Here is a 56,459-nt window from a genome sequence, read left to right on the forward strand (position 1 = left end):
TCCCAGAACACTCGCCGCAACGACCGCGGCAGACTCTGCTGAGGCATACAACAGCTCGATTCTCATCGGTGTTGCATCCACCCCTTGAACCCAAGCGAGAGCCGAACAGCACTGGTTCCCCCTCGATTCAGCCAATTGACCAGGCGCGCGGCATAGCGGCGGATCACGCGGCGCCGATGGCACGCGCGCTGCGGCAACATCACGCAGCGCAGGTCGCGCCTGGTGGTGGGGCGGGCGCGGTGTCGACGCCGGCCAGCACATCGGTGACGTATTCGCGAGCGACCCCAGCCAACGGCTCAAGATCCGTGAGCACGCGCTCCACCACGCAGGCCCCTTGGAACCAGACCGGACCGATCCAGTGTGTACCGGGCAACACAGCCCCGTCCGGACCACGCCCGGTCACCACCGTGTACATCGAGTACGACTGCCCCGCCGCCGCGAGCGCCGCCTTCAGGTCGAGCGAATGCTGGTACGGGACAATCGGATCCGCGGTGCCGTGCACCAGGAACACGCGTTGCGCGGTCATCTTCGACGCGAGCGCCGCCGTGGACCGGTCGGCATACGCCTGCGGACAGACCGCGGGTGCGCAGTCTCCGGCGTCCCGCTCGATCTGCGATACCTGCGGCAGCCCCAGCGTGTTGCCGAGATTCCAGTAGTCGACGGTGTTCGACGGTCCCGCGGTATCGACCCAATAGTCGAACAGCCCGGCAGGTCCGTACGCCAATGCCAGCCCGCTCGTCATGCCGCCTTGGCTCCACCCCCACAGCACCGTCTTGCCGACCGACGGATGCTCGTTCTTGTACCACTGCGCCGTGGCCACCACGTCGTGCCAACCGGCCCAGGGATTCCACTCCCCCGTTTTCCACACACTGTCCCCGCCGCGCTGATCGAGTGTCAGCAGCGCCGCGCCGGTTCGCCGCGCGATCGAGGACATGACGTCCGGGTAGTCGCTGGACTTCTCGTTGAAGCCGTGCACCGCGATGATCAACCGCTGCGGCGCGAGATCACCGGGCGCGCACTGAAACGGCTCATAAGCCCACCCGTTCGACTGCTCCCCGTCGACGGCGACGGCGATCGGCCGCATCGCCACGTCCCCCGCGCAGTCGGGCTCGGCCGCCGCCGACGGCGCACCGAGCCACGACATCGCGAGCATTGTCACGATCGTCAGCAGCGAGGCGAGCAGGCGATACCCGCCGACGCGATTGCACTGTGTATCAACGGGAAAGCGGCCGAGACGAGACAACACATCTTTTGATCGCCACCCGAGATCGTTCCGCTACATATCCAAGCCCAGATCCAGCACCCGCACCGAATGAGTGAGCGCGCCGACGGAGAGATAGTCGACGCCGGTCCCCGCGTATTCGGCGGCCACCTCGAGGCCGAGCCCACCCGAGGATTCCAGCTTCGTATCGGGCGCCACCGCGTTGCGGCGTTGCACGGCGGCCTGGGTCTGCCACAGCGGAAAGTTGTCGAGCAGCACGAGTTCCACGTTTTCGGCGAGGACCGCATCGAGCTGTTCGAGGCTGTCGACCTCCACCTCGCAGGCGATGTCGGGAGCCAGCGCGCGCACGGCACGCAGGGCCTCGACCACAGAGCCCGCCGCGACGACGTGGTTGTCCTTGATCAGTGCGGCATCGCCGAGACCCATCCGGTGATTCACCCCGCCGCCGACCCGGACCGCGTACTTCTGCAGCGAGCGCAGACCGGGCAGGGTCTTGCGGCTGTCCCGGATCTTGCAGTTCGTTCCCGCGACCGCATCGACCCAGGCGGCGGTGGCGGTGGCGATACCGGAGAGGTGGCAGACCAGGTTGAGCATGGTGCGTTCGGCGGTGAGCAGGCCGCGGGTCGGCGCGACCACGGTGAGCACGGATTGCCCGGGGGTGACCCGGGTTCCGTCGGCGACGCGGCCGGTGACCTCGTAGTTCCCCGCGCCGATCACCTCGTCGAGCACCAGCAGTCCGACATCGAGCCCGGCCACCGTCCCCGGCTGCCGCGGCACCACGGACGCCTTGACCACCGCGTCGGCGGGCACCGTCGCCGCGGTCGTGATGTCCGGGCCGTAACGCAAGTCCTCGTCGAGCGCGGTCCGGATGAGGGCGACTACCCCATCCTTGTCCAATCCGCTATCCAGAGCCATCAACCACTCCTCTATCTACTCGTACGTACCGGGATCGAGTGGCACACCTTGGCCTGTTTGCCACTCGCCGACACCGGTCGGGTTATTGGTCGAGCCGAGGGCGACCGTCCGCGTCCAGCACTACCGGCATGCTGTGGCGGAAGCGGTCGTCGGGCTCGGGGTGATCGGATCGGGTGTGGCAGCCGCGACTTTCGGTGCGGGCGGAGGCGGCGAGCAGCAAGGCGCGCGCCGTCAGGGTGAGCGCGGCGTCCTCGATGCCCGCGATGCGCGTGGCGATCTCGTCCGATGCCGGACGCCCGGCCCGCGTTCCGCCCGACACGTCGCCGATGGAGGGTTCGACCAGTTCGTCCGAAGCCGCTTCGCGCACTGTCTCGCGTTGCGTCACCGCGTCTTTCATGCGCTTGATCGCCTCGTCCAACCCGGCGCGGTCCCGTACGACCGAGGCATGGTCGGTCATCAGCTGCTGCAACACAGCGCGATCCGCGCGTTCGGTGACCCGCGTAGGTACGTCGGTCACTCGAACTCGCTCGCCGAGACGTTCGGCGGCCGCCACACCGACTCGCTCGCCGACGACGAGACCTTCGAGCAAGCTGTTGGACGCCAACCGATTAGCGCCGTGCAGGCCGGTTCGCGCAACCTCGCCCGCGGCGTAGAGACCGGGCACCGCTGTGCGCCCGTGCGGGTCGGTCACCACGCCACCGCACTGATAATGCGCCGCCGGAGCGACCGGGATCAGGTCGGTACCCGGATCTATGCCCGCGGCACGACAGGAGGCGGTGATCGTCGGGAACCGTTGCCGGAAGCCGTCGATGGCCCGCGCGTCGAGGTAGACGTGGTCCGTACCGAGCGCACGCATCCGAGCCGCTATGGCCCGTGACACCACATCACGGGGCGCCAGATCGCCACGCGGGTGGACCCCGGCGGTCACCGAATCTCCTTCGGAATCCACCAGAATGCCGCCCTCGCCGCGTACCGCCTCGCTGATCAGCGGGCGCCGTCCGAGCCCACCCGGTGTGTACAACACGGTCGGATGGAACTGCAGGAACTCCAGATCGGCCACCGCGGCGCCGGCCCACAGCGCGAGCGCGACGCCGTCGGCGGTCGCACCGGGCGGGTTGGTGCTGAGCGCGTACAGCTGGCCGAGACCGCCGGTCGCCAACAACACCGCCGGTGCGTGGATTACGCCGAATCCTTTGTCCGACACCGCGAGAACACCCTGCACACCGGTAGCGCCGGTGAGTATCTCGCAGGCCGCCGCGCCGAACAGCACCGGCAACCCGGCCGCGTTCAACGCCCGCTGCACCTCCGCACCGGTGGCGTCACCGCCCGCGTGGATGATGCGCCGGGTGCTGTGCCCGCCTTCGCGGGTCCGCGAAATCTGCCCGTCCCGGCCGAGATCGAACACCGCGCCGAGGTCGGTCAGCGCCGCGACCGCGGCCTGCCCGCCCTCGACGATGGATCGCACGGTGTCGATATCGCATAGCCCGGCACCGGCCTCGACGGTGTCGTGCACGTGTGATTCCACCGAATCACCTTCCGGCGCAACAACAGCGATCCCGCCCTGGGCGTACTGCGTCGACGTATCGGTGGCGCCGCCTTTACTCAGCGTGAGCACTCGCAGCCCGCGCAGCGACGCGGTCCGCGCGGCGGTCAGCCCGGCGACGCCGCCGCCGATGACGACTAGATCGGCGTCGGTTTCCCAGCCGATCGACACCGAGGTCATGCCTCGATGCCGTTCCGCGCGTGGCGCGGCCGCCGGGCCGCGTAGGCCCGACTGCTTGCTCCGGCGCTGCCGCCGGTAACCGGATCGGCCGCGGCCTTCCGGTCGATCGACACTGGGGTCATGGCCCGTGCCTCTCTATCCGTGCCGAGGCGAGAACGGTTGCCCGGCGGGCGCCCCCGGCTTGCACCGGGCCGACCGCCGAGTCCGTCGCGCCGACTAGCTGTCCAACCACCACCGACGAAGGCGGAGGTCGGCGTCATTCACCACCGCCCGGCGTGCCGATCTCGATCATCCGCTGCACCGAATTACGTCCGCGCGCAGCGGTTTCCAGATCGACATGGACCTCGTCGCGGCCCTCGACCAGGCAGCGAAGCAGTGCCGCCGGGGTGATCATCTTCATGTATTTGCACGAGGCCCGGTCGTTCACGGCCTGGAAGTCGATGCCGGGGGCGGCCTTTCGCAGCTGATGCAGCATGCCGATCTCGGTGGCGACCAGCACCTGGGTCGCCTGGCCGCGCTGCTCGCGCACCTGCTTGGCCGCGTCGATCATGCCGCCGGTGGACAGAATGTGCACCCGCTCGGCCGGGAACGCGCCCTCGCCCGCCAGGTACAACGCCGAAGTGGCGCAACCGCATTCAGGATGCACGAACAGATCCGCGTCCGGGTGGGTGCGCGCCTGCTCGGTCAGCTCGTCGCCGTTGATGCCGGCGTGCACGTGGCACTCACCGGCCCAGATGTGCATGTTCTCCCGGCCGGTGACCCGCTTGACGTGCGCGCCGAGGAACTGGTCCGGCAGGAAGAGCACCTCGCGGTCCGGGTCGATCGAGGCGACCACGTCGACCGCGTTGGACGAGGTGCAGCAGATGTCGGTGAGCGCCTTCACTTCCGCGGTGGTGTTCACGTACGACACCACTACCGCGTTCGGGAATTCGGCCTTCCAGGAACGCAAGTCGTCCGCGGTGATGGAATCCGCGAGCGAGCAGCCTGCCCGCTGATCGGGAATGAGGACGGTCTTGGCGGGGCTGAGGATCTTCGCGGTCTCGGCCATGAAGTGCACGCCACAGAACACGATCGTGTCCTCGGGCGCCTCGGCCGCGATCCGGGACAGTGCCAGCGAGTCGCCGACGTGGTCGGCCACGTCCTGAATCTCCGGCAACTGATAGTTGTGCGCGAGAATCGTCGCGTTTCGTTCGCGGGCCAGTCGCTTGATCTCCTGTGCCCACTCGGGGGTCGCTTCGACACCACTGAACCCCGACGGCCCGTCGAACACCTGCCCCATCAGCGGAGGCGCCAGTTTCGCACCCATCGTCGCCATGATGGCTCCCTTCGTCGTGCGAGTGGCTACTCCGCCGATTCGCACCAAACCAGGTTTTCGACTTATAATCGAAAACGTGGCCCATAGTAGCACTCTTCACGAATCGCTCACTGCGGTGTTCCAGGTTCGCCGCTTCCCCGCGAACATCGCCGCAGGTCCCAGCCCTGCCGACGCTGGAAACGAGGTAATCGGTCGGTGCCGACCTGGGCAGCGGACCGAATTGGCGGTGCTGCTCTGGGAACGCGCCCTCGACCCGCAAAAGGGCACCTGGTCCCTTCCCGGCGGCCGTTTGCGCGACGACGAGGACCTCGACACCTCGGCCCGCCGCCAACTCGCCGAGAAGGTCGATGTGCGCGAACTGGCCCATCTCGAGCAGTTGTCGGTCTTCAGCGCCCCCGACCGCGTCCCGGCCCCGCGCCGCATCGCCTCGGCCTACCTCGGCCTGGTCCCGCTGACAGCAGACCCGCGGCTACCCGACGACACCGCCTGGCACCCGCTCTCCGCGCTACCACCCATGTCCTTCGACCACGGCACCGTCGTCGACCACGCCCGCACCCGCCTGGCCGCCAAGCTCTCCTACACGAATATCGCGTTCGCGCTCGCCCCCGCCGATTTCACCATGTCCACGCTGCGCGAAATCTACTGTGCCGCACTTGGTTACGATGTGGACACGACGAACCTGCAACGAGTCCTCAGCCGCCGCAAGGTAATCACGCCCACCGGCAAGACCCGGGCCCCTGGCCGTGCGGGCGGCCGTCCCGCGGCCGTCTACCGCTACACCGACTCCGGCATCCGCGTCACCGACGAATTCGCCGCCCTGCGCCCACCGACCTGAGAAATCTTACGATTCGGCGATCGTCTTGCGATGCTTACTCCCCCGCCGATAGCGCCGCTTGTTCGCCACCGGTTGCGCGGCACTACTGCGCCGCAACGCATCTCGCCGTCGCCAGGCAATCAGATCGGCCCGCTCCCGCACCTGCGCATCGGGCAGATCCGCCGCCGACTTGTGCTCGTTCATCGCCGGACCTCCTTCCACAGGTCTACTGAGCCAACCGATGGACGGTACCCCCACACCCAGCCCCCGCTCCACCCAATTATTCCGGCTGACAGCCAGTTCAGGCGGTTTTCATCTGTGGCTGCGGTGGCGGGGTCGCGGTGTGCGTGAACAGCCGGTTGATTCCCCAGAAGACCAGCTCCACCAACCAGAACAGCACCAGGAAGACCTGCACGACGATCGCTGGAATCGCCAGGAACGCAATGGATGGCACGGCGATCAGCACCCAGGTGGCCACGTCGCCGGGGGTTGCGCCACTCAGGCCGCTGGCCAATCGCACTGCCGCCCACATCATCCAGCGGCGCGGCACCGCGACCCCCAGTTCACGCAGGCAGCGCCGGAAGATCCCGTCGGCGTCCGCGATGCTCACCGCGTGCGAGCTGCGCAGGAAGTCGTGCAGGATGGCGGCGCGGGTGTAGGCGCCGTAGCGGGGAACGAGCCACACCAGGGCCCGGGGCACCGAGGCGAAGTCCGTGCGGAACCCCGCGGGGATCACGAATTCCTCGGAACTCCCTTGATAGACGAGCGGTTCGACCACTCGCCAGAATTTGGCGTCGAGTTCCTCGACGATTGGCCCGCTACCGACGAACGCCACGACCCGTTCCTCTCTGAACGCACAGCGTGTCCCGCAATTCTAGGCTCTTTTGGTACGCATGTGCCGTCCCGCGGGCAACGGTTCGGACAACGCCTCAGCGGTGGGGACGAGTCTCCGGCAGCGAACCGGAACCGGCCTCGCCGGCCGGTTCGTAACTACCGTAAGGGAGCGGGCCCGTGCCTGCCGGGTACGACGCGACGCCGTAAGGTCCGAACGTGCCTGCCGCATCGAACGATCCGGTCTCGACGGCGGTACCCGCGCCCAGATCTTCCGACGAATTCAATGCCGCGAAGAACAGCACCAGCAGCGAGGCCAGCAGCGGCTGCACGACCAGCGCCAGCCAGGTACCGACCTCGGTCGGCAGCTCGACGATCTGCCCGATCGGCGGATCGTGCGGCCGCGGGTGATACCACTCGGCGACCTGCTCGCCGAGGCGCGCCATCACCACGGCGCCGATCAGCGAGCCGACCAGCAGCCCGATCAGCAACAGCGGCCCGCGCACCCCGCGCCACCGCCACGCGGCGACCGCGCTCAGCACCCCGGCCACCGCGCCGAAGCACACGAACATGGCCACCGCGTCGAACTGGTGCCCGCTCTCCCCGGTCAGCACCGCGCCCCGGCCCGGCTCGACCACGAACAGCTGCTCGGTCGGCGCGAGCAGACCCCAGCCCGCACCGGCCAGCGCGCTCACCACGATCACGGCGACCGCGATCACCACGGCGGCGCGCACCTCGCGCCGCATCCCGCTCCGCGACGCCTGCACTAGCGCAGTTCCAGACTGGCCGCGTCGATCAGGCCGTGCCGGGAACACTTGGCCCACCAGCCGTCGGGGCTCACCTGCACGATCATCCGGCGACCGCAGTGCTCGCAGAAGCGCGGCGGCTCCAGGCCGAGCGCGGCGGCCGCGGGCACGGCGTCATCGAGGCCGGGCACGATCCGTTTGCCGGTGAACGGGTTGTAGCGCTCGTCCATGCCCATGACATTACTCATGGGTCTCCCTAAAGGGTTTCGTTGAGCGCCTTGATCGGCATCTTCAATTCGCCGAGCAGATCGAGATCCGCCTCCGCGGGCCTGCCGAGGGTGGTCAGGTAGTTGCCGACGATCACGGCGTTGATCCCGCCGAGGATGCCCTGCTTGGCGCCGAGGTCGCCGAGGGTGATCTCACGACCGCCCGCGAAGCGAAGTATGGTGCGCGGCAAGGCAAGCCGGAACGCGGCGACCGCGCGCAACGCGTCGGCGGCGGGCAGCACCTCTAGGTCGCCGAACGGGGTGCCAGGGCGCGGGTTGAGGAAGTTCAGCGGCACCTCGTCGGGCTCGAGCTCGGCCAGGTTCGCCGCGAATTCCGCACGCTGCTCCAGGCTTTCGCCCATGCCGAGGATGCCGCCGCAGCAGACCTCCATGCCCGCCTCGCGCACCATCCGCAGCGTGTCCCAGCGCTCTTCCCAGGAGTGCGTGGTGACCACGTTCGGGAAGTGCGAGCGCGAGGTCTCCAGGTTGTGGTTGTAGCGGTGCACGCCCATGGCGGCGAGCTGGTCGACCTGGTCCTGGGTGAGCATGCCGAGCGAGCACGCGACCTGGATGTCGACCTCGTTGCGGATCGCCTCGACGCCCGCCGCGACCTGCGCCATCAGCCGCTCGTCCGGGCCGCGCACGGCGGCGACGATGCAGAACTCGGTGGCACCGGTCTTCGCGGTCTGCTTGGCGGCCTCGACCAGGCTCGGGATGTCGAGCCAGGCCGCGCGCACCGGCGACTGGAACAGGCCGGACTGCGAGCAGAAGTGGCAGTCCTCCGGGCAGCCGCCGGTCTTGAGGCTGATGATGCCCTCGACCTCGACCTCGGGGCCGCACCACTTCATCCGCACCTCGTGCGCCAGGGCCAGCAGTTCTTCGAGGTGGTCGTCGCCGAGGCGGAGCACCTCGAGGGTCTGCTCCTGGGTCAGGCCTTCGCCGCGGTCGAGGACTTGGTCGCGGGCTACGGCAAGGATCCCGGGGGTGGCGGACGGTGGGGTGGCTGAGTAGGTGTCGACGGAAGCCTGGGTCACTGCGCGAATCCCTTCGGTCGGCCGAGGTGGCCGGGCAACTTGAACGGTGTTCAGGCTAGGATAGACCCGACAGTGAGTCAAAACACTGCGGGCCGGGTACGCCACCCGCAACGGGGGCCGCACGGGGCGCCGACGGTAACCTGCGTAACCACGACGGCGGCCGCGAGCGCCACCATCGGACAGGGAAGGAATTCGGGTGCAACTGCACAGAGCGGACGTGGTCGACGGTGCCGTCGCGATCCTCGACCAGTACGGTCTCGCCGACCTGACCATGCGCAGACTGGCCGGCTCGCTCCAGGTGCAACCCGGCGCGCTGTACTGGCACTTCCCCAACAAACAGGCCCTGCTCGGCGCGGTCGCGGACAAGATCCTGCTGCCGATGGAAGACCCGATCGTCGCCACCGAATGGTCCGGCCAGGTCAGCGAATTGGCGCACCGGCTGCGCGACTGCCTGCTCGCCTACCGCGACGGCGCCGAATTGGTCTCGGCCACCTACGCGTCAAGGCTCACCACAAGCAAGGGCCGGGAACGCCTGGCCAGCGCGGCCATTCGCGCGGGCATGCCGCGCCCCGAAGCCGAACTCGCCTCGTTCACGCTGCTGTACTACGTCCTCGGCCAGACCGTCGACGAACAGTCCAGGATGCAGATGGATTCCGCAGGCGCGCTCCCCGACGACGAAACCCCGATCGACGAAACCCCGGACCCCACTGCCCGTTTCGACTTCGGCCTGCAACTGTTCATCGCAGGCGTCCGCCACCTCCTCGGCACCCGGGTCCGCTGACCTCGCCGCGCGTGTTCTAACTCGCCGCAGACGAGGCGCGCTCAGGCCGATGTGCGCCGCCCACTGCGGACGCATCGACGCGGAATAGCCTATGCCCCTGCGGGACAGTCGGTTTCGGTGCGCCTTACGGTGCCAGGGCCGGGTGGCGAGCGGACCGGCCCGCCGGACGCGGCAGGCCGAAGTGGTCACGCAGTGTGGTGCCGGTGTACTCGGTGCGGAACAGGCCGCGCTCCTGCAGGATCGGCACGACGGTCTCGGCGAACACTTCCAGTCCGCCCGGGTAGTACGGCGGCATCACGTTGAAACCGTCCGCCGCCCCGCTACGGAACCACTCCTCGATGGTGTCGGCTACTTGTTCGGGAGTGCCCGCGAACACCCGATGCCCGCGCGCACCGGCCAGCTTGTGCAGCAACCCGCGCACCGTCGGCCGCTCGCGCTGCACGATGCCCGCGACGACCTGCAGGCGACTGCGGGCATTGTCGGTGACGTCACCGGCGTCGTCGAACAGATCCACCGGAACCGTCTCGTCGAGCCGAAGGTGACGCAGGCTCTTGCCGACGATGTTCTCCAGTTGCGTCAGACCGTATTCCGGCACGGTGAGCTCGTTGAACTCGCGCTCCAGCCGCTTGGCCGCCGCCTCGGTATCGCCGATGAACGGGCTGATACCTGGCAGGATCTTCACGTGCTCCGGGTTGCGGCCGAAACCCTGTGCCTGCGCTTTGATGTCGGCGTAGAACGCCTGCGCGTCCTCGAGTCGCTGATGGGCGGTGAAGATCGCCTCGGCGTATCTGCCCGCGAACGAACGACCTTCGTTGGACGCACCCGCCTGCACGAGCACCGGATAGCCCTGCGGCGTGCGCGGCGCGTTGAACGGCCCACGCACCCTTAAGTGTTCACCGACGAAGTCGATCGGATGGATCTTGTTCGGGTCGGCGTACACCCCGCTCGCCTGGTCCAGCAGGATGGCGTCGTCCTCCCAGCTGTCCCACAGGGCGACCACGGCATCCACGAATTCCCGGGCCCGCGCGTATCTTTCGGCGTGATCGGGGTGCTTGTCGAGACCGAAGTTGGCGGCGGCCAGGTCGGTTCCGGTGGTGACGATGTTCCAGCCGGCCCGGCCGCGGGAGAGGTGATCCAGCGTGGAGAACAGCCGCGCCAGGTTGTAGGGCTCGTAGTAGGTGGTCGACGCGGTGGCGATCAGCCCGAGATGCGTTGTCGCCGTGGCGATGGCGGTGAGCAGGGTGATCGGTTCCAGGCCGGAGCCCGCGTTGTGCTTGACGTTGGTGCGCAGCGCGGGCCCGTCGGCGAAGAACACCGCGTCGAGTTTCGCGGCCTCGGCGGTGCGGCCGATCTCCTGGTAGTAGTCGACGTCGTAGATCCGGTCGGGCTGGCTGTCGGGGTGCCGCCAGGCAGCCTCGTGGTGACCGCCGGGGTAGATGAACGCGTTGAGGCTGAGCTGACGCGGAGTACTCATGAGGCTTGCTTCTCTTCTACGTGGTGGCTCGGCAAGTGATCGGTGCCGACGCCGAGGCTGGCGAGCAAAAGTGACCGATGCCGGACGAAGGCCGGATCACTATGTGTGCGTGGATGTTCCAGGTCGATGCGCTGGTCGATGGCGATGCGGCCCTCGTCCAGCACGAGCACGCGATCCGCGAGCAGCACCGCCTCGTCGACGTCGTGGGTGACCAGCAGGACGGCGGGTCGATGCTTGGCGCACAGGTCTTGCAGCAGCGCGTGCATCTTGATCCGGGTGAGCGCGTCGAGCGCGCCGAACGGTTCGTCGGCCAGCAGCAACTCCGGCTCCCGCACCAGCGAACGAGCCAGCGCCACGCGTTGCTGTTCACCACCGGAAAGCTGCCTGGGCCAGGCCTTTTCCCGACCCGCAAGGCCGACCTCGGCGAGCGCGGCGCGACCGCGTTCGGCGGCACCGGGCCCGCTCAGGCCGAGGGTCACGTTGTTGAGCACGCGAATCCAGGGCAGCAGCCGCGAATCCTGGAACACCACCGCACGTTCGGTGGGAACGGTCAGTTCGCCCGAGCCAGGGACGTCGTAGTCCAGTTCCGCGAGCGCCCGCAGCAGCGTGCTCTTGCCCGAGCCGCTACGCCCGAGCAGGGCAACGAATTCCCCGCGCGCGATATCGAGGTCTATGTCGCGCAACACGACCCGTTCGCCGAATCCGCGCCGCAATTCCCGCGTGCGGACGACGCTCAGTCCGCCAATGTCTGTCGCCATGACAGCGCCTTCCTTTCCACCGCGCGGACGGCGAGATCGCCGAAAAGCCCGAGCAGGCCGTAGATCACGAGCCCGACCACGATCACGTCGATCTGCCCGTAGGTGCGGGCCTGGGTCATCAGATAACCGATGCCACTGGTGGCGTTCACCTGCTCGACCACCACCAGCGCCAGCCAGGCGATGGTGACCGCGAGCCGCAGTCCGGTGAAGAAGCCGGGCAGCGCTCCTGGCAGCGCGATCCGGCGAATGAAACCCCAGCGCGAAAGACCAACCGTCTGTGCGAGTTCCACATACCTGGAATCGACACTGCGCAGGTAGGCGTGCGTGTTCAGATAGATCGGAATCGCCACGCTGGTCGTGATCACGACCAGCTTCATCTCCTCGCCGATGCCGAACCACACGATGAACAGCGGGATCAACGCGAGCGTCGGAATCGCGCGCTTGATCTGAATCGGCCCGTCCACCAACGCTTCACCGATCCGGCTCAGGCCCGCAACCAGCGCGAGCACCAGCCCGATCAGGACACCGATGGTCAGTCCGATACCGGCGCGCTGCACCGAGGTGAGCAGATTGGATTGCAGCCTGCCGTCCGAGATCAGGTCACCGGCGGTCGCGGCGACCGTCCACGGCGCGGGCAGCGTCTCCGAATCCAGTGTGCCGGAGGCGGATCCGAGCGCCCAGGCGAGGATCAGCAGCGTCGGCCCGATGGCGGCACCGAACGGAATCGGTCGCCCCGGTCCGAGCCGTGGCCGGGCGGGCTTGCGCTTGGCCAGCACCCGCGCCGGTGCGTGATCGCGGCCGAGCCGGCGCCATACTCCGGCGTCCAGCGTGGCCATCAGCGTTCCTTCGGTGCGAACGCGGCGCCGCTCGCGGTGACCGCCTCGGTGACCGCGGCGTCGAAACGCAGGTCGAAGCCGTTGGCCGCCTGTACCTTCTTCGGCAGCTCACCCGCCTTGGCGATGGCGTCGATGGTGGCCTGCTGCCGATCGATGAGCTGCTGATCCAGGTGCGGGAAAATGAAGGTGCCAAGCGAATCCACGATGCGCTTGGCGTCCTCGGGACTGACCTTTTGGTTCTCCACGTAATACTTGCGCGCCCACTCCTCCTGATGGGTGTTGGACCATTGGAAGGCGCGCACGAAGGCACCGACGAGGGCACGCGTCGCGGCGGCCTTGGCGGGATCCTGCACCACCGCTCGGCGCGCGTACAGGTAGCCGAGGCCACCGTAGATTCCGGCGGCCTGGGCATCCGGAATCAGCGAGGCGCCCGGAGTCCGCAGCAACCGAGTGACATTCGGCTCGACCAGCGGCGCGACGTCGACCTGCCCGGTGCGCACGGCGTCGAGGAACTCCGCGAGCTGCAACCGGATCAGTTGGACATCACCGGGTTTCAGCCCGGCACCGGCCAACGCACGTAGCACCGCCGCCTGCTGTGCGGTGCCCTCGGCGTAGGCGATCTTCTTGCCCTTCAGATCGGCGAGCGTGGCCACCGACTTCCCCGGCGCCACCGCGAGTTTCAGTGCGGTGGGGCTGGTCTGGTAAGCGGCCACGATCGGCACATCCTGCCCGGCGATCAGCGCGTGGATCGGCGGCACGTCGCCCACCGGCGCGACGTCGGCGGCTTCCGCGCGGAAGGCTTCGAGAATGGCCGGGCCGCCGGTGAAGTTGGCGAACTCGACCTTGAACGGCAGCTTGTCCAGCTCGCCGGACACCCGGAGCACCTGCTGCAGCCGCTCGGACTGGTCGGCGACAACCAACTTGGTTCCAGCTGGAACTTCAACGGGCAGTGGCGTGTCCGCGGCGACGGGACCGACCGGCTTGTCGTTGTTCGTGCAGCCGGTGAGTCCGAGGGTCGCAACGGTTGCCACGGCGAGCAATGCGGCGGTGGTGCGGCCATGGCGGCCGAACAAAAACGTGCGTGGTCGGTACATACACGGATTCAAACAAGACAAAAACGGCCCGAACACCGTTTGTTTCAGGCTGGTTCGAACTGGTCTACCGGGTGCTTACCTCGGCGCCGCCGCGAGCGGCGCACCCCGGACCTGCGCCTGGAAGCGCTGGATGAACGGCACTATCTGCTGTTCGATGAACGTGTTGTATTCGCGCGGGCGCTGCATCGGGTTGGCGTGCCCGGTGTTTCGCGCGAGCACCACCGACAGCGTGCCATCCACGCCACCGGACTGCTCGATCAGCACCCGATGCGAGTACTCGACGTCGACCACCCGGTCCGCGTCCGGATCGCGCGGGCGGATGAAAACGATGGCGGGACGCGGCTTTCCGTTGGCGGGCGCGGCCAGTGCCCGCAGATCGTTCGTCGCACCACCGGCCACGATCGCGGTGAACTGCGTCTCGATCAGCCCGTTGCTCGCCGCGTTGCGCGAGAATATCTTCTCCCGCAGCACTTCCTGGAGCACCTCACCGAGCTCAGCGAAGCGGATGCCGGGCGGCACGCCACCGCCGCCGTGCCAGACGAAACGGTCGCGGCGCGCATAGGTTTCCACCGCAAGCCGCAACAGCCTGCTCTCGCGCGCACCGGGCAGCCAGCGCATCCAGCGCACCATGTCCTCACCCGCGCCGCGGCTCTCCGGGCGGACCGCGTTCAGGTCCACCGGGGTGCAGTCCAGGATCACCCCGACCAGGCGGCGATCGCTGTCGAGGTGCACGTGTTTGGCGACCTCCAGCGCGATCACGCCGCCCATGGAGTGCCCGACCAGCACGATGTTCTTCAGTCCGGACAGCTCGGCGGCGCGCACGATCAGGTCGGCGATCACCTTGGTGTCGATACCTTCGTTGTCGTAGCGGATGGCCCACACCACGCCCATGCCGCGCAGCGAGGGCAAGGCGGCGGCGGTCGCGCTGGCGTCCAGGCCGCCGAGGCCGACCATATCCACCACCACGGTGTCCCAGTTCTTGGGATCGGTGGGCGGGGCGACGGGCAGGATCGCGGGGTCGGTGCGGGCCAGGCGCGCTTGTTCGGGTTTTACGTCGAAGGTCAGGTACTGGGCGAAGACGACCAGTACGGCGGCGAGCAATACAACCACCCGCAGGACTGCCGATCTGGTCCGGCGCAACGTCTTCCACTCGTGCCACAGGTTGGTGTCCCGCAGCCGGGCTTTGCGTCGCGCGTCGTCCCAGTCCGAGACAGTGGACGGGTGCCGGTCATCGAACGGCGACATCTATCCCACCGTACGTAAGGGTATCGACGGCTGCCATTCCACTCGCGACCCGGCGGCGGGTGTTAACCCGACCGACCGGTAGAGTTCTGCCGTCATCCCTGGCGGGTGCGAGAATCCGGTGCAATCCCGGAACGGTCGCGCCACTGTGATCGCCCTCACGGCGAGAGTCAGACCTCCCCTGCCGGACAACTCTGGAGAGGCCGCGACTTGCCTGTGGAGCTCAACCGATGAGCCGTGTCCGCGCGGCGCTCATCTTCCCTGTCCTCGGGGCGCTGCTGATCTGCGCGATGATTCTCGCGACCGGTTTCGGCGCGGAAACCCTGCCGGTCTCTTCGGTGTTGGCGGTGCTGCGGCACCGGGTCACCGGGCAGACTCCGACCGACTTCGGCCTCGACACGATCGTGTGGCAGCTGCGGGTGCCGCGCACGGTGCTCGCCGCGATCGTCGGCGCGGGGCTTGCGCTGGCCGGGGCCGCCATGCAGACCCTGGTGCGCAATCCGCTCGCCGATCCTTACCTGCTCGGTGTCTCCTCGGGCGCCGGTGTCGGTGCGGCGGCGGTCATCACCTCCGGGCTGTTCGCCGGTGCCGGGGTGTGGGCGTTGTCCGGCGGGGCGCTGGCCGGCGCGTTCGTCGCGGCGGGGCTGGTGTTCCTGATCGCGGTCGCGCAGGGCGGGCTGACGCCGCTGCGGCTGGTGCTCACCGGCACCGTGCTCGGCTCCGCGTTCGCCGCGTTGAGCAGCTATCTCATCTTTCGCCGTCCCGACCCGGCGGCCGCCCAGTCGGTGTTGTTCTGGCTGCTCGGCAGTCTCGCGGGAGCTGACTGGACGCGAATCGCGTTGCCGCTGAGCGTGGTCGCGCTCGCGGGCAGCGCCCTGTTCCTCGCGAGCGGCTGGCTCGACGCGCTGACCGTCGGTGCCGATACCGCCGCGTCACTCGGCGTCCCCATCAAGGAACTGCGCATCGGCCTGTTCCTGCTGCTCGCGGTGTTGGTCGGGGTGCTCGTCGCGGTGTCGGGCGGCATCGGCTTCGTCGGCCTGGTGGTGCCGCATGCCGCTCGCCTGCTGGTCGGCCCGCGCCACCGCAGCCTGCTGCCCGCCTGCGCCCTCTGCGGCGCACTGTTCCTCGTGGTCGCCGACGCGGCCACCCGAATCCTGGTCCGTCCCACCGAAATCCCGGTCGGCGTGCTGACCGGGCTGATCGGTGCCCCCGCGTTCCTGATTCTGATGGGACGACGACGCTATCGGTTCGGTGAATCATGAACGGCCGCAACCACCGTCAGCCGAACGCCCACCAACTCGAGCACGGCCGCGCCGCCGGAACTCTCGAGAACTCCGTGGGCGGGCCGCAGGTGGGCGGGAAGACCGAAATCCGCAGTAATGCGGGGACGTTGGAGGTGCGCGAGCTCGCGTGTGCCGCCGGGCGACGGACCGTGATCGCCGACGTGACCTTCGCGATCCAGGCCGGGGAGACGATCGGCATCGTCGGGCCGAACGGCACGGGTAAGACAACGCTGCTGCACACCCTCGCCGGCGTTCGTCGACCGGTGCGCGGGCAGGTGATCGTGAACGGCCAAGTGCTGCACGAACTGTCGTCGCGGCGCCGGGCACGAACCGTGGCGATGGTGGCCCAGGACGAGCGCCCGCCCGCCGACCTGCGGGTGGGCGAGGTGGTGGCGCTGGGACGCACGCCGTACCTGCCGCCGTGGGGTGCCGGTTCGCCGCAAGAACAGCGGGTTGTCCAGGAGGCACTGGCCACGGTCGACCTGGCCGGATTCGCCGACCGCCCGGTCCACCGGCTCTCCGGTGGCGAACGCCAGCGCGTACTGCTTGCCCGCGCACTCGTGCAGAACACCCCGGTCCTGCTCCTCGACGAGCCGACCAACCACCTGGACATCACCCACCGCCTCGAACTCCTCGCCCTGGCCCGCACCTTGAACCGCACCGTCGTCATGGCACTGCACGACCTCGCCCTCGCCGACCGCTACTGCGACCGAATCCTGCTGCTGCACAACGACACCGCCCATCCGCTCACCCCGCCCGCCACCGCGTTGGCCCCCGAGGTGGTCGACCGAGTCTTCGGCGTCCGCGCCCTCCGTGTCCCGCACCCCGAAACCGGCGACCCCCACCTCCTGATCACTCCCCGCGAGCCGGCCCCATGACCCCGGACGCCAGACATGGCAGACAACTGACCAGGACATCCGCGAACGGGACTGCACGGCGGACTTATCCGCGATTCGCCGCCACCATCTCCCGCTCGCACGCGTCCGGCGCGGGGTGCGTTCCGTTGGCGGATGACTAGTCGAACTGTTGGTTACCTCGAGAGGTGAATTTATGAAGCACACTGTCCGAGTGTTGGTCGCGGTCGCGCTGGCGGCTGCGGTGGCCGGGTGTAGCGCGCAGGAAACGACCGCGGGGGATCTCACGATCCGCAATTGTGATGTGGACGTGCGGTTTCCGGCGCCCGCGAAGCGGTTGTTCGTCAACGATGGGAACCTGATCTCGATGGCGCTTGCGCTCGGGGCGCAGGACCAGGTGACGGCCGTGTCGAGCGTGCAGCGGGATGCGGACACGTTGCGCAGACACTATGGGCCGGTGGTGGATCAGTTGAAGTCCGTTGCGCCGGAATACCCTTCGCGGGAAACCGTGTTGGCCCAGGGACCTGATGTGATGGTCGCGGGGTGGAACTACGGGTACGACGAGGCCAAGAATCTCACCCCGGAGTCGTTGAGCAAGGCCGGAATCGCGGCCTACACGCTCACCGAAAGCTGCCGTCAGCACAATGGCGAGCGCCAACGCGGCATCGTCGAGCCGTGGACCGCGCTGCGCGACGACCTCACCAATCTCGGCGCCATCACCGGACGCACCGACCGCGCCGCCGCGGTCACCGCCGACCTGGACCAGCGGCTCGCGGCGTTGCGCAGCGCACCGCAGGCCGAGCGCAAGCCGACCATCTTCCTGTTCGACAGCGCCACCGACTCGCTGATGTCCAGCGGCAGTTTCGGTGCGCCGCAAGCGATCCTGGACGCCGCGGGCGGCCGCAACGCGCTCAGTGACGTGCCCGACACCTGGGCAAGGGTGTCTTGGGAGCGCCTGGCCGCCGCCGACCCCGACGCCATCATGTTCGTCGACTACCCGCCGCAAACCTTCGCCCAGAAGGTCGAGGCGCTGCGCGCCAAGCCCGGCATCAACCAGCTCCCCGCCGTCACCGAGGGCCGCTTCCTCAACCTCCCCTACGCCATGTGGACCAGCGGGCCGCTCAACATCGACGCCGCCGAACAGATCCGCAAGCAGCTCGAACGCTGGAACCTCGTCCCCGTGTCCCCCATCCAGCCCCGCGCCGACGACACCATCCGCTGACGCGCCACACCATTGCGCCCGCCGCGCAGGGGCTCGCTGATGCGCACGTCTTCGCCATTAATTCGTGCGCGCGCCGAGAGACTGTGCGCGGCGAGCTACCGCTAGCCGACGGTGCCCGTTTCGGCGAGGGTGGCGAGCTTGGTGAGGGACATGCGGTAGCCGAGTTCGTTGTCTTCCGGAGCGACGCCGGCGGGCAGACCGTCGTGCACCGCGTCGATCACGGTGCCGTCCTCGATGTCGGTGAGGGTGTAAGTGATGGTCTGCTCGCCCCGCATGGCCGGATCGCCGGTCTCGAACTCGACGATCTGGACCACCTGCTCGTCCGGCACCAGTCGCGCGAAATGGCCGTGGAAGGTATCGGTCTGCGCGGTGGTCTTGCCGGTGCCGGTCGGCTCGTCGTAGGTGAGTGAGATCCGGTAGAACCCGCCTTCGCGCGCGTCGAACTCGTGCACCACGCTGGTCATCCCGGTCGGCACCATCCATTGGCGCACCGCGTCGGCGTCCAGCAGCAGCCGGTAAACGGCGGCCCGCGGCGCCCGCACCTGCCATCGAATCCTGGTCGTGGTCACCGGGCAACGATAGATCGCCCGGCGCACACGGTCAGCCGAAAGGGGACCAGGCGGGGGTGAACCAGTCGGGCGCCGCGGCGGTGAAGCGGTCGCGATCCCAGGAACCGGTGCCTTCGGGGATGGCGCCGACGAGGTCGACGCCGGTGACGCGAGGGAGGTCGACGCGGTTACATTCGGCGGCCAGGTCGGGGGTGGCGGGCCATGAGCCGATGACAAGGCCCGCGCATCGGACGCCCGCCGATTGCAGTGTGCGAGTGGTCAGTTCGGTGTGGTTGAGGGTGCCGAGACCGGCCGCGGTCACCAGAAGGACGGGGGCGTCGAGCTTTTGGGCGAGGTCGAGCAGGGTGAAATCACCGAGCCGGACCAGGAGTCCACCCGCACCCTCCACCAGGGTGAGATCGGCGTCGCTGAGCGTGTCTATCCCAGCGACGGTTTCGGCCAACGTCAACTCGGGCAGTCCCGCGCGACGGGCGGCGGTATCGGGTGCCAGCGGGTCCGGGTAGCGCGCGAGTTCGAGGGTTCTGGCGACGCCAGTCAGGCGCTCGACCTCGGCGAGGTCACCGGGTTCGCCTGGGGCAATACCGGTTTGGCCCGGTTTGCAGACGGCCACGGACCTGCCTTCGGCCAAAGCTATCGCGGCGACAGCCGCGGTGACCACGGTCTTGCCGACCTCCGTGGAGGTTCCGGTGATCAACACAACGCTCATGCGGCCACCGCCAACACGAAGGCCGCGGCGATCAGCGACAGGCATACGGAACCGATCAGCGCAATGCTGCCTGCTACCTTCCGCGACGGCTGCACGCGAGCGATGGCACGACTCTCGCTACTCACGCGCGCACCACGTCCAGCCCACGCGCCTGGACCAGCACTTCGCCGAGAACCGTTGCGATGGTGTCGAGTTCGGCCGGGGTGAGGTCGGCGCGGGCGGTCAGTCGCAGCCGCGAAGTCCCCTCCGGCACCGACGGCGGGCGGAAACAACCGACGTCGAGACCGCGCGCCCGGCACGCCTGCGCCGCGTCGAAGGCGACCTGCGCCTTGCCGAGCACGACCGACACCACCGCCGAATCCGGCGTCGGCACATCGGCAATCCGCGCGATGTCGGCAGCGCGCTCGAGCACCCGGCCCGCCAGCCCGGGTTCACGGCGCAGCACCCGCAGTGCCGCACGCGCCGCACCGACGGCGGCGGGTGCGAGGCCGGTGTCGAAGATGAAGGTGCGCGCGGCATCGATCAGGTGCGCCCGCACCCGCTCACTGGCCAGCACCACACCACCTTGTGCGGCAAGAGATTTCGACAATGTCGCGGTGATCACCAGATCTGGTGCCCCGGCCAAGCCGAGCTCGTGCGCCAGCCCACGCCCGCCGTCGCCACGTACCCCGAGCCCGTGCGCCTCGTCCACGACCAGCACCGCGCCGCGCGCCCTGGCGACCCGGTGCAGCTCGACAAGCGGCGCAAGATCACCGTCGGCGCTGAACACCGAGTCGGTGAGCACCAGCGCCCGCTCCTCGGTTCGCGCGGCAAGCAGCCGATCGACCGCGTCGGCATCACCGTGCGCCGCGACCTCCACCCGAGCCCGAGACAGCCTGCACGCGTCGACAAGTGACGCGTGACTACCCGCATCGGAGACCACCAACGCGCCCCGCCCCGCCAGCGCCGTCACCGCACCGAGGTTGGCGGCGTAACCGGAGGCGAAGACGAGACCTGCTTCGGCACCGACGAATTCGGCGAGCTCGGTCTCCAACCGCTCATGATCGGTGGTCGTTCCGGTGACCAGCCGCGACCCGGTCGACCCGGCACCCCAGCGCCGCACCGCCTCGATCGCCCCGTCGATCACCTCGGGATGGCGGACCAGCCCGAGATAGTCGTTGGAGGCGAGGTCGATCGACGGCGACCGCGCCGCACGGGGACGTAGTTCGCGGCGCAGCCCCGCGGCCACCCGCGCGGACGCGCGCTCGTCCAACCAACTCAACGGATCGGTAGTCACAGCTCCGCAGCATACTTGAACGCCGTTCAAGGTGTATAGCCCCGAGCCATCACCTCAGCCCATGAACCAGTTCGGCGTATCGAATCGGAACACCTCGCCCGGCGTCACGGTACGCAGATCCTGTTCGAGCTGAGCCAGCCGGTCCGCGCCCAGCTGACCCGCCCACCGATCATGAATCCGGTCGAAGATCTGCGCGGACCGGTTCAGCACGTCGACAGCACGGTCGGTCAACGTGTAAACCTTGCGCCGCGCATCGGTCGGATCATGACCTCGCCGCAGATAATCCAGGCGCTCGAGCGCCTCGATGTGCTTGCCCGCGGCCTGTTTCGAGATCCCGAGGGCACGGCCGAGGTCGGCTGCGGTACACCCGTACCGCCCACCGACCCGGCCGACGGCCTGGAACACGAACCCGTGCATCGGCCGCAACTCGGCGTGCCCATGCTCGGCCAGCTCGGCGTGCACCTCGTCGAGGACGGCGCGAAACCCGAGCAGCATCCGCAACGGCAGCTCGTAGCCGCCGGAGTCACTTGACATATTGGACAACCTCGTTGACTATATGGACAACTTCATTGTCTATCTTACGGAGTGTCCGAGCATGACCGTCATCCAACACACCGAAACCCGTCGCACCGAGACCCCCGCCGGCGTCATGACCACCCTCGCCTCTCCCACTCAGGGCGGCAGTTCGCTCGCGCTCTGGCGGGTCGAGGTGCCCGCCGACAAGTCGGGCCCGGTCCACTTCATCGACACCGAACAGATCTGGACCATCGTCGCGGGCCGCGCGACCATCGACCTCGACGGCGTGAAACACACTGCCGCCGAAGGCGATACGGTGATCCTGCCCGCCGACGTGCTCCGCCAGGTGAGCGCGGGCGACGAAGGTTTCACCGCCATCGTCACCGCGCAGGCGAGCGCCAAGGCTGGCGTGCCGGGCAGCGACACCATGGTCGTGCCGCCCTGGATCGCTTGAGCCGGACGGCTACTACCTGCGTCCGCAGTAATAGGCCAGCAGACCGGGCCCATCGCCGGTATCCGGCAATTTCTTGCAATGCCGCGTTATCCAGGTGACCCGATCGTCTTCGGCAGGCGCGATCAGCACCAGGCCGACCTGATTACTCTCGATCATCCTGGCGATATCGGCGGTGGTCGGCACCGGCGATCGACCGGTGAACCCGCCGATGGACGGGATCTGCGTGCCGGTCGCCAGGATGAACGGCGACGCGAGCACGGTGGTGTACGTCATCAGCGGATAACGTTCGCCCCCAGGCGATTTCCGCAACTTGTCCATCAGCCCGGCGGCCTGGTCCACCGACCCCGCCAGGAAACCCTGGGTGACCTGGCGGGCCTGCGCCGACTCGAAGGGGGTATCCAGCGGCCCGTAATCGTCGGCGACCACCGACGCCGAGGCCACCGCGGGCGCGGCGAGCACCGCGACGAGCAACACCGGCAACGCGCGCGCTCCGCGCACGAATAACGCTGCCACACAACAGATCAGCGCCACGCCGACGGTGACCCAGCGCAATTCGCTCGATGCCGCGCCGAGCAACCAGCCACCGTAGGCGACGGTCGCCACGGCGGCCACGATGCCGATCGAGCGCACACCGCGGACGTGCGCCGATCGCACGAAGGCGACCACCCCCATCCCGATCAGCGCCGCGATCGACGGCGTCAACACCGCGAGGTAATACGGATTGACCGTGCCGACGATCAAGAACGCGGCCAGGTGAACGAGTAACCACCCACCCCACAGCAGTACCGCACCCGTACCTGGATCGACCCGCGGCCGCCGCCAGGCGAGCACGATCAGTCCGAGCAACGCCAACGGCACCAGCCAGCCGATCTCCCGCCCGCCGCCGCCACCGAAGACATGGTCGAATCGGCTCTCGGGCCCGAGCACAAGTTCCGCGCGGTACCCGGCCTGCGACTTCCCGGTGGAGAAGTTCGCCGCGCCCACGCTGAACGAATCATTGGCGCGACTCGCGGCGTTATAGACGAAGACCTGCTCGAACAGCGAATTGTCCTGGCTGCCATCGGCATACGGCCGATCACGATCGGGCACCAGGCTGACCACCGACATCCACGCCAGCGAAATCGTCAGCGCGACAACACCGAACAGCACGGTCGCGGTGACCCGTTGCCGCAGCCGCGCCCTCGGCGCGCAGACCAGCACCGCGATCGCGATGACCGGCACCACGATCCACGCCTGCACCATCTTGGCCTGGAACGCCAGGCCGACGAACACGCCCGCGTACGCCATGTTCCGGGTCCGCCCCGACTCGATGGCGGCCGCGGCCTGATCGGCGGCCAGCACCAGCAACAGCACGAGCAGCGTATCGGCGACATTGCCGCGATTCAGCGCGACCGTCGCCGGAGCGAGGGCCGCGACCAGCACCGCCACCATCGCCGCCACCGGGCTCGACAGCCTGCGCACCGCGCGATAGAGCACCAGGATCGTCAGTACTCCCGCGATGACCTGGGGCAGCAGATACGCCCACAAATGCGGCCCGAAGATCCGCACCGACAGCGACTGCACCCAGAATGCGCCGGGCAGCTTGTCGAGGCCGATGGTCGCGTCCGGATCGAAGGCGGCGAAGAAGAAGTTGTGCCAGCTCATCGACATCGAGCGCACAGCGGCCGCGTAGTAGAGGTGCGGCGCCTCCGACCCGATCCCCCACCCGTACAGCACCGCCGTCACCGCGGCGACCGCGAGCAGCGCTGGGCGCGCCCACGCGGGTTGCCCTTGCGGTGATCGCCAGAACTGCCACCGGCTCGCAGCCGGACGCACTGACGTGTCCGCGGTCACCCCACCAATATCGGGAGGCCCGGTAGCACTGTCAACCGAATTCCGCTGAGCGGACCTGAGCTTCGACCGCGGCGCGCATTCCGGCCGTGATCGCCGCGACGTCCTCAGCGGTGCTGATGAACGGCGGCATGGTGTAGACGAGGTTCCGGAACGGCCGCAGCCAGACTCCCGCGTCGACGGCGGCATCGGTCGCGGCGCGCATGTCCACCGGGCGGTCGAGTTCGATCACGCCGATCGCGCCGAGCACCCGAACCTCGACCACGCCGGGCTGCCCGCGTAGCGGCGCGAGGCCCGCTTCGAGCCAGGATTCGATCCGCGCAACGTCGCCGCGCCAATCCCCGGCTGTCAGCAGTTCGAGTGCGGCCACCGCCACCGCGCAGGCCAGCGGGTTGCCCATGAAGGTCGGCCCGTGCATCAAGCCGCCGTGTCCCGTGCTGATGGTCTCGGCGATCGACGCGGTGCACAACGTCGCGGCCAGGGTGAGGTACCCACCGGTCAACGCCTTGCCGACGCACATCACGTCCGGGCTGACACCCACCTGATCGGCCGCGAAAAACGTTCCGGTGCGGCCGAATCCGGTCGCGATCTCATCGAAGACGAGCAGTACCCCGTGCTCGTCACACAGCCTGCGCAGATCGGTCAGATAGCGCGGATGATGCCAGCGCATCCCGCCCGCCCCCTGCACGACGGGTTCCACGATGACCGCCGCCAGCTCATCGGCGTTGGCGACGATCATGCGCTCCAGTTCCGCCACATAGTCGGCCCGATAGTCGGCCGGCGGGAGCGGTGCGAAAACCTGATCCGCCAGGATGTCGGTCCACAGCGCGTGCATGCCGCCGGTCGGATCGCACACGCTCATCGGCGTGAACGTGTCGCCGTGATAGCCCCCGCGCCAGGTGAGCAGCCTGCGCTTGGCGGGCTGGCCGAGCGCGCGCCAATACTGCAGGCACATCTTCACCGCGACCTCGACCGACACCGAGCCGGAGTCGCAGAGGAACACCTTGTCCAGGCCATCCGGCGTGAGCTCGACCAGCAGTTCGGCCAGCCGCGCGGCGGGCTCGTGGGTGAGACCGCCGAACATCACGTGGCTCATCCGCTGCGACTGCGCCACCAACGCGGCGTCCAGCACCGGATGCCGGTAGCCGTGGATGGCCGCCCACCACGAGCTCATCCCGTCGATCACCTCGCGGCCGTCGGCCAGCGTCAGCCGCGTGCCGGAGGCCTCGGTGACGACCAGCGGTTCGGTCGTCGCCGGGAATCCGCCGTAGGGATGCCAGACGTGCTTGGCATCGATGGCGGTGATCTCGTCGGGGGTCAGTGCCACAGGAATCCTCGCGGTCGAGCGACGGCCCGGTACGGCGGGCTTGAACGCCGTTCAAGTTACCACTGGAGCTGGGCCCGGAACTCATCCGCGGCAATTGCTGTCGCGCGACGGCCACCCGGGGCTATTCTTTGACTGAGTCAACGATCACCGCACGAAGGAGCCGTCGTGACCACTGTCGCCGCCACGGATATCGCCGCAGTCCGCGAATTCAACCGCCGCTACACCCGGGTCATCGGCGTGCTCCGAGAAGGACTGCTGGACAGCGAATATTCGCTCACCGAGGCGCGAATCCTGTTCGAGCTGGCCAACTCCGAGACCGCCGAGGTGGTAACCCTGCGCCAGACACTCGATCTCGACGCCGGGTACCTGAGCCGCATCCTGGCCAGCTTCGAGAACGCGGGCCTGGTAAACCGCAACCGCTCCGACAGCGACGCCCGCCGCCAAGAGGTGCGGCTCACCAAGCGCGGCAAGGAAATAGCCGCGGTCCTCGATCAACGCTCCAGCGCCGAAATCGGCTACCTGCTCAACTCCAAACCACCCGCCGTCCGAGCCCGGCTGGTCACCGCGATGCAGACCATCCAGCAGATCCTGGACCACCCAGCCAACGCGGCGGCCGCGCCCCCTTTCTTGATCAGGGAGCCGAAGGCGGGCGACTACGGGTGGGTCATCGAGCGGCACGCCCGGCTCTACACCGACGAATACGGTTGGGACGCAACATATGAGGAGCTGATCGTGCGCATCGTCGCCGACTACCTCGCGGCACACGACGAGCAGCGCGAACGCGCCTGGATCGCCGAATCCGGCGGCGAACCGGTGGGCAGCATCTTCTGCGTCGCCGAGAACGACACCACCGCACGGCTGCGCCTGCTCCTGGTCGAGCCCACCGCCCGCGGCCTCGGCGTCGGCGCCGCGCTGGTCGAGGAGTGCCTGCGCTTCGCGACGGCGGCCGGTTACCGCGAGATAGTGCTCTGGACCAACGACATCCTCACCGCGGCCAGGCACATCTACAAACGCGCCGGTTTCGAACTGGCAGAGCAGAGTCCACACCACAGCTGGGGCGCCGACCTGATCGGTCAAACCTGGCGACGCTCACTGGGATCGCCCGAATAACCGCCGCCCAGCGCCGCGTGCACCGCCCCAGCCCTTGCCGTAGATCAGCGAGCCCGCCGTCTCCGCGCTCACCTCAGAGAGGCGTGCGGATCGACCGCCCGCCGCTGCGGCACTGGGAGATGTTCCGGCTCTGGCACAACCTGGACATGGCGGGCAAGACCACCCGCGGCCGCGTGCCGCGCGATCCGCTCGCCCTGGCATTGCTGTGGGATTACCAGGACGGCTATCTGGCCGGGATCCCGCGCTGGGCGCAGCGCGCCGTGCTGGGCGGACTGGCCCGCCTGGCCGTCCGGCTGAACTACCCGCGGCGCTGGCTGGACGCCCGCCCAGGTCCCGGCTTGACACTGCCAGTCGCAACCACCCGCGCCGAGTAATAGGCGGCTGCCGCTAATGTCGTTGCTATGGCTCAGCCCGACGCAGCGTCCGGTGACGCGACACCACTCGGTGTATGGCCCGGCACCGCTTACCCGCTCGGCGCGACCTACGACGGGGCTGGCACCAACTTCTCGGTCTTCTCCGAGGTAGCCGACGCCGTCGAGTTGTGCCTGATCGACCGAGACGGCACCGAGTCAAGGGTGCCCCTCGACGAGGTCGACGGGTACGTGTGGCATGCCTACCTGCCCGCGGTCGGACCGGGCCAGCGCTACGGCTTCCGGGTGCACGGCCCCTACGACCCGGACCACGGATTACGTTGCGATCCGAGCAAACTACTGCTCGACCCGTACGGCAAGGCGTTCGACGGCGAGTTCGACAACGACCCGTCGCTGTACACGCACGGCCTCGACTCGCTCGGCCACACCATGGCCTGCGTGGTGATCAACCCGTACTTCGACTGGGGCACCGACCGCGCGCCGAACCGGCCCTACCACGAGACGGTGATCTACGAGGCGCACGTCAAGGGCATGACCGCCACCCACCCCGACGTGCCGGAAGAGTTGCGCGGCACCTACTCCGGCATCGCGCATCCGGCGATCATCGAACACCTGAAAGGCCTCGGCGTCACCGCGATCGAGCTGATGCCGGTGCACCAGTTCCTGCACGACAGCGTGCTGCTCGATCAGGGGCTGCGAAATTACTGGGGCTACAACAGCTTCGGCTACCTCGCCCCGCACAACGAGTACGCCGCCATCAAACGCGCCGACTCCGCGGTCACCGAGTTCAAGGCGATGGTGCGCGCGCTGCACGCCGAGGACATCGAGGTGATCCTCGACGTGGTGTACAACCACACCGCAGAGGGCAACCATCGCGGGCCGACCATCGGCTTCCGCGGCATCGACAACGCCGCCTATTACCGCGTCCTCGACGACGACCCCTCGCACTACATGGATTACACCGGCACCGGCAACAGCCTCAACGTGCGGCACCCGCACACGCTGCAGCTGATCATGGACTCGCTGCGCTACTGGGTGCTCGACATGCACGTCGACGGCTTCCGCTTCGACCTGGCCGCCACGCTGGCCCGCGAGCTGCACGACGTCGACCGGCTGTCCACGTTTTTCGATCTGGTGCAACAGGATCCGGTGGTCAGCCAGGTGAAGCTGATCGCGGAACCGTGGGACGTCGGCGAGGGCGGCTACCAGGTCGGCAACTTCCCCAGCCTGTGGACCGAGTGGAACGGCAAGTTCCGCGACACCGTGCGCGACTACTGGCGCGGCGAGCCCGCCACGTTGGGCGAGTTCGCTTCTCGGCTCACCGGCTCCTCGGATCTGTACGAGGCCACCGGGCGCAGGCCGAGCGCGAGCATCAACTTCATCACCGCGCACGACGGGTTCACCCTGCGGGACCTGGTGTCCTACAACGAGAAACACAACGAGGCCAACGGCGAGGACAATCGCGACGGCGAGAGCTGGAATCGGTCGTGGAACTGCGGTGTCGAGGGCGACACCGACGACCCGCACATTCTCGCGTTGCGCGCCAGGCAGAGTCGCAACATGCTGGCCACGCTGGTGCTCAGCCAGGGCGTGCCGATGCTCGCGCACGGCGACGAGATGGGCCGCACCCAGCACGGCAACAACAACGTGTACTGCCAGGATTCCCCGCTGGCCTGGATGGATTGGTCACTGATGCAGAAGAATTCGGACCTGCTCGAATTCACCCGCAACGTGATCGCGTTGCGCACCGAGCACCCCGTCTTCCGGCGCCGTCGCTTCCTCGACGGCAGGCCGGTGCGGTCGAAGGATCGCGCGCGCGACGTCGCCTGGCTCACCCCGGAGGGCGCGGAGATGACCACCGCGGACTGGGACAGCGGCTTCGGCAAGTCGCTCACCGTGTTCCTCAACGGCAAGGGCATCCACGAACCCGACCCGCGCGGCGAGCGAATCACCGACGACTCGTTCCTGCTGTGCTTCAACGCCCACGACGAGGCCATGGACTTCACACTCCCGAACGACAACTACGGAACGCGGTGGGCGGTCGCGCTGGACTGCTCGACGCCGACCGGCCGGTCCGACGCGAACTACGCCGCGGCGGCGACCGTGCCGATCGAATCCCGTTGCCTGCTGGTTCTCCAGCACGCCGGATGACCGCAACGCCCATGACCACACCGGAATCCACCGAGACGCACGTGACCGATCCGCTCTCGCTGCGCCGCACCCCGGCTCGGCCGACCACGATCCGCAGCACCTACCGGCTCCAGCTGCGCCCGGACGGACTCACCTTCAGCGATGCCAGGACGATCGCCGAATACCTGCAGCAACTGGGCATTTCGCACCTGTACCTGTCGCCGATCCTCACCGCGGCGCACGGTTCGACGCACGGCTACGACGTCACCGACCCCACCACGGTGTCGGCCGCACTCGGCGGGCCCGCCGGGCTCAAGGCCCTGTCCGACGAAGTGCGCAGCCGCGGTATGGGTTTGATCGTCGACCTGGTGCCCAACCATGTCGGCGTTGCCGATCCGCGGCAGAACAAGTGGTGGTGGGACGTGCTGCGCAACGGCCGCGAATCCGCGTTCGCGCACTACTTCGACATCGACTGGAGCGCGGGCAACGGCGCGGGCGGTCGCCTGGCGCTGCCGGTGCTGCAGAGCGAGAACGACCCGGCGGCACTGACCGTCGACCGGTCCGGCTCGGAACCGATGCTGGCCCTGCATGATCTGCGCTTCCCCATCGCGCAGGGTACCGACGGCGACAACGCGCTGCGCATCCACGACAAGCAGCATTACCGCCTGGTGAGCTGGAAGGCGGGCGTGTGCACCTACCGCCGGTTCTTCGGGGTCAGCAGCCTCGCCGCGGTCCGCCAGGAGGACAAGGAGGTGTTCGAGGCCACCCACCGCGAGCTGGCCGCCTGGTGCGAGCACGACCTCATCGACGGCGTGCGGATCGACCACCCGGACGGATTGTCCTATCCCGCCGCCTATCTCGCGCGGGTGCGCAGGCTGATCGGCCCGAACCGGCTGCTGCTCATCGAGAAGATCCTGGCCAACCGCGAGCCGCTGGACTCGACCCTGCCGGTCGACGGCACCACCGGCTATGACGCGCTCGCCGACCTCGGCGGCGTGCTCATCGACCCGGACGGCGAGCAGGCGCTGACCGAGCTGTCCAAGCAGGTGGCCGGTCACGGCAGCGACCGCTCCTGGATCGGCGAGACCGAGCATCGCATCAAGCGAGCGGTCGCGGAAAGCCTGCTGGCACCGGAGGTCCGGCGGCTGGTCGCCGCGATCAAGCGGGACGCCGGTGCGGAAAGTTTCGACACCATGGCGATGACCAACGCCACCATCGAGGTGCTCGCGTTCATGCCGGTGTACCGGGCCGACTACGCGCCGCTGGCCGGCATGATCGGCGCCGTCATCGCCGAGGTGGAGAAGCGCAACAGCGAACTCACCGCCCCACTCGCGGTGCTGGTCACCGCGCTCGCCTCGGATGGTGAGGCGGCGGTGCGGTTCAGCCAGGTCTGCGGCGCGGTCACCGCGAAGGCGGTGGAGGACACCATGTTCTATCAGGCCGCCCGGCTGGTCTCGCTGCAGGAAGTCGGCGGCAATCCGGCCCGATTCGCGCACTCGCTCAACGAGTTCCACCTGTCCAACAGCGAACGCGCGCAGCGCTGGCCCGCCACCATGACGACGCTGTCCACGCACGACACCAAGCGCGGCGAGGACGTGCGCGCCCGCATCGGCGTGCTCTCCCAGGTGGCCGACACCTGGGCGCAGAGCGTCGAATCGTGGGAGGAGACCGCGCCCGGACCGGACGGCGCGACCACACTGTTCTTGTTGCAGAACATGTTCGGGGTCTGGCCCGCCGACGGCCGCCCGGCCGCCTCGGTGCCCGGCCTGCGCGAGCGGCTGCACAAGTTCGCCGAGAAGTCAGTTCGCGAGGCGGGCACCAAATCCTCCTGGGAGGAGCCGGATGCCGAGTTCGAGTCCTCGGTGCACAGCTGGATCGACACGGTGATCGACGGCCCGGTCGGCTCCGAGCTCGGCGACCTGGTGCACGAGCTGGCCCCGCACGCGTGGTCGGATGCGTTGTCACAGAAGCTGCTCCAGCTCTGCGGCCCCGGCATCCCGGATATCTACCAGGGCTGCGAGCTGTGGGAAGACTCCCTCGTCGACCCGGACAACCGGCGTCCGGTGGATTTCGCGGTCCGCACCGGCATGCTGCAATCACTCACCGGCACACCGGCTCTGGACACCACCGGGGCGGCGAAGATGTGGATCGTCGCGTACGCGCTGTGGCTGCGCCGGGAACGCCCCGACTGCTTCGTCGGCGGCACCTACCTGCCGCTGTTCGCCACCGGCGAGCAGGCGAGCAGGCTGGTGGCCTTCGCCAGGGGCCGGGTCGGCGCGGCGCCGGAGGTGATCGTCGCGACCACCAGGCACAGCGTCGACCTGGCCGAAACAGGTTGGGGCGATACGACTCTGGATATCCCGCAGGGGACCTGGACGGACCGGCTAACCGGCCACACATTCCAGGGCCGGGCCCGGCTCGAGAAGCTCTTCGGCAGGCTCCCGGTCGCGCTGCTCGTGCGCTGACACCGGGCTGACCTTCTCCAGCAGCTCCTCGGGCAGCATCCCACCGAACCGCGCGCGCCAGCGGCGCAGGTTGGGCGGGCGATATTCGTCGTTCTCGTTGACCAGCGAGGCCAGCCGGATGCCTTGCTCGTGACCGTTGAACAGCTGGCGCCAGGAGTCCAGGTAGAACCGGGTGCTGCGCGGATGACGCAGGGTACGAAACACATTCAGGACGCGGTAGCCGATGCCGAGCGAGGGATGCGGCCGCATGTGCGCCACCGCATCGGCGGCCCGGCAGGTTTTGGACAGCTCCGCGAGCCGGTCGCGATCGAAGGCGAGCCCGACGGACTCGGCCTCGCGCACCATCCAGCGCAGCGTGATGTCGGAGAGTCCGCATTCCTGGTAGCCGCCGCCGATGTCGCTGTGCACGCCCTCGAACCACACCTGCTTCACCCGTTGGAATCCCCTGCGGTACTTCACATTCGGCTCGACCGGCACCTCCCAGAGACACGGCTCGAAGTTGCGCCGCCGCTCGTCGATGGCCAGCGCCTGCCTGGCACAGTGCACGCTCGGTGCGAGTTTGACGTCGTGGAACTTGTACCGCAGCGAGGTCAGCCCCGGCACGCCGAGCGCGCCGACGGTGTCGAAGACGCCGAGGAAGTTGATCTTGGGCGCGACCGGGTGGCAGTTGTCCCTGCGGAAGTCGGCCCACTCCTGCGGAACCGTGCCGTCTTTGGGCGGCACCTGCTGATGGATCGCCAGCGCCTCCGGATACTTGCCGTTGATCATGGCCTCGGGTGTCAGGATCCCGATGCGGTCGATCAGGCCGGACAGGCTGCGCGCGGTGAACGCGCCGCGGCTGAAACCGAAGATGTAGATCTCGTCGCCCGGCTGCCAGTTCAACGCGAGATGCCAGTACGCGGACGACAGGTTCGCCTCCAGGCCCAGGCCGAACGCGCCACCCATCAGCCGGTCGGACAGGAAGCCGCGGGCGCCGGGCCCCGACACGTAGGTGACCCACTGCTGGATCGCCTCCCCCAACGGACCGGGCGCGTCGTACCGGATCGTCTGGGCGATCTTGATGATGTTGGATACCGTGCTGCTCGACTCCGCTTTCCAGGTGCCGTCACAACATACGACCAGGCGTTTCATGGACCAGATCCTCCCGCCGGGCTTCTGCTGAAGCCCGCGTACTCGACTACTCGAATCATCGGGTGCGGGGTATACGGTGTTAATGAACTACGCCTGTTTCTAACGAGTAGCGCGCGGGATGGCGCGGCTCAGAGCCAGGTGGGCTCGCCGAAAACGGCTCCGGAATCGTCGACCTCGGGCGATTTGTAATCCACGTAGGCGTACTGCCGGAGGGTGACCGGGCCGGTGCAGGAGTTCACCTTGATATGGAAATCGCGGAAGCTGAGCTGAATCAGCTTGCCGGGAATCATGTCCTTCTCGGCGATCGCGACCTCGCCGACCTCGCCCGGCGCGAGGTTCAGGGTGGCGACCGGATTCGGATTGACGCTCGGCTGCTGCCCGATCACCAGGTCGGGCGTCGCGCCGAGGGTGCCTGCGCCGATGGTCACCGCGCAGCCGACGTGGTAACCGATCCGGAGCTTGCCTGCCGAGGCGCCATCGACCTGGCCGTAGCCGATCGAACTGACCAGCGCCTCGCGGGTTGTGCCCATGAAGTTCAGCGGCGGGATCCGGTAGATGTACTCCTCCCGGCTGCCGATGGTGAACTTCATCGCGCTGCCGCCACCCGGTGGGATGAACGACTTCTCGTGCGGGGGCATGCTGATCACCTCGGCGGTCACCGTCGGCGCAAGGGCAGCGACGGACGCGCAGGTCACGGCGACGCCCGCCAATGCCTGAACGGTCCTTCTAACATTCGACCCCATAGCCCAGACCTTAGTAGCCGATCGCTATATCGTCGGCGTACGACACGGCAAAAACGTGCGCCGACCGCTGCCGGGGCGGACGACTGATCACCCGTCCAGCAGACGGCTACGGTGTGGGGATGCTCCAGGGACGACAAGCCGAACAAGCACAGATCGATCGGCTTCTCGCGGCGGCACGGGACGGCCGGAGCAGCGCGCTGGTGCTGCGCGGCGAACCCGGCATCGGCAAGACGGCGCTGCTGGATTACGCGGCCGCCCAAGGCCTTCCGACGGTGCGCAGCGCGGGCATCGAATCCGAGGCCGAATTGCCCTTCGCCGGACTGCATCTGCTGGTTCGCCCCGGCATCGCGCTGCTCGGCACGCTGCCGGACCGGCAGCGTGCCGCGTTGCGCGGGGCTTTCGGTCTGGCACAGCAGGATCCGGGCGATCGGATGTTGATCGGGCTCGCCGTGCTGTCCCTACTGGCCGAGGAGGCGACCGACGGTCCGCTGCTCTGCCTGATCGATGACGCGCACTGGCTCGATCGCGCGAGCGCGGAAGCCCTGCTGTTCGCGGCGCGCAGGCTCGACGCGGAGGGCGTGGTGATGATCTTCGCGACCCGCCAGGGCGCGGAGGTTTTCCCCGCGCCCGGCCTGCCCGAGCTGATCGTGCCGGGGCTGGCACCCGAGGCGGCCGCCGCCCTGGTGGACAGCCACGACCCCGAGCTGTCGCCGGTGCTGCGCTATCGGCTGCTCAGCGAGGCGGGCGGCAATCCGCTGGCATTGCGTGAGCTGCCCGCCGTGCTCGCGGCGGAATCGCCTGGCGCGGGCCCGAATCCGCTGCCGCTGACGCAGCGACTGCAGGTCGCCTTCCACGGTCAGGTGAGCAGGCTGCCCGCGCGCACGCGGCTGTTGCTGCTCGTCGCGGCCGCCGCGAGCAACGCCGAGCTCGCCACGGTGCTGCGCGCGGGCGCCGCACTCGACGCACAACTGGACAACCTCGCACCCGCCGAGGACGCCGGACTCGTGCACAGCGACGGCCGGACGCTGACCTTCCGTCATCCGCTGCTGCGCTCGGCGGTCTACCAGGGCGCGCCGCTGACCCAGCGCCTCGCCGCGCATCGCGCGCTCGCCCAGGCGCTCACCGCCGACGAGGACGCCGACCTGCGGGCCTGGCACCTGGCCTCGGCGGCGACCGGCCCGGCGGAAGACACCGCGGCGGCACTCGAACACACCGCGGATCGGGCGCGCGAGCGCAGCGGCTACCACGGTGCCGTCGCGGCCTATGAGCGCGCGGCCGGACTGAGTACCGTCCCTGCGGATCGGGTGCGCAGGCTGGTGCTCGCCGCCGAGACCGCGGGCGAGACGGGCCTGCCCGACCTGGCGCGGCAGCTGGCCGAACGCGCGGCGGCGCAGACGACCGATCGACTGGTGCTCGCGCGTCTCGATCTCGTCCGCGGTGTCGCGGAATTCGGTGCGGGCAAGCCACTTTCGGCGCATCGACTGTTGCTTGGTGCCGCCGCGGTGGTGCGCGCGTCCGAGCCGCCGCGGGCGGCCCGCATCCTCGCTCAGGCGTTGCACACGGCCTGGTATCTCGGCGAGCCGGAACTGGCGGAAGTGACCGAGGCACTGACGGCGCTCGCGCTGCCGGACAGCGAACCGCTGTCGCCCATCGCGCGGTATCTGGTCGCGGCGATCAATGGCCGGTTCACCGTCGACCTGCGGGTGGCCGCCGCCTCGGCACGGGAGGCGGGCGCGGACAGTCCGCGCGATCTGGTGCAGATGTGCGGGATGGGCCTGGTGGTCGGGCAGGACGACCACGTCACCGAGTTGGCGGGCGAACTCGTCGCCGAATGCCGCGAGCAGGGGCGAATCGCCCTGCTGCCGACGCTGCTGTTCTTTCGCGCCGAAGCCGAGGCCTTCCTCGGCAGGCCGGGTGAGGGCCGGATTGCCGCGACCGAAGGGTTGCGGATCGCGACCGACCTCGGGCACGGGCAGTGGATCAGTCAGCTGTCGGCGTATCTGGCATATCTGGCCGCGCTGGAAGGCCGGGCGGCGGAATGCCGGGAGCTGGTCGACCGGGCGCTCGCCGAGGAGTTCGGCGGAACTAGCGCACCAGGTGCGCCGTGGACGCACCTCGCGCTCGGCCTGCTGGAGCTGGGACTCGGCAAGGTCGACGCCGCGTTGGCCAGGCTGGAATCGCTGACCGTCGAGCCCGCGCGTCATCACGTGGCCGGACGGCGCGCCCTGCCCGAACTGATCGAGGCCGCGGTCCGGCTCGGTGACCCGGCGCGCGCCGGCGACGCGTTGGACCGGCTGACCGAGTGGGCAACGGTCGCGCGCCGGGACTGGATCGAAGCGCTGACCTATCGCTGCCGGGCCTTGATCGATGACGCGAATGCCGAGCAGCACTACCTCGCGGCATTGCGGCTCGGCGGCCGACCGTTCGAGCACGCCCGAACCCAACTGCTGTACGGCGAATGGTTGCGCCGCACTCGCCGCAAAGCCGATGCGCGAACCCAACTGCAACCCGCGCTGGAAACCTTCGAGCGACTCGATGCTGTCCCATGGGCAGAGCGGACCCGTACCGAACTCGGGGCACTCGGTGTCGGCACGGCGGCCCGACCCGCGCACGGCGTGCTGGCCGCGCTGACGCCACAGGAACTACAGATCGTGCGATTGGCCGCGCAGGGCATGTCCAATCGGGACATCGCCGCGCAGTTGTTCCTCAGTCCGCGCACGGTCGGCCACCACCTGTACAAGGCGTATCCGAAGCTGGGTGTGCTCTCGCGAGGTGAACTCGCGGATCTTCCGCTCGACGCGAACTAGCTGGTGCGGTCGGCCGAGCGACGCGCGACGGCGAGCCCGACCACCCAGCGGCCCGCACCGACCGCGGCGGCGATCAGCACCGCCACCTGCGGCGAACCGATGATCAGCGCAAGGATCAGGCAGGTCACCAGCGCGGCGGCCAGCGCCTCTAGCTTGTATACCGGCCACGCGCTGCCCGCGATCTCAACTGTCGCGGAGCGGGCCGACGGGTGAACAACTGCCATCTAGTGAGGATATACGGACAACGAAGTTCGGTCTACCGAACTTCGTTGTTGCCGGGAACACAGTCGACGCGTTCCACGTTTCCGCAGTTATGCCATTGACAGGAGAATACGAACCGAGCCCGTACGCCATGGCCCGCGACCAGGTCGAAACCTATGAGAATTCGGGCGGCACCGAGGGCACCACGCACGAGGGCAAGCCGGTCATCCTGCTCACCACCAAAGGTGCGAAGTCCGGCAAGCTGCGCAAGATCCCGCTGATGCGGGTGGAGCACAACGGTGAATACGCGGTGGTCGCCTCGCTGGGCGGCGCGCCGAAGAACCCCGTCTGGTACTACAACATGAAGGCCGAACCGCATGTCGAACTGCGCGACGGCACCGTGAACAAGGACTACACCGCGCGCGAAGTCTTCGGTGACGAGCGCCAGCTGTGGTGGGACCGGGCGATCGAGGTCTGGCCGGACTACATCGAGTACACCAAGAAGACGGATCGCACGATCCCGCTCTTCGTGCTGACTCCGCGAGACTGAGGCTCCGCGAGACTAAGGACGTGCCGCGCGTCGGATCATCCGATGTGAAGGCGACTGACTCCGCGCACCAGCGCCACCCGCCGCAGCAGCTCGACGCGGCGGGTGGCAGCATATTTCGGGTGTCCAATCCGCTTGATGTCATCGACGCACGGTCCACTTCTCGTCCCGCGCTCAGCGCGGACGAGATCGACGCTGCCGCCAAGCGAATTGCCGACATTATCGAGCCGACTCCGCTGCAGCGCAGCGAGCGGCTCTCGCGGCTCACCGGAGCGAACGTCTACCTCAAGCGCGAGGACCTTTCCGCGGTCCGCTCCTACAAGCTGCGCGGCGCCTACAACCTGGTGATGCAGCTGACCGAGAGCGAACGCGCCGCCGGTGTCGTCGCGGCCAGCGCGGGCAACCACGCGCAGGGGGTGGCGTTCGCCTGTCACGCGATGGGCATCAAGTGCCGCATCTACGTACCGACCACCACCCCCAAACAGAAGCGCGACCGGATCAGGGTGCACGGCGGTGAGTTCGTGCAGCTGATCGCGGTCGGCGAAACCTACGATGCCGCCGCGTCGGCCGCCGCCGACGATGTCGAGCGCACCGGCGCGACCATGGTGCCGCCGTTCGACGACGTGCGCACCGCGGCCGGGCAGGGCACCATCGCTCCGGAAATCCTGGAGCAACTCGGCACCTCGCCCGACCTGGTCGTGGTGCCGGTGGGCGGCGGCGGCTGCCTGGCCGGTGTCGGCACCTATCTACGGGACCGGTCACCGCACACCTCGATCCTCGGCGTGGAACCGGCGGGCGCGGCCTCGATGACCGCGGCGCTGGTCGCGGGCGGACCGGTGACGCTGCCGGAAATCGACCCGTTCGTGGACGGCGCCGCGGTGCGCCGGATCGGCGTGGTGCCATTCGCGGCGATCGCCGGGTTCGGCGGCCGGGTGGTCTCGCATGCCTCGCTGCCGTTACTGACCACCACCGAGTCGCCAAGCGGCACAAGCTCTTTCCGGATGATGCAGGTCGACGAGGGCGCGATCTGCACGACCATGCTCGACCTGTACCAGAACGAGGGCATCATCGCCGAACCCGCGGGTGCGCTGGCGGTCACCGCGCTCAGCGAGCTCGCGGTGGAGCCGGGATCGACCGTGGTGTGCCTGGTCTCCGGCGGCAACAACGATGTGTCGCGCTACGGCGAGATCATCGAACGTTCGCTGGTGCATCGCGGCCTGAAACACTATTTCCTGGTGGACTTTCCGCAGGAGCCGGGCGCGCTGCGGCGCTTCCTGGACGAGGTGCTCGGGCCGGACGACGACATCACCATGTTCGAGTACGTCAAGCGCAACAACCGCGAAACCGGTTCGGCACTGGTCGGTATCGAGCTCGGTGCCCCGGATGGGTTGGCCGCCTTGCTGGAACGGATGGCCGAGTCGCCGATCCAGTGCGAGCGGCTGGAACCGGGCTCGCCCGCCTACCGCTATCTGACCTGAGCTAAGCCGCCGCCTCGCGCGTCTCCTCCATCGGGATGCGCCGGGTGGCGCGCAGGCAGTTCAGCAGCATCGGCAGCATCCAGAAGGCCGCCGACATGTCGTAGGACAGTTGGCCTGCGGACAGCCGGTTGTGCACGAAACCGACCGAAAGACCAAGGCGCGGTTCGGCCCAGCCGAAAGAACCGCCGAGACCGATGTGGCCGAACCCGGCGTGGGCGCCCGGCATCGGCAGCGAGTGGTAGCCGAGCCGCCAGAGCATGGGCGTATAGAACAGGGCGTGGTCGAGGCGATAGGTCTGAATTCGCCTGATCGCCTTGATGGTTCGTGGGCTGAGGTACTGACGGCCTGCTGCAACACCGTCGTTGGCGAGTGCGCCGTACATGGTCGCGAGCGCGGGCGCGGTGCACACACCGTTGCCCGCGCCGAGCTCGGTGTGCAGAATCGGCGGTTGTTCCCCGGTCAGGATGGATTCCAGACCGGGCAGGAACAGGCAGCGGGTGGCCGCGCCCAAGGCGCCGGGGATCCGGTGGCTGCGGCCCAATATCATTGCGCTGACCGGCTTTCCGATCAAGCTCAGCTGGGATCCGGCCAGCGGCGCGTAACTGGTCGGCGCGTCCGGCGGCGGTGCGCCAAGGTGAATGCCGTCGATGCCGAGCGGGTCGGCGACCTCCGAGCGGAACAACTCACCCATGCTGTGACCGGTGATCGCGCGGGCAAGTCCGGCCATCAGCCAGCCGAAGGTGAGCGCGTGATAGGCCGGAACGCCAAGCAGGCGATCGGGTTTCGCGGCGGCCAGGCGCTGCTCCATCAGCTCGTGGTCAAGCACATCATCGAGGCCGATGGCGAGCGGGCCGAGCGCGGACAGGCCCGCACTGTGCGTCATCGCTTGGCGCACGGTGATTTTGGCCTTGCCGTTGGCCCCGAATTCCGGCCAGTACTCGGCCATCGGCGCGGCGTAGTCGAGCAGTCCCCGATCGGCGAGCCGGTGGATGACGGTGGCGGTGACGCCCTTCGTCGCGGAGAAGATGATCGACCCGGTGTCCTGGGTCCACGGGCTCGCGCCTGCGGATCCGGTCCAGATGTCGAGCAGCGGCTCGCCGTGCAGGTGCACCGCCAGCGCGCCACCCGCGCCGCGGCGGTGTCCGAAGGTCCTGGCGAAAGCGCGCACCAGTGGGGCGAATTCGGCGGTGGCGCTGCCACCCATCCCGGTCGGGATCGGCGCTAGATCCCCGGAAGCGACGTTGCTCATCTTTCTACGGTAATAGCGGCGGTCACACCCGGCAATGAATCTGTCTCGGACAGTGTTTTATCGTGACTTTCCCGCAGCCGGTCTCGGAGGTGGATGTCGGCTACTCGCCGGGCCCGTTACCGATCCGCGAGGATCGCGAACGAGTGCGCGGGAATCGTTGTCGCCGACGGGCCCTCGGTCGGCGGCTCCCACGAGAGCAGCGAAAAACCGGTGACCGGCACGGTGACCTGGTCTTCGGACAGGTTGCACACCAACTTCAGCGTGCCGCGGCGCACGACGATCCAGCGTGCGTTTTCGTCGTAGTCGACCGAGACGTGCGTCAGCCACGGGTCGGTGAGTTCCGGTCGTTCGCGGCGCAGGGCGAGCAACTTTCGGTAGCAGGCAAGTAGCCGGAGGTGGCGGGATTCTTCGAGTTCGGTCCAGTTCAGCTTCGAACGCAGGAACGTCGACGGGTCCTGCGGATCGGGAACCTCCTCGGAGCTCCAACCATGCTCGGCGAATTCGGCCTTGCGGCCGGTCGCGGTGGCGGCGCCGATCACCGGGTCGGTGTGCGAGGTGAAGAACAGGAACGGGGTGTGCGCGCCCCACTCCTCCCCCATGAACAGCATCGGCGTGTACGGCGAGCACAGCACCAGCGCCGCTTTGATCGCCAGTTGGCCGTCGTTGAGGTAGGCGCTCGGACGATCGCCGATGGCGCGGTTGCCGATCTGATCGTGGTTGCAGGTGTAGGCGAGCAAGGCGCTGCCGGGGATCACCGCGGTGTCGATCGGGCGGCCGTGGGTGCGGCCACGGAAGCTGGAAAACGTTGCGGCGTGGAAGAATCCGTGCGTCAACGTGTGGGCCAGGCAGCGCAGTGAGCCGAAATCGGCGTAGTAGCCCTGTCGTTCGCCGGAGACCGCGGTGTGGATCGCGTGATGCAGGTCGTCGTTCCACTGCCCGGTCAACCCGTAACCACCGGCGGCGCGCGGCGTGATCAGCTTCGGGTCGTTGAGGTCGCTTTCCGCGATCAACGTGAGCGGCCTGCGCACGTGCGCCGCGAGACGCGCTGTCTCGGTGGCGAGTTCGGCCAGCACATGGTTCGCGGTCCGATCGACCAACGCGTGCACCGCGTCCAGTCGCAGCGCGTCGATGTGGAAGTCCCGCAACCACCGCAACGCGTTGCCGATGATGAACCCCCGCACCTCATCCGAATCGGGGCCATCCAGATTCAGACTCTGCCCCCAGGTATTGCGCCCTTCGGTGAGATAGGGCCCGAAGCGTGGCAGATAGTTCCCGGACGGCCCGAGATGGTTGTAGACAACATCCAGCGCTACCGCCAACCCCTGCGCATGGCAGGCATCCACGAACCGCTGCAACCCATCCGGGCCGCCGTAAGGTTCATGCACCGCGTACCAGAGCACACCGTCGTAACCCCAGTTGTGTGCGCCGTCGAACGCGTTCACCGGCATCAACTCGACGACGGTGACGCCGAGATCGACCAGATAGTCGAGTCGCTCGATCGCCGAATCGAAGGTGCCGTCCGGGGTGAAGGTGCCGACGTGCATCTCGTAGAACACCGCGCCGGCCAACGGCCGCCCGGTCCACCCCGAGTCCGTCCACACCGACCGATCGAGGCTGTGCACCGCCGACCGCCCGTGCACGCCGTCCGGTTGCCGAGCCGAGCGTGGGTCCGGCAGCACCGCCGGATCGTCGTCGAGCAGAAACCCATACCGAGCCCCATCGGCGGCAGACACCTCCGCCTGCCACCAGCCGCCCCCGCCTCGCCCCATCGGGTGGACGACACCCTCCACGTCCACTCGCACCTGCTCCACCCGCGGCGCCCACACCTCGAACAAGGTCACCTCGCCAGCATTCCACGCACCCTGTTCCGGCGTCGCGCAACCCGACCGCTCAGGTAAGCGGTTGCGGCGTCCATTGCGCGCATCCGGCGACGACGTCTGCTGGTCATTACAGTCGACTGCTACAGACTCGGCTTCTGATCGATGATCCTGGTCCGCCATGGTGTCGGCGCACGATACCGCGATGAGGAGGTCCTACGGTGCGGTCGGTGACCGAGAAATCGGCGGTGATGTCGCGAGCGATACTGGGGCTGTCGCTGGCCGTGGCGCTCGGCGGATGTAGTACCGATGGTGCGCCGAACAGCACCACGCAGCAGCGCTCGACTGTCGCGGTGGCAACGACCGGCGCTGCTTCGACAACCACGCCTGCCGGAGCCGAACCCACGGATCCGGCCACCGTCCAGTCGGCCGGGGCGACCTACACGGTCCGAAAGGTGGAGGTGCCCAACGGTGTCGGCATTTCCGGCATAGCGGCATCGCTGGAGTTGTCCGGTGGCGATCCGCGAGTGGCCGAGGTTTTCAATCGCGGTGTGCGGACGTTCATCCAGGAGCAGGTGGACGCGACCAACCGCAGCGACGACCCGCGCCCGCACTCCGTCCAATCCACCGGCCGGATCCTGTCCACCGACAGCACCATTAGCGAAGTGGTGTCCGGGCTCATCAGCTACGAGGGCGAGGCGCATCCGTTCAAAATCCTCGCCACCATCACCACCGACAGCCGCGCCGCCGCGCCCGTCTTGATCGGCGACCTGTTCACCGACCGCCAGGCCGGGATCACCGAGCTGGCCGCGGCCGCCACCGAGGCAACGAAGCAGATCCATCCGAAAATAGCCGACAGCCCCGCCATCACCACCGCGCTGCAGCCGACGGAAAAGAACTTCGCGAACTGGGTTCCCACCCTGACCGGCGTCCAGCTCTACATCGATACCGGCCTCTATGTCTACGGCTACCCCTGTGTGGAGGTTCCCTGGTCCCGGTTACGCCCGGTGCTTGGCCCGACCATGCGGGCCGTCGCCGAGAAAGCACCCGACGCGCCCCCGGCAGCTTGCGCGGGGCGGTAGACCTCCGCGCAAGCTATCGTCAGCGAGCTTGTGCGCGTGAGACCAATCCGTGCGCGGCACGCCGGATCGCGCCCGGCTCCGCCTTGTCGCCCAGGCGCGGTACGCGTGCTGCTTACTGGAACGTGAACCGTCAGGCACGACCGGATAGCAGATCGCCGCGGATGTTTGCCACAGCCCGCGGGCCAGATCGTCAGCGAGCTCGTGCGCGTGAGACCAATCCGTGCGCGGCAGCTGGGGCCGCGAGTCCGGGGGCGCTGGTCGCGCGGTGGCGCGGCGGGGTTGGTCCTGGGAGAGTGGGCGCGTGGGCTTTTATGGAGATCGGGTTGTGCCGCGGATTGTCGATGTCGCGTGTGGGATGCGGTTCAATGACCCGCTGCGGGAGCGGGTGTGTGCCGGGTTGCGTGGGCGGGTGGTGGAGATCGGGTTCGGGTCGGGGTTGAATGTTCCGTTCTATCCGGGGACCGTGGACACGGTCAGCGCGGTCGAGCCTGCTGACCTCGGGTGGAAGCTGGCGAGCGAGCGGGTTGCCGCGTCGAAGGTGCCGATCGAGCGGGCCGGGCTGGATGGGCAGTCACTTCCCTTCGCGGACAATACTTTCGACTCGGCGGTGTCCACCTGGACGCTGTGCACCATCCCGGACGTCGCGACCGCTCTCACCGAAGTCCGCCGCGTGCTCAATCCCGGCGCCACCCTGCATTTCGTCGAGCACGGCCTCGCCCCGGACCAGAAGGTCCAGGTGTGGCAGAACCGGCTGAATCCGATCCAGAAAACCTGCTGCGGTGGCTGCAACCTGAACCGAGACATCCGCGGCCTACTGACCACCGCCGGCTTCGAAATCCAAGACATCGACATCTTCTACGCCGAAGACGCCCCCCGCTTCCTCGCCGCCCAATCCCTCGGCGTCGCGGTCTCCCCTTAGCCCACCGAGCGATGCCGCCCACCACGCAATACGCGGTGGCGGCTACGTACGTACCCCACAACAGGTCACGGAATGGCCAGCGCAAGCTTCAACGCGGTATTCAAAGCCATCACGGTGCCAGGACTGATCGTGCCGAGCAAGGCACCCAGATCGGCACGTAGCACCTGCTCGAGATCGTCGGTGACGATGCTGCCGACCAGTGGGTCCGCAGCGGAGAGCTGGACCCACGTCGGCAAAACGGCATGTTTGTTCGTGGTGGTGATTCGGGCTGCCAGTACGTCGGACAGCAACCGATTACGCCGGTTGTTCGAGACGATCAACCACGGTTTCGGGCCGTAGCCGACGTCGGCACGATATATCTGCCCACGGACCGGTGCGGAGTTCGTCACTCGGCACCACCTCTCGCATGTTCAGCCTCGCGCCGACGGCGGAACTCGCGAGCCTCGTCCTCGTCGTGCACCTCTGGCCAAATTGCGGCGAGTTCCGCATAGCCCTGCTCCAGCGCCTCATCGATCAGCACCTGCGCGCCGATCGACATCAACACGCGGATCACGGTCGCCTCGGACGCCTCAGGAGTGAGGGAGTAACCGAGATGGGCGGCGATGGATTCGAACAGCACCCACTCGGCCCCTTTTCGGTCACCGAGCGTCGCCAACGTGCGTTCCTCCCGCTCGGTCAGTGTCAGGGTGGTTCGTCTGGTCATGCATCAGATTCTACATCGAGCTCGATGCGCACTCAATCATCACCTTGTGATGCATAATCTCGCACCATATATATTGAAATGATCGGTTCAAAACTGTGTTAGCCTCGTTCGCATGGCACGACCGAAGCAGTTCGACGAGGAGCGGGCCGTGGACGCCGCGATGCGGGCGTTCTGGACCGCGGGCTACGAGGCGACCTCCACCCAAGACCTGTGCGATGCAACGGGACTGGGACGCAGCAGTATCTACAACACCTTTACGAGCAAGCATGAGCTGTTCGAGCGGGCGTTGGGCAGGTACATGGCGACGAAGAACGCGGCCACGTTCGCGATGCTCGACGGTGACGAGTCGCCGAGGGCGAAGATGCGTGCGCTGCTGCAGCAGGTCGTGGACGCACCGGAGGACGATCCGCTCGGCTGCCTGGTCGTCAATTCGATGATCGAGCTCGCGCCGCGCGACCCGGACGTGGCAGCGGTGTTGCGGAAAGATCAGGAACTGCGGCTGGCCGCACTGACCGAGGTGCTCGAAAGCGGCAGGCGCGCAGGGGAAATAGCTGACGGCAAGGATGCCCGCGAGCTGGCGCACTTCGTCAACGCCACCATTGCCGGGATGCGCGTGGCCGCCCGCGGCGGTGTCGGCCGCGACGCGCTGGAAGCCATTGCCGCGACCGCACTGAACGCCCTCTGACCCAGTCCCCCAAGACATTACGAGACGTCAACTTTTCCATGTGCCAGTTTTGAACTGAATGATCCAAAATAAGAGAGGTGCCCGATGCCGTTCGCCGTCTACATCCTGGGCTTGTCCATATTCGCCCAGGGCACCTCGGAGATGATGCTCTCCGGCCTGCTCACGGAGCTGTCCACCGACCTCGGAGTCACCATTCCGCAAGCGGGCCTGCTGATTTCGGCGTTCGCACTCGGCATGCTGATCGGCGCGCCGATACTCGCCGTCACGACGCTGCGGCTGCCACGGCGCAACGCGCTACTCGCGTTCCTCGCGGTGTTCGTCGCCGCCCACATCGTCGGCGCGCTGACCTCGGACTACTGGGTGCTGTTCGCGACAAGGGCGGTGGGCGCCTTCGTGTACGCCGGTTTCTGGTCGGTCGCGGCAACCACCGCCATCGGCCTGGTTCCGGCGAACGCCCGCGGCAAGGCGATGAGCATCGTCGCGGGCGGCCTCACCATCGCCACCGTCATCGGCCTGCCCGCCGGCACCGTGATCGGCCAGCACCTCGGCTGGCGCGCGGCGTTCTGGACGGTCGCGATCATGTCCGCGCTGGCCATGATCGGCGTGCTCGCCAAGATCCCGGCCGGTCGCGCGGAAATCCAGCCGGACCTACGAAAAGAACTGCGCAGCATTGCCAATCCCCGGCTGTGGCTGTCCTACAGCACCACCGCGCTGGCCACGTCCGCACTCATGGTCACCTTCGCCTACCTCGGCGCGCTGCTGTCACAGACGACCGGCCTCACCGACGGCTGGATCCCGATCGTGCTGGTCGGGTACGGCATCGGCAGCTTCCTCGGCATCGTCATCGGCGGCCGCACCGCCGACGCCCACCCGATCCGCACCCTGTACGTCGGCATCACCGGCCTGATCATCACCTCGATCCTGCTCGCTCTCACCGCCGAGCACCCCGCCCCCGTCGTCGCCCTCACCTTCCTGCTCGGCGCCTTCGGCTTCGGCACCAACCCCACCCTCAACAGCCGAGTCTTCAACCTCGCCCCCCACGGCCCAACCCTCGCCCCCGCCTTCAACGTCTCGTCCTTCAACGTCGGCATCACCCTCGGCCCCTGGCTCGGCGCCTTAGCCATCGGCGGCGGCCTCGGCTACGCCTCGGTCGCGTGGATCGGTGCCACCCTCGGCATCGCCACCCTCGGCGTAATCACCTGGGAACAACTCCTGAACCGCCACCCCACCCCGACCCCCGACAAGCAACCAGAACTAGTCCACTAACCAGCCCACACACTCCGGATGTGCAGACAGCCGCACGCCTCCTGATTTCCCGCACCTGAAATTGCATGCGATTCCCGGTGCCAGAAATCGAAAACCGTGCGTCTGTATGCGCGGTCGGAACCTCAGACCGCCAAGCATCCCGGCCCAAGCAGTGCCTTCAGGTCACCCATCAGCGCCGATGACGGGGTAACCCGCAGGCTGTCATCGAGTTTCAGCAACGTTGTCTTTTCGCGCGCCCCTACGTGGCGGATGTGCACATCAGCGGTGCCGGGGTGGCGGGAGAGGATGCGTTTGAACTCGTCGATCTTGTCGGGGGTGCACATCCGGGTGGACATGACTACCGCCAGTGGCTTCGCGACACCGATGGAGGACAGGTCGGGTACGGCGAGATCGTTGGCGATCAACGAGATTCGGTCGTCGCGCACCGAAACGCGCGCCTTCACCAGCACTACCGCGTCCTCGACCACGTCCATCCCGTACACCGAGTACGCCTGCGGGAAGAACAGCACCTCGATGCCACCGGCCAGGTCTTCCAACTGCGCCGACGCCCACGCGAGGCCGTTCTTGTTGATTCGCCGGTTCACCGAGGCGAGGATGCCGCCGACGGTCACCTGGGTGCCGTCCTTGATGTCACCTTCGAGGATCGCCGGAATTTGCGTATCCGATTGCGCCGCAAGGACATGCTCGACGCCGTTGAGCGGATGCCCGGAAACGTACAGGCCGAGCATCTCGCGCTCGAGCGCCAGCTTGTGCTTGGACTCCCACTCGTCGTCGGGCACCTTCACGTTGAACACCGACGACACCGACTCGTCCGCGTCCACTCCGCCGAACAGGTCGAACTGGCCGATCGCCTCGGCCTTCTTGGTCGACATCACCGCGTCGATGGCGTCGGAGTGGATCAGCAGCAGGCCCTTGCGCGGGTGCCCCAGCGAGTCGAATCCGCCCGCCTTGATGAGGGATTCGGTGACCTTCTTGGTGCAGGCGACCGCGTCGATCTTGTTCAGATAGTCGGAGAAGTCGGTGAACTTCGACTTCTCCTTGCGCGCCGCGATGATCGAGGACACCACGTTGGCGCCGACGTTGCGCACCGCGCCCAAGCCGAACCGGATGTCCTTGCCGACCGAGGCGAAGTTGAGCTCGGATTCGTTGACGTCCGGCGGCAGCACGGTGATGCCCAGGCGGCGGCAGTCCGACAGGTAGACCGCGGCCTTGTCCTTGTCGTCACCGACGGAGGTGAGCAGTCCGGCCATGTATTCGCCCGGATAGTTGGCCTTGAGGTAGGCAGTCCAGAACGAGACGAGACCGTAGCCCGCGGCGTGCGACTTGTTGAACGCGTACCCGGCGAACGGAAGGATGGTGTCCCACAACGCCTTCACCGCGGCCTCGGAGAACCCGTTGGCGGTCATGCCCGCGTGGAAGCCCTTGTACTCGGCCTCCAGCACCTCGAGCTTCTTCTTACCCATGGCCTTACGCAGCGCGTCGGCCTTACCCATCGAGTAGGAGGCGACCTTCTGCGCGATGAACATGATCTGCTCTTGGTAGACGATCAGGCCGTAGGTCTCCGAGAGGATGTCCTTGAGCGGTTCCTCGAGCTCCGGATGGATCGGCGAGATCGGCTGCCGGTTGTTCTTGCGGTCGGCGTAGTCGTTGTGCGCGTTCATGCCCATCGGGCCCGGCCGGTACAGCGCGAGTACCGCGACGATGTCGTTGAAGCCGGTCGGCTGCATGCGGCGCAGCAGGTCGCGCATGGGACCACCGTCGAGCTGGAACACGCCGAGAGTGTCACCGCGGGACAGCAATTCGTAGGTGGCCGGGTCGTCCAGCGGCAGCGTGTCCAGGTCCAGGTCGATGCCGCGGTTGGCCTTGATGTTCTCCATCGCGTCACCGATGACGGTGAGGTTGCGCAGCCCGAGGAAGTCCATCTTCAGCAGGCCGATGGCCTCACAGGACGGGTAGTCCCAGCCGGTGATGATGGCGCCGTCCTGGGCCCGCTTCCAGACGGGGATGGTGTCGGTGAGCGGCTCGGACGACATGATCACCGCGCAGGCGTGCACGCCCGCGTTGCGGATCAGGCCTTCGAGGCCGCGGGCGGTCTCGTAGATCTTCGCGACATCCGGGTTGTTGCCGATGAGCTCGCGGACCTCGGCGGCTTCCTTGTACCGCTCGTGGTCCGGGTCGGTGATGCCGGCCACCGAGATGTCCTTGGCCATGATCGGCGGCGGCAGCGCCTTCGAGATCTGGTCGGCGATGGCGAAACCGGGCTGGCCGAACAGCACGCGCGCCGAGTCCTTGATCGCGGCCTTGGTCTTGATGGTGCCGAAGGTGATCACCTGGGCCACCCGGTCGCTGCCCCACTTCTCGGTGGCGTAGCGGACCATTTCGCCGCGGCGGCGATCGTCGAAGTCGATATCGATATCGGGCGCGGACGGGCGTTCCGGGTTCAGGAACCGTTCGAACAGCAGGCCGTGCGGGATCGGGTCGATGTTGGTGATGCCGAGCGCGTAGGCGACCAGCGAACCGGCCGCCGAACCACGGCCAGGACCGACCCGGATGCCGACCTCTTTCGCGTGCGAGACGAGGTCGCCGACGACGAGGAAGTAGGCGGGGAAGCCCTTCTGCTTGATGACATCGAGCTCGAAATAGGCGCGGGTGTAGTACTCCTCGGGCACACCGTCCGGGAACCGGCGTGCGAGCCCGCGGTCGACTTCCTTGCGCAGGAACGAATTCTGGTCGTCACCCTCGGGCACCGGGAACACCGGCATCCGGTCGCGGAACGCCCACACGTCGTCGTAGGACTGCACGCGCTCGCCGATGGCGACGGTGTTGTCGCAGGCGCCGGGCACCTCGGCGTCCCACAGCGCGCGCATCTCCTCGGCGGACTTCAGGTAGTAGCCGTCACCGTCGAACTTGAACCGGGTGGGGTCGCTGAGCGTCTTGCCGGTCTGAATGCACAGCAGCGCTTCGTGGTTGGTCGACTGGTCCTTGGTGACGTAGTGGCAGTCGTTGGTCGCGATCGGCGGAATACCGAGCTTCTGCCCGATGTCGAGGAGGCCCTCGCGGACCCGGCGTTCGATGGACAGCCCGTGGTCCATGATCTCCAGGAAGAAGTTGTCCTTCCCGAATATCTCCTGCCACTTGGCCGCCGCCTCCAGTGCCTCGCGGTCGTGGCCGAGGCGCAACCGCGTCTGCACCTCGCCCGACGGGCAGCCGGTGGTCGCGATGATGCCCTCGGCGTACTGGGCGATGATCTCCTCGTCCATCCGCGCCCACTTGCCGAGCTGGCCTTCCAGCGACGCCAGCGAGGACAGCTTGAACAGATTGCGCAGCCCGGTCGCGTTCTCCGCGACCATGGTCATGTGCGTGTAGGCGCCGGAGCCGGAGACGTCGTCGCCCTTCTGGCTCGGATCGCCCCACTGGATGCGCTTGGTGTCGAACCGGGAGGCGGGCGCGATGTAGGCCTCGATGCCGATGATCGGCTTGATGCCCGCCTTCTTCGCCGAGTTGTAGAACTCGGAGGCGCCGTACATATTGCCGTGGTCGGTCATCCCCACCGCGTTCATTCCCAGCCGATTCGCCTCCGCGAACAGAGGCGATATTTTGGCCGCACCGTCGAGCATGGAGTACTCGGTGTGGTTGTGCAGGTGAACGAACGATCCGGACGAGGCGGCCAAGACGGTCCTTCCTCCCAAGGTCTCGACGGGGGTTGGCCTAGCGATTCTAGGCACGTCGGTATGACATTTTTTCGAGGCGCGCGGCGCGCAACGCGACGTCCCAGGAGGGCCCGGCGTGTCGGTGTCGAAGATCACCGGCGCGTCTGGCGAGTCGCCCTGGAGCTGTCTGATTTCCGCGAGTGACGTCTAGCGCGGACCGGTTGACCCTACTCTGGCGCCCTCGCGCGGGCCGCAGCAGTCGGCAGCGACACACACGGTCAGGTTTGCTTGCGCCAGACGAATTTCAAACCGGACCAATCATTGTCGAGCGCGGCGACCTTCACGTCCACGACACCGATCGGCAGCAGCAACTCCCGCAAGTCGTTCTCGGCGATGTCGCTGACATGTCCGCCCGCCTTGCGCGGCCAGGCGATCCACAGCCCGCTGCCCCTCGGCAGCCGCGCCGCCAGGTTCGGCGCTTCGTCGGCCAGGTCGGCATGCGTGCGATAGAAGGCGAGGAGCACATCGGGAGTTCCGGCGTCGACGATCTCGACATCAGCCGGGAGATCGGGGATCCGCCAGCCCGGCGGCCTGTGCCGCAGCACGACCTGGTGACCGGGCTTGATGCCCAGCTTCTTGGCCAACGGCGTTCCGGAGTAACCGGCTGTCATGGCTCGACTGTAGATCCGCGTGCCCCTGAAATCGAGGGCATCAAATCGGGAAAATCAGCCTGTGGAAGGGGCATAGTCGAGGGATACGAGTGATCCCAAACCTGTCGAGGTGTTGATGAATTCGCTCAGAGCACTTTTCGCGATTCCTGCCATACCCGCCGTCGCCGTGGCCGCAATGGTCGCCACGTCGGCCCCCGCCGCCGCCCAGATCGTCGACCAGTTCGACAGTTTCTACTCGCTCACCGATGGCCTCTGCGTCGCCCAGGTCAGCTCCGCGGTGACGAGCAACGCCTATCCGGAACACGCGGCGTTCAGCGTGGCGACCACGATGTTCGGCGCGGGCAGCTGCCACCTGTCGCTCACCCTGAACTGGCGCAATGTCGAAACCGGTGAGACCGGCGACTTCACGGTGACCGCAAACGGCCCCGGATATTGGGGCAACAGCGGCTACTCCGCCCTGTTCCACCCCGGCATCGGCCGCTTCACCGCCACCATGACCGTCGGCGCGGCCCACATCCCCGAGCCCGGCTCCGTCGAATTCCGAGTCGACCCCTACCAGGGCTAGGCGAGTCCCCCGCCACCCGCCAAGCAAGGCGGTAGTTCCGACTTGACGTACGTTGCGTCCTCTTGACGCATGCTGCAACATCCGTCAAGAAGGTGCAACGTACGTCAAGTCGGTTGGCGTGCCCGTTAGTCCGCCGCTTCGTTCTCTGCGGGCGCGATAATCGGCGCATGGATGCACTGCCGGTTCGGGGGATGCGGTGACGACTAGCGTTGTTGCGCTCGTTGTCTCGGCGGCGTTGATTGCTGGGGCACTGGTGATCTGGCCGCGGACGCGGCGGGTGGTGACCACGCCTGCCGAGCGGGCGGTGCATTCGGCGCTGCATACCGCGTCGCTGGCGGCTATTCCGTTGCGGCGCGGGCTCACCGCGCAGTCGGCGCAGGAGTCCGCGCCGCATCTGCGGGTGCTCACCGGGGCGGAAGCGCTCGGTGTCGCCGACCCGGACGGCACGCTGCTCGCCTGGGACGGGCCGCATGCCGAACTCGCCGAACATTTCAGCGGGGCGGCCAAGCGCGCGGTGGCCGGCGAGCGGCCGGTGCTGGTGGCCGGGCCGGGCAGTGGCGAGCACGCGGGGCGCACGCTCATCGCGCAGCCGCTGCTGATCGACAGCACCGGGGTGGCCGGGGCGATCGGCGTGGTCACCACTGGTCAGCCGGGGCCGGGGTGGCTCGGTGCGGTGGCCGAGGTGGCCAGGTATGCCTGCGGACAGCTCGAATTGGCCGAGCTGGACGCCTCGCGGGCCCGGCTCGACCGCGCCGAGGTGCGGGCGTTGCGGGCCCAGATCAGTCCGCACTTCATTTACAACGCGCTCAACACCATCGCCTCGTTCGTGCGCACCGACCCGGACCGAGCCCGTGAACTGATCCTCGAATTCGCCGACTTCACCCGCTACTCGTTCCGCGCCGCGGGCGAATTCACCGTGCTGGCCGACGAATTGCGCAATATCGAGCGCTATCTCGCGCTGGAACGCGCCCGCTTCGGCGACGCGCTCGACGTGCGCCTGCAGATCGCGCCGGAGGTGCTCGGCGTGGTCCTGCCCTTCCTCGCGCTGCAACCCCTCGTCGAAAACGCGGTCCGGCATGGTCTCGCAGGCGCCACCCGCGGCGGCACGGTGCACATCACCGCCGCCGACGCGGGCACCGACTGCCTGATCAGTGTCGAAGACGACGGCGTCGGCATGGATCCCGAACTGCTCCGCTCCGGCGCCCTCGATGCCATCGAAACCGGCAGCGGACCAGCAGGTTCCGGCGAATCGGCGCACGTCGGCCTGGCCAACGTCGACGACCGTTTACGCGCCGCTTTCGGCAACGACTACGGCCTCATCGTCGAAACCGCCCCCGGCGCGGGCACCAAGGTCTCGCTCCGGGTGCCCAAATTCCGCGCGGGTATCCAGGCGTGAACGATGACGCCTTGGCGTGCCGCTCGATGTGGTCAGCGTTGGGGATCCGAGCCGGTCGTCCCGGCCGGATGTTTACGATGGAGCGGTTGTGACGCGTACCACCGATAACGCGGTCGGCACCTTGCGGGTGCTGGCCGTCGACGATGAAAAGCCTGCTCTGGACGAGCTGGTGTATCTGTTGCGCGCACAGCCCGGCGTCGGCGAGATCCACGACGCGGCCGACGCGACCACCGCGTTGCGGGTGTTGCGGGCGCATCCGGTCGACGCGGTGTTCCTGGATATCAATATGCCGGGGCTGGACGGGATGGAGCTGGCGGGCATCCTTTCGGAGTTCGCGAGCCCGCCCGCGGTGGTTTTCGTGACGGCACACGACGATCGGGCGGTGGCCGCCTACGATCTGGGCGCGGTCGACTATCTGCTGAAGCCGTTGCGTGAGGCGCGGCTGGCCGAGGCGGTGCGCCGGATCGCGTCGACCCGCGGCGCACCGGCTCCCGTCGTCGATGAACCGCGAGCCGACCCGAGTGCGGTCATTCCCGTCGAGCTGGGCGGGGTCACCACGCTGGTGCCCCGGTCGAGCGTCAGCTGGGTCGAGGCGGATGGCGACTACGCGCGGTTGCACACCAGCAATGGCTCCCACCTGGTTCGGATTCCGTTGTCCGCGTTGGAGTCCCGGTGGCAGGACGCGGGATTCCTGCGCGTGCACCGCTCTTACCTTGTCGCGCTGCGACTGGTGACCGGCCTGCGCACCGTCGGCACCGGAACCGTGGTGTGCCTGCGTGCCGACGGCAATGCCACGGCGGTGGAGTTGCCGGTCAGCCGCAGGCAGGTGCGTGAGCTGAAACAGCGTCTGGTGCACGGCCCGCGGCAACAGTGGACCGGCCAGTGACCGGGCCGCACCGCCCCGCCCGCCAGCGCGTGGTGCTGTCGGAACGCCGTGGCGCGCGGCGCGTGCGCACCCGGATGGAAGTGGCCGAGCAGACCGAGATCGGCGAGGCACTGATCGGCGGCCTGATCCGCGCCCAGCTCGGTCTCGCACTGCGGCTCGGTTTGATCATCGTCGTCGTATTGTGCGCACTGCCGGTGCTTTTCGGCATCGGCACGGTCGGCTCGACGGTCGTGTTCGGCATCCGGCTGCCGTGGCTCCTACTCGGCGCCGCCGTCTATCCACTCCTCTATCTCGCCGGACGCTTATACGTCCGCCTAGCCGAACGCAACGAGCAGGACTTCCTCGACCTGGCCGAGGACTGACGTGTCCGGCGGCATCGCAACCGAACCCGAGCCGAGCGCGTCAGCTGGTAGAGGGACGCGATGACCGCGGGGTCGGTGCCGGTTTTGACGGTGTTGGCGCTGCTGTTCGCCGCGCTTGCGACCGTCGCGATCGGCGCGTACGGAGTTCGCTTGGCGCGCACCACCTCTGACTTCCTGGTCGCCTCGCGCAGCGTCAGGTCGGGCTGGAATGCTGCCGCGATCTCGGGTGAATACCTCTCGGCCGCTTCGTTTCTCGGCGTTGCGGGGCTGATCGCGAAGTACGGCGCGGATGCGCTGTGGTATCCGGTGGGATTCACCGCAGGCTATCTCTCGCTGTTGCTTTTCGTCGCGGCGCCGCTGCGGCGGTCCGGGGCCTACACGGTGCCCGACTTCGCCGAATTCCGTTTGGGCTCGGTGCGATTGCGCAGATTGGCCGCGACCGTCGTGGTGCTGGTGTGTGCGGTGTACCTGATTCCGCAGTTCCAGGGTGCCGGGTTGACGTTGCATACGCTGCTCGGCGTGCCCGATTGGGTGGGCGCGGCGGCGGTGGGGGTCATTGTGATCGCGAACGTGGCCGGCGGCGGGATGCGGTCGATCACGCTGGTGCAGGCGTTCCAATATTGGCTGAAGTTGACCGCGGTGGCGATTCCGGCGCTGGTGCTGCTCGGCCACTTCCTGACCGAGGATCAGCAGCTCGGTGCGCCCGCTCCCCCGGTGGTCACCGAGCGCACGGTGGTGGACGTGCGCACCGCCGTAGTGGTGCAGGTTGCTGCGGCACAACAGGTTTCGATCACCGGAAAACTAGACGACAGCCCGGTGAGCGGTCAGGTGCTGCTGACCCCTGGCCCGCACGAGCTGTCGCCGGGCACCGAAATGGTGCTCGAGGCGGGCGCCGCGGTGCCGGTGGTGGCGGGTGCGCCGGCGGATGGCAGCGAATGGCTGAAGCCGGGCGGCGGGTTCGGCGGCGCGCACCCGACATATCAGGTGTATTCGCTGATCATCGCGACCTTCCTCGGCACCATGGGCTTACCGCACGTGCTGGTGCGCTTCTACACGAATCCAGACGGTCGAGCCGCACGCGCGACGGCCGTGGCGGTCATCGGACTTGTCGGTTTGTACTACCTATTCCCGGTGCTGCTAGGGGTTTTCGCACGGCTGTACGTGCCGCAGCTGTTGATCACCGGAACCTCCGACGCGGCGGTGGTGCTGCTGCCGGGGTCGGTGGTGGGTGGCCTGCCTGGACAATTACTGGCCGCACTGGTGGCGGCGGGCGCCATCGCCGCGTTCCTGTCCACGTCGTCGGGACTGCTGGTGAGCATCGCGGGCGTGCTGAGCACCGACATGCTGCGCGGGCGAATTCGCGACTTCCGGGCGGCGGCGCTGGTGGCCGGTGTTGTGCCGCTGACCCTTTCGATAACGGTTGCCTCACTCGACCTGTCGCGCACCGTCGGTCTCGCCTTCTCCGTGGCCGCCTCGACCCTGTGCCCGCTGCTGGTGCTCGGCATCTGGTGGCGCGGACTGACGGCGACGGGCGCGGCGGCCGGGCTCACCGCGGGCGGGCTGGTGTCCGGTGGCGCGACGGTGGTGTCGGTGACCGGCGGCCTGTCCGACGAGGTGGCAGGCGGGTGGCCCGCCGCACTGGTCGGCTATCCGGCGGCAATCAGCGTGCCGCTGGCGTTCGCGGCAATGGTGTTGGTCAGCAAGGCGACTCAGGGCCCCGGCGGCCGCCGGGTCGGCCGCATTTTCGTCCGCATGCACGCCCCCGAGCGGCTCGGCATGGGCGCCGATCGCGAACGCGGTCTGCGCTCGAACTGAGCCGTCGAACGCCGGATCCGCCGCCGACCGCTCGTCGTGCCACACCGACCGTTCACCGCACAATCGGCCGCCTTCCCGGAGTGACCCACGCCACATCATCGTTTCCTCATACGGGCCTGGCTACGGTGCTGAGCAAGTAAGCCATGTCAGAAGCTAGGACTACCATGACTAGTACAGAACTCGACGGCACCGCTCCCCGGCGCACGCCGAGTGCAGACGAATTCATCGATGTGCAGGCCAGCCCGGACTTTCAAGAATTACGAACGCGCCTGCGCCGCTTCGTCTTTCCGATGACTGCCCTGTTTCTGGTGTGGTACCTCAGCTATGTGCTGCTCGGCGCGTACGCGCACGACTTCATGGCGCACAAGGTCTTCGGCAATATCAACCTCGGATTGCTGCTCGGCCTCGGACAGTTCGTCTCCACCTTCGCCATCACCGCGCTCTACGTCCGGTTCGCCAACCGGGAACTGGATCCGCGCGCGGCGGCCCTGCGCGGCAAGCTCGAGGGGGGCCACGCGTGAATCAGGTCAGCACCTATGCCGCCGCCGCGACCGTCGGCAACCCGACGGCCAATATCGCCATCTTCGCGGTATTCGTCGCGATCACCATGGTCGTGGTCGTCCGGGCCAGCCGTAACAACGCTACCGCCGCCGACTTCTTCACCGGCGGCCGTGGCTTCTCCGGCCCACAGAACGGCATTGCCATCGCGGGCGACTATCTTTCCGCCGCAAGCTTTCTCGGTATCGCAGGCGCCATCGCGGTGTACGGCTACGACGGGTTCCTGTACTCCATCGGGTTCCTGGTCGCCTGGCTGGTCGCACTGCTGCTGGTCGCCGAAATGCTCAGGAACACCGGCAAATTCACCATGGCCGATGTGCTGAGCTTCCGGCTCAAGCAGGGCCCGGTGCGCACCGCCGCGGCGTTGACCACCCTCGCGGTGTCGCTGTTCTACCTGCTCGCGCAGATGGCCGGGGCCGGTGGCCTGGTCGCGCTGCTGCTCGACATCTCCGACAAGACCGGGCAGTCCATCGTGATCGCCGTGGTCGGCGTGCTGATGATCGTGTACGTGCTGGTCGGCGGCATGAAGGGCACCACGTGGGTGCAGATCATCAAGGCGGTGCTGCTGATCGTGGGCGCCGCGTTGATGACGGTCATGGTGTTCGCCAAGTTCGGCTTCAACCTGTCCGATATTCTCGGGTCGGCCCAGGAGCATGTGACCGGGTCGAAGGCCAAGGGCGTCGCCGCCCGCGACGTGCTCGCGCCCGGCGCGCAGTACGGCGCCAACGCCACCTCGAAACTCAACTTCCTGTCTCTCGGTTTGG

General features: G+C 67.9%; 55 protein-coding genes and 1 riboswitch (1 of these 56 running past the window's edge). Of the genes, 24 read left to right on the forward strand and 31 right to left on the reverse strand.

All coding sequences use genetic code 11. The annotated features are described in order from the left end of the window. Positions 1–199: 199 nt before the first annotated feature. From ACIA8C_RS42160 to nadA, 5 genes are all read right to left on the reverse strand, one after another. The gene (locus ACIA8C_RS42160) at positions 200–1,144 is read right to left on the reverse strand and encodes an alpha/beta hydrolase family protein (protein ID WP_397144974.1); all 945 of its coding nucleotides are present in this window, start codon (positions 1,142–1,144) and stop codon (positions 200–202) included. A 132-nt stretch (positions 1,145–1,276) separates the two neighbouring features. Then, positions 1,277–2,137 (reverse strand): carboxylating nicotinate-nucleotide diphosphorylase, encoded by an 861-nt coding sequence (gene nadC / locus ACIA8C_RS42165; protein WP_397144976.1) that lies wholly within the window; start codon positions 2,135–2,137, stop codon positions 1,277–1,279. 82 nt (positions 2,138–2,219) lie between these two features. After that, positions 2,220–3,860: an L-aspartate oxidase gene (locus ACIA8C_RS42170; RefSeq protein ID WP_397144978.1), complete on the reverse strand. Its 1,641-nt coding sequence runs from the start codon at positions 3,858–3,860 to the stop codon at positions 2,220–2,222. Then, positions 3,857–3,982, reverse strand: coding sequence for a hypothetical protein (locus ACIA8C_RS42175; RefSeq protein ID WP_397144980.1), 126 nt, complete (start codon positions 3,980–3,982; stop codon positions 3,857–3,859). Before ACIA8C_RS42175 ends, ACIA8C_RS42170 begins: the two co-directional genes overlap by 4 nt. A 134-nt stretch (positions 3,983–4,116) precedes the next feature. Then, positions 4,117–5,175 carry a quinolinate synthase NadA gene (gene nadA / locus ACIA8C_RS42180; RefSeq protein WP_396989896.1) on the reverse strand — a complete coding sequence of 353 codons (1,059 nt, stop codon included), beginning with the start codon at positions 5,173–5,175 and terminating at the stop codon, positions 4,117–4,119. A gap of 76 nt (positions 5,176–5,251) precedes the next feature. Here nadA and ACIA8C_RS42185 point away from each other — a divergent pair, with 76 nt between their 5' ends. After that, positions 5,252–6,010: an NUDIX domain-containing protein gene (locus ACIA8C_RS42185; RefSeq protein WP_397144982.1), complete on the forward strand. Its 759-nt coding sequence runs from the start codon at positions 5,252–5,254 to the stop codon at positions 6,008–6,010. A 6-nt stretch (positions 6,011–6,016) separates the two neighbouring features. On the opposite strand, the gene ACIA8C_RS42190 is transcribed toward ACIA8C_RS42185, so the two are convergent. From ACIA8C_RS42190 to bioB, 5 genes are all read right to left on the reverse strand, one after another. Further along, complete coding sequence (locus tag ACIA8C_RS42190) at positions 6,017–6,193, reverse strand: hypothetical protein (RefSeq protein WP_397144984.1); 177 nt, start codon at positions 6,191–6,193, stop codon at positions 6,017–6,019. Between the two features lie 97 nt (positions 6,194–6,290). Continuing rightward, positions 6,291–6,824, reverse strand: coding sequence for a DUF1353 domain-containing protein (locus ACIA8C_RS42195; protein ID WP_397144986.1), 534 nt, complete (start codon positions 6,822–6,824; stop codon positions 6,291–6,293). A gap of 94 nt (positions 6,825–6,918) precedes the next feature. Beyond that, on the reverse strand, positions 6,919–7,566 hold the full coding sequence (locus ACIA8C_RS42200) for a DUF2567 domain-containing protein (protein ID WP_397144988.1): 648 nt from the start codon (positions 7,564–7,566) through the stop codon (positions 6,919–6,921). A 20-nt stretch (positions 7,567–7,586) separates the two neighbouring features. After that, positions 7,587–7,814: a hypothetical protein gene (locus ACIA8C_RS42205; RefSeq protein ID WP_397144990.1), complete on the reverse strand. Its 228-nt coding sequence runs from the start codon at positions 7,812–7,814 to the stop codon at positions 7,587–7,589. Between the two features lie 8 nt (positions 7,815–7,822). Continuing rightward, on the reverse strand, positions 7,823–8,866 hold the full coding sequence (gene bioB / locus ACIA8C_RS42210) for a biotin synthase BioB (protein ID WP_397144992.1): 1,044 nt from the start codon (positions 8,864–8,866) through the stop codon (positions 7,823–7,825). A gap of 196 nt (positions 8,867–9,062) precedes the next feature. Here bioB and ACIA8C_RS42215 point away from each other — a divergent pair, with 196 nt between their 5' ends. After that, positions 9,063–9,647, forward strand: a complete 585-nt coding sequence (locus ACIA8C_RS42215; protein WP_397144994.1) for a TetR/AcrR family transcriptional regulator C-terminal domain-containing protein — start codon at positions 9,063–9,065, stop codon at positions 9,645–9,647. 124 nt (positions 9,648–9,771) lie between these two features. Here ACIA8C_RS42215 and ACIA8C_RS42220 read toward each other — a convergent pair whose 3' ends face one another. From ACIA8C_RS42220 to ACIA8C_RS42240, 5 genes are all read right to left on the reverse strand, one after another. Beyond that, positions 9,772–11,121, reverse strand: a complete 1,350-nt coding sequence (locus ACIA8C_RS42220; protein ID WP_397144996.1) for an LLM class flavin-dependent oxidoreductase — start codon at positions 11,119–11,121, stop codon at positions 9,772–9,774. Continuing rightward, positions 11,118–11,879 (reverse strand): ABC transporter ATP-binding protein, encoded by a 762-nt coding sequence (locus ACIA8C_RS42225; protein ID WP_397144998.1) that lies wholly within the window; start codon positions 11,877–11,879, stop codon positions 11,118–11,120. Before ACIA8C_RS42225 ends, ACIA8C_RS42220 begins: the two co-directional genes overlap by 4 nt. Further along, entirely contained in the window at positions 11,855–12,715 is an 861-nt protein-coding gene (locus ACIA8C_RS42230; protein ID WP_397145000.1) for an ABC transporter permease, read from the reverse strand. The genes ACIA8C_RS42225 and ACIA8C_RS42230 overlap by 25 nt, the downstream gene beginning before the upstream one ends. Then, the gene (locus ACIA8C_RS42235) at positions 12,715–13,809 is read right to left on the reverse strand and encodes an ABC transporter substrate-binding protein (RefSeq protein ID WP_397145002.1); all 1,095 of its coding nucleotides are present in this window, start codon (positions 13,807–13,809) and stop codon (positions 12,715–12,717) included. The genes ACIA8C_RS42230 and ACIA8C_RS42235 overlap by 1 nt, the downstream gene beginning before the upstream one ends. A 75-nt stretch (positions 13,810–13,884) precedes the next feature. After that, positions 13,885–15,054, reverse strand: a complete 1,170-nt coding sequence (locus ACIA8C_RS42240) for an alpha/beta fold hydrolase (RefSeq protein ID WP_397145004.1) — start codon at positions 15,052–15,054, stop codon at positions 13,885–13,887. A gap of 114 nt (positions 15,055–15,168) precedes the next feature. Beyond that, positions 15,169–15,226: riboswitch (cobalamin riboswitch) on the forward strand. A 55-nt stretch (positions 15,227–15,281) separates the two neighbouring features. Here ACIA8C_RS42240 and ACIA8C_RS42245 point away from each other — a divergent pair. From ACIA8C_RS42245 to ACIA8C_RS42255, 3 genes are all read left to right on the forward strand, one after another. Next, positions 15,282–16,313: a FecCD family ABC transporter permease gene (locus ACIA8C_RS42245; protein WP_397145006.1), complete on the forward strand. Its 1,032-nt coding sequence runs from the start codon at positions 15,282–15,284 to the stop codon at positions 16,311–16,313. Further along, positions 16,310–17,212 (forward strand): ABC transporter ATP-binding protein, encoded by a 903-nt coding sequence (locus tag ACIA8C_RS42250; RefSeq protein WP_397145008.1) that lies wholly within the window; start codon positions 16,310–16,312, stop codon positions 17,210–17,212. The genes ACIA8C_RS42245 and ACIA8C_RS42250 overlap by 4 nt, the downstream gene beginning before the upstream one ends. A 172-nt stretch (positions 17,213–17,384) precedes the next feature. Next, positions 17,385–18,410, forward strand: a complete 1,026-nt coding sequence (locus ACIA8C_RS42255) for an ABC transporter substrate-binding protein (RefSeq protein WP_397145010.1) — start codon at positions 17,385–17,387, stop codon at positions 18,408–18,410. Positions 18,411–18,511: 101 nt separating this feature from the next. On the opposite strand, the gene ACIA8C_RS42260 is transcribed toward ACIA8C_RS42255, so the two are convergent. Genes ACIA8C_RS42260 through ACIA8C_RS42280 form a run of 5 tightly spaced genes read right to left on the reverse strand, consistent with a single transcriptional unit; the run spans position 18,512 to position 21,495 of the window. Further along, a complete protein-coding gene (locus ACIA8C_RS42260) occupies positions 18,512–18,979 on the reverse strand; it encodes an SRPBCC domain-containing protein (protein WP_397145012.1) in 468 nt (155 codons plus the stop codon). Between the two features lie 31 nt (positions 18,980–19,010). Beyond that, positions 19,011–19,685: a dethiobiotin synthase gene (bioD, locus tag ACIA8C_RS42265; protein WP_397145014.1), complete on the reverse strand. Its 675-nt coding sequence runs from the start codon at positions 19,683–19,685 to the stop codon at positions 19,011–19,013. Beyond that, positions 19,682–19,810: a hypothetical protein gene (locus ACIA8C_RS42270; protein WP_397145016.1), complete on the reverse strand. Its 129-nt coding sequence runs from the start codon at positions 19,808–19,810 to the stop codon at positions 19,682–19,684. Before ACIA8C_RS42270 ends, bioD begins: the two co-directional genes overlap by 4 nt. After that, positions 19,807–20,961, reverse strand: coding sequence for an 8-amino-7-oxononanoate synthase (locus ACIA8C_RS42275; RefSeq protein ID WP_397145017.1), 1,155 nt, complete (start codon positions 20,959–20,961; stop codon positions 19,807–19,809). Before ACIA8C_RS42275 ends, ACIA8C_RS42270 begins: the two co-directional genes overlap by 4 nt. 54 nt (positions 20,962–21,015) lie before the next feature. After that, the gene (locus tag ACIA8C_RS42280) at positions 21,016–21,495 is read right to left on the reverse strand and encodes a MarR family winged helix-turn-helix transcriptional regulator (RefSeq protein ID WP_397145019.1); all 480 of its coding nucleotides are present in this window, start codon (positions 21,493–21,495) and stop codon (positions 21,016–21,018) included. Between the two features lie 61 nt (positions 21,496–21,556). On the opposite strand from ACIA8C_RS42280, the gene ACIA8C_RS42285 reads away from it, so the two are divergent. Beyond that, positions 21,557–21,931: a cupin domain-containing protein gene (locus tag ACIA8C_RS42285; RefSeq protein WP_397145021.1), complete on the forward strand. Its 375-nt coding sequence runs from the start codon at positions 21,557–21,559 to the stop codon at positions 21,929–21,931. A gap of 12 nt (positions 21,932–21,943) precedes the next feature. Here the strand turns inward: ACIA8C_RS42285 and ACIA8C_RS42290 are convergent, their stop codons facing one another. After that, positions 21,944–23,764 carry an ArnT family glycosyltransferase gene (locus ACIA8C_RS42290; protein WP_397145023.1) on the reverse strand — a complete coding sequence of 607 codons (1,821 nt, stop codon included), beginning with the start codon at positions 23,762–23,764 and terminating at the stop codon, positions 21,944–21,946. A 31-nt stretch (positions 23,765–23,795) separates the two neighbouring features. Then, entirely contained in the window at positions 23,796–25,088 is a 1,293-nt protein-coding gene (locus ACIA8C_RS42295; protein ID WP_397145025.1) for an adenosylmethionine--8-amino-7-oxononanoate transaminase, read from the reverse strand. A gap of 165 nt (positions 25,089–25,253) precedes the next feature. On the opposite strand from ACIA8C_RS42295, the gene ACIA8C_RS42300 reads away from it, so the two are divergent. The 4 genes from ACIA8C_RS42300 to treY all read left to right on the forward strand — a co-directional run bounded on the left by ACIA8C_RS42300 (position 25,254) and on the right by treY (position 31,164). After that, positions 25,254–26,198, forward strand: coding sequence for a GNAT family N-acetyltransferase (locus tag ACIA8C_RS42300; RefSeq protein ID WP_397145027.1), 945 nt, complete (start codon positions 25,254–25,256; stop codon positions 26,196–26,198). 83 nt (positions 26,199–26,281) lie between these two features. Continuing rightward, positions 26,282–26,572 (forward strand): hypothetical protein, encoded by a 291-nt coding sequence (locus ACIA8C_RS42305; protein ID WP_397145029.1) that lies wholly within the window; start codon positions 26,282–26,284, stop codon positions 26,570–26,572. A 27-nt stretch (positions 26,573–26,599) separates the two neighbouring features. Then, positions 26,600–28,720: a glycogen debranching protein GlgX gene (gene glgX / locus ACIA8C_RS42310; RefSeq protein ID WP_397145031.1), complete on the forward strand. Its 2,121-nt coding sequence runs from the start codon at positions 26,600–26,602 to the stop codon at positions 28,718–28,720. 11 nt (positions 28,721–28,731) lie between these two features. Beyond that, positions 28,732–31,164 carry a malto-oligosyltrehalose synthase gene (gene treY, locus ACIA8C_RS42315; RefSeq protein WP_397145033.1) on the forward strand — a complete coding sequence of 811 codons (2,433 nt, stop codon included), beginning with the start codon at positions 28,732–28,734 and terminating at the stop codon, positions 31,162–31,164. Here treY and ACIA8C_RS42320 read toward each other — a convergent pair. Together ACIA8C_RS42320 and ACIA8C_RS42325 are read right to left on the reverse strand one after the other, a co-directional pair. Then, a complete protein-coding gene (locus ACIA8C_RS42320) occupies positions 31,084–32,295 on the reverse strand; it encodes a DUF2235 domain-containing protein (protein ID WP_397145035.1) in 1,212 nt (403 codons plus the stop codon). The two genes, treY and ACIA8C_RS42320, sit on opposite strands and share 81 nt — an antisense overlap. A 128-nt stretch (positions 32,296–32,423) precedes the next feature. After that, the gene (locus ACIA8C_RS42325) at positions 32,424–33,038 is read right to left on the reverse strand and encodes an MspA family porin (RefSeq protein ID WP_397145037.1); all 615 of its coding nucleotides are present in this window, start codon (positions 33,036–33,038) and stop codon (positions 32,424–32,426) included. 119 nt (positions 33,039–33,157) lie between these two features. On the opposite strand from ACIA8C_RS42325, the gene ACIA8C_RS42330 reads away from it, so the two are divergent. Then, entirely contained in the window at positions 33,158–35,845 is a 2,688-nt protein-coding gene (locus tag ACIA8C_RS42330) for an ATP-binding protein (RefSeq protein WP_397145039.1), read from the forward strand. Here ACIA8C_RS42330 and ACIA8C_RS42335 read toward each other — a convergent pair. After that, positions 35,842–36,069: a hypothetical protein gene (locus ACIA8C_RS42335; protein WP_397145041.1), complete on the reverse strand. Its 228-nt coding sequence runs from the start codon at positions 36,067–36,069 to the stop codon at positions 35,842–35,844. The genes ACIA8C_RS42330 and ACIA8C_RS42335 overlap by 4 nt on opposite strands. A gap of 89 nt (positions 36,070–36,158) precedes the next feature. Here ACIA8C_RS42335 and ACIA8C_RS42340 point away from each other — a divergent pair, with 89 nt between their 5' ends. Both ACIA8C_RS42340 and ilvA read left to right on the forward strand, forming a co-directional pair. Continuing rightward, the gene (locus ACIA8C_RS42340) at positions 36,159–36,596 is read left to right on the forward strand and encodes a nitroreductase family deazaflavin-dependent oxidoreductase (protein ID WP_397145043.1); all 438 of its coding nucleotides are present in this window, start codon (positions 36,159–36,161) and stop codon (positions 36,594–36,596) included. Between the two features lie 119 nt (positions 36,597–36,715). Then, positions 36,716–38,071: a threonine ammonia-lyase IlvA gene (gene ilvA, locus ACIA8C_RS42345; protein ID WP_397145045.1), complete on the forward strand. Its 1,356-nt coding sequence runs from the start codon at positions 36,716–36,718 to the stop codon at positions 38,069–38,071. A 1-nt stretch (position 38,072) separates the two neighbouring features. Here the strand turns inward: ilvA and ACIA8C_RS42350 are convergent, their stop codons facing one another. Together ACIA8C_RS42350 and treZ are read right to left on the reverse strand one after the other, a co-directional pair. Next, positions 38,073–39,320 carry a serine hydrolase domain-containing protein gene (locus ACIA8C_RS42350; protein WP_397145047.1) on the reverse strand — a complete coding sequence of 416 codons (1,248 nt, stop codon included), beginning with the start codon at positions 39,318–39,320 and terminating at the stop codon, positions 38,073–38,075. A gap of 116 nt (positions 39,321–39,436) precedes the next feature. Next, positions 39,437–41,161, reverse strand: a complete 1,725-nt coding sequence (gene treZ / locus ACIA8C_RS42355; RefSeq protein ID WP_397145049.1) for a malto-oligosyltrehalose trehalohydrolase — start codon at positions 41,159–41,161, stop codon at positions 39,437–39,439. A gap of 206 nt (positions 41,162–41,367) precedes the next feature. Between treZ and ACIA8C_RS42360 the strand changes: the two genes are divergently transcribed. Together ACIA8C_RS42360 and ACIA8C_RS42365 are read left to right on the forward strand one after the other, a co-directional pair. Next, positions 41,368–42,219, forward strand: a complete 852-nt coding sequence (locus ACIA8C_RS42360) for a hypothetical protein (RefSeq protein WP_397145051.1) — start codon at positions 41,368–41,370, stop codon at positions 42,217–42,219. 301 nt (positions 42,220–42,520) lie between these two features. Then, complete coding sequence (locus ACIA8C_RS42365; protein WP_397145053.1) at positions 42,521–43,138, forward strand: class I SAM-dependent methyltransferase; 618 nt, start codon at positions 42,521–42,523, stop codon at positions 43,136–43,138. Positions 43,139–43,203: 65 nt separating this feature from the next. On the opposite strand, the gene ACIA8C_RS42370 is transcribed toward ACIA8C_RS42365, so the two are convergent. Further along, the gene (locus tag ACIA8C_RS42370; protein WP_397145055.1) at positions 43,204–43,527 is read right to left on the reverse strand and encodes a type II toxin-antitoxin system PemK/MazF family toxin; all 324 of its coding nucleotides are present in this window, start codon (positions 43,525–43,527) and stop codon (positions 43,204–43,206) included. Then, complete coding sequence (locus tag ACIA8C_RS42375; protein WP_397145057.1) at positions 43,524–43,841, reverse strand: hypothetical protein; 318 nt, start codon at positions 43,839–43,841, stop codon at positions 43,524–43,526. Before ACIA8C_RS42375 ends, ACIA8C_RS42370 begins: the two co-directional genes overlap by 4 nt. 112 nt (positions 43,842–43,953) lie before the next feature. On the opposite strand from ACIA8C_RS42375, the gene ACIA8C_RS42380 reads away from it, so the two are divergent. Both ACIA8C_RS42380 and ACIA8C_RS42385 read left to right on the forward strand, forming a co-directional pair. After that, entirely contained in the window at positions 43,954–44,526 is a 573-nt protein-coding gene (locus ACIA8C_RS42380) for a TetR/AcrR family transcriptional regulator (RefSeq protein ID WP_397145059.1), read from the forward strand. A gap of 84 nt (positions 44,527–44,610) precedes the next feature. Then, positions 44,611–45,792: a Cmx/CmrA family chloramphenicol efflux MFS transporter gene (locus tag ACIA8C_RS42385; RefSeq protein WP_397145061.1), complete on the forward strand. Its 1,182-nt coding sequence runs from the start codon at positions 44,611–44,613 to the stop codon at positions 45,790–45,792. 122 nt (positions 45,793–45,914) lie between these two features. Here ACIA8C_RS42385 and dnaE read toward each other — a convergent pair whose 3' ends face one another. Beyond that, the gene (gene dnaE, locus ACIA8C_RS42390) at positions 45,915–49,463 is read right to left on the reverse strand and encodes a DNA polymerase III subunit alpha (protein WP_397145063.1); all 3,549 of its coding nucleotides are present in this window, start codon (positions 49,461–49,463) and stop codon (positions 45,915–45,917) included. 257 nt (positions 49,464–49,720) lie between these two features. Then, complete coding sequence (locus tag ACIA8C_RS42395; protein WP_397145065.1) at positions 49,721–50,113, reverse strand: DUF3052 domain-containing protein; 393 nt, start codon at positions 50,111–50,113, stop codon at positions 49,721–49,723. A 115-nt stretch (positions 50,114–50,228) separates the two neighbouring features. Here ACIA8C_RS42395 and ACIA8C_RS42400 point away from each other — a divergent pair, with 115 nt between their 5' ends. From ACIA8C_RS42400 to ACIA8C_RS42430, 7 genes are all read left to right on the forward strand, one after another. After that, positions 50,229–50,678: a hypothetical protein gene (locus ACIA8C_RS42400; RefSeq protein ID WP_397145067.1), complete on the forward strand. Its 450-nt coding sequence runs from the start codon at positions 50,229–50,231 to the stop codon at positions 50,676–50,678. Between the two features lie 196 nt (positions 50,679–50,874). Beyond that, positions 50,875–52,074: a sensor histidine kinase gene (locus tag ACIA8C_RS42405; RefSeq protein ID WP_397145069.1), complete on the forward strand. Its 1,200-nt coding sequence runs from the start codon at positions 50,875–50,877 to the stop codon at positions 52,072–52,074. An 88-nt stretch (positions 52,075–52,162) separates the two neighbouring features. Continuing rightward, a complete protein-coding gene (locus ACIA8C_RS42410; RefSeq protein ID WP_397145071.1) occupies positions 52,163–52,960 on the forward strand; it encodes a LytR/AlgR family response regulator transcription factor in 798 nt (265 codons plus the stop codon). Then, positions 52,957–53,322, forward strand: a complete 366-nt coding sequence (locus ACIA8C_RS42415) for a hypothetical protein (protein ID WP_397145073.1) — start codon at positions 52,957–52,959, stop codon at positions 53,320–53,322. The genes ACIA8C_RS42410 and ACIA8C_RS42415 overlap by 4 nt, the downstream gene beginning before the upstream one ends. Before the next feature lie 60 nt (positions 53,323–53,382). Continuing rightward, positions 53,383–55,137, forward strand: a complete 1,755-nt coding sequence (locus ACIA8C_RS42420; protein ID WP_397145075.1) for a cation acetate symporter — start codon at positions 53,383–53,385, stop codon at positions 55,135–55,137. Positions 55,138–55,301: 164 nt separating this feature from the next. Then, positions 55,302–55,658, forward strand: coding sequence for a DUF485 domain-containing protein (locus ACIA8C_RS42425; protein ID WP_397145077.1), 357 nt, complete (start codon positions 55,302–55,304; stop codon positions 55,656–55,658). Then, on the forward strand, positions 55,655–56,459 hold the 5' end (the start) of the coding sequence (locus ACIA8C_RS42430) for a cation acetate symporter (protein ID WP_397145079.1). Its footprint extends 833 nt past the window's final position; the window shows 805 of its 1,638 coding nt (coding positions 1–805); it begins with the start codon at positions 55,655–55,657; its stop codon lies beyond the right edge, outside the window. Before ACIA8C_RS42425 ends, ACIA8C_RS42430 begins: the two co-directional genes overlap by 4 nt.

The organism is Nocardia sp. NPDC051321, assembly GCF_044455225.1.
GTDB lineage: Bacteria > Actinomycetota > Actinomycetes > Mycobacteriales > Mycobacteriaceae > Nocardia.

What these genes read in the sequence shown, in the direction of transcription:
- ACIA8C_RS42235 (WP_397145002.1), bottom strand. Translation starts at nt 13,809, where the DNA reads ATGTACCGACCACGCACGTTTTTGTTCGGCCGCCATGGCCGCACCACC.
- ACIA8C_RS42230 (WP_397145000.1), bottom strand. Translation starts at nt 12,715, where the DNA reads ATGGCCACGCTGGACGCCGGAGTATGGCGCCGGCTCGGCCGCGATCAC.
- ACIA8C_RS42190 (WP_397144984.1), bottom strand. Translation starts at nt 6,193, where the DNA reads ATGAACGAGCACAAGTCGGCGGCGGATCTGCCCGATGCGCAGGTGCGG.
- ACIA8C_RS42200 (WP_397144988.1), bottom strand. Translation starts at nt 7,566, where the DNA reads ATGCGGCGCGAGGTGCGCGCCGCCGTGGTGATCGCGGTCGCCGTGATC.
- ACIA8C_RS42330 (WP_397145039.1), top strand. Translation starts at nt 33,158, where the DNA reads ATGCTCCAGGGACGACAAGCCGAACAAGCACAGATCGATCGGCTTCTC.
- ACIA8C_RS42320 (WP_397145035.1), bottom strand. Translation starts at nt 32,295, where the DNA reads ATGAAACGCCTGGTCGTATGTTGTGACGGCACCTGGAAAGCGGAGTCG.
- ACIA8C_RS42160 (WP_397144974.1), bottom strand. Translation starts at nt 1,144, where the DNA reads ATGTCGTGGCTCGGTGCGCCGTCGGCGGCGGCCGAGCCCGACTGCGCG.
- ACIA8C_RS42375 (WP_397145057.1), bottom strand. Translation starts at nt 43,841, where the DNA reads ATGACCAGACGAACCACCCTGACACTGACCGAGCGGGAGGAACGCACG.
- ACIA8C_RS42420 (WP_397145075.1), top strand. Translation starts at nt 53,383, where the DNA reads ATGACCGCGGGGTCGGTGCCGGTTTTGACGGTGTTGGCGCTGCTGTTC.
- ACIA8C_RS42225 (WP_397144998.1), bottom strand. Translation starts at nt 11,879, where the DNA reads ATGGCGACAGACATTGGCGGACTGAGCGTCGTCCGCACGCGGGAATTG.
- ACIA8C_RS42400 (WP_397145067.1), top strand. Translation starts at nt 50,229, where the DNA reads ATGAATTCGCTCAGAGCACTTTTCGCGATTCCTGCCATACCCGCCGTC.
- ACIA8C_RS42350 (WP_397145047.1), bottom strand. Translation starts at nt 39,320, where the DNA reads ATGAGCAACGTCGCTTCCGGGGATCTAGCGCCGATCCCGACCGGGATG.
- nadC (WP_397144976.1), bottom strand. Translation starts at nt 2,137, where the DNA reads ATGGCTCTGGATAGCGGATTGGACAAGGATGGGGTAGTCGCCCTCATC.
- bioD (WP_397145014.1), bottom strand. Translation starts at nt 19,685, where the DNA reads ATGAGCGTTGTGTTGATCACCGGAACCTCCACGGAGGTCGGCAAGACC.
- nadA (WP_396989896.1), bottom strand. Translation starts at nt 5,175, where the DNA reads ATGGCGACGATGGGTGCGAAACTGGCGCCTCCGCTGATGGGGCAGGTG.
- ACIA8C_RS42245 (WP_397145006.1), top strand. Translation starts at nt 15,282, where the DNA reads ATGAGCCGTGTCCGCGCGGCGCTCATCTTCCCTGTCCTCGGGGCGCTG.
- ACIA8C_RS42175 (WP_397144980.1), bottom strand. Translation starts at nt 3,982, where the DNA reads ATGACCCCAGTGTCGATCGACCGGAAGGCCGCGGCCGATCCGGTTACC.
- ACIA8C_RS42340 (WP_397145043.1), top strand. Translation starts at nt 36,159, where the DNA reads ATGCCATTGACAGGAGAATACGAACCGAGCCCGTACGCCATGGCCCGC.
- ACIA8C_RS42285 (WP_397145021.1), top strand. Translation starts at nt 21,557, where the DNA reads ATGACCGTCATCCAACACACCGAAACCCGTCGCACCGAGACCCCCGCC.
- glgX (WP_397145031.1), top strand. Translation starts at nt 26,600, where the DNA reads ATGGCTCAGCCCGACGCAGCGTCCGGTGACGCGACACCACTCGGTGTA.
- ACIA8C_RS42280 (WP_397145019.1), bottom strand. Translation starts at nt 21,495, where the DNA reads ATGTCAAGTGACTCCGGCGGCTACGAGCTGCCGTTGCGGATGCTGCTC.
- ACIA8C_RS42395 (WP_397145065.1), bottom strand. Translation starts at nt 50,113, where the DNA reads ATGACAGCCGGTTACTCCGGAACGCCGTTGGCCAAGAAGCTGGGCATC.
- ACIA8C_RS42385 (WP_397145061.1), top strand. Translation starts at nt 44,611, where the DNA reads ATGCCGTTCGCCGTCTACATCCTGGGCTTGTCCATATTCGCCCAGGGC.
- ACIA8C_RS42325 (WP_397145037.1), bottom strand. Translation starts at nt 33,038, where the DNA reads ATGGGGTCGAATGTTAGAAGGACCGTTCAGGCATTGGCGGGCGTCGCC.
- ACIA8C_RS42170 (WP_397144978.1), bottom strand. Translation starts at nt 3,860, where the DNA reads ATGACCTCGGTGTCGATCGGCTGGGAAACCGACGCCGATCTAGTCGTC.
- ACIA8C_RS42255 (WP_397145010.1), top strand. Translation starts at nt 17,385, where the DNA reads ATGAAGCACACTGTCCGAGTGTTGGTCGCGGTCGCGCTGGCGGCTGCG.
- ACIA8C_RS42240 (WP_397145004.1), bottom strand. Translation starts at nt 15,054, where the DNA reads ATGTCGCCGTTCGATGACCGGCACCCGTCCACTGTCTCGGACTGGGAC.
- ACIA8C_RS42335 (WP_397145041.1), bottom strand. Translation starts at nt 36,069, where the DNA reads ATGGCAGTTGTTCACCCGTCGGCCCGCTCCGCGACAGTTGAGATCGCG.
- ACIA8C_RS42205 (WP_397144990.1), bottom strand. Translation starts at nt 7,814, where the DNA reads ATGAGTAATGTCATGGGCATGGACGAGCGCTACAACCCGTTCACCGGC.
- ACIA8C_RS42250 (WP_397145008.1), top strand. Translation starts at nt 16,310, where the DNA reads ATGAACGGCCGCAACCACCGTCAGCCGAACGCCCACCAACTCGAGCAC.
- treY (WP_397145033.1), top strand. Translation starts at nt 28,732, where the DNA reads ATGACCACACCGGAATCCACCGAGACGCACGTGACCGATCCGCTCTCG.
- ACIA8C_RS42425 (WP_397145077.1), top strand. Translation starts at nt 55,302, where the DNA reads ATGACTAGTACAGAACTCGACGGCACCGCTCCCCGGCGCACGCCGAGT.
- ACIA8C_RS42220 (WP_397144996.1), bottom strand. Translation starts at nt 11,121, where the DNA reads ATGAGTACTCCGCGTCAGCTCAGCCTCAACGCGTTCATCTACCCCGGC.
- ACIA8C_RS42380 (WP_397145059.1), top strand. Translation starts at nt 43,954, where the DNA reads ATGGCACGACCGAAGCAGTTCGACGAGGAGCGGGCCGTGGACGCCGCG.